At 60.2% G+C, this 57,671-nt stretch carries 40 protein-coding genes, 1 tRNA gene and 1 pseudogene (1 of these 42 only partly in view); 25 read left to right on the plus strand and 17 right to left on the minus strand.

From position 1 onward, the window contains the following. Positions 1-945: 945 nt before the first annotated feature. The 10 genes and pseudogenes from ACIOYV_RS03615 (at position 946) to ACIOYV_RS03660 (ending at position 18,416) form a co-directional block, all read left to right on the plus strand. A complete protein-coding gene (locus tag ACIOYV_RS03615; RefSeq protein ID WP_401320880.1) occupies positions 946-2,400 on the plus strand; it encodes a serralysin family metalloprotease in 1,455 nt (484 codons plus the stop codon). A 96-nt stretch (positions 2,401-2,496) separates the two neighbouring features. Beyond that, positions 2,497-2,919, plus strand: coding sequence for an AprI/Inh family metalloprotease inhibitor (locus ACIOYV_RS03620; protein WP_290026171.1), 423 nt, complete (start codon positions 2,497-2,499; stop codon positions 2,917-2,919). A 213-nt stretch (positions 2,920-3,132) separates the two neighbouring features. Then, on the plus strand, positions 3,133-4,911 hold the full coding sequence (locus ACIOYV_RS03625; RefSeq protein WP_401320881.1) for a type I secretion system permease/ATPase: 1,779 nt from the start codon (positions 3,133-3,135) through the stop codon (positions 4,909-4,911). Further along, positions 4,908-6,257 carry an HlyD family type I secretion periplasmic adaptor subunit gene (locus ACIOYV_RS03630; RefSeq protein WP_054614774.1) on the plus strand — a complete coding sequence of 450 codons (1,350 nt, stop codon included), beginning with the start codon at positions 4,908-4,910 and terminating at the stop codon, positions 6,255-6,257. Before ACIOYV_RS03625 ends, ACIOYV_RS03630 begins: the two co-directional genes overlap by 4 nt. A 2-nt stretch (positions 6,258-6,259) precedes the next feature. Continuing rightward, positions 6,260-7,624 carry a TolC family outer membrane protein gene (locus tag ACIOYV_RS03635; RefSeq protein WP_401320884.1) on the plus strand — a complete coding sequence of 455 codons (1,365 nt, stop codon included), beginning with the start codon at positions 6,260-6,262 and terminating at the stop codon, positions 7,622-7,624. Positions 7,625-7,862: 238 nt separating this feature from the next. Beyond that, positions 7,863-10,820, plus strand: coding sequence for an autotransporter domain-containing protein (locus ACIOYV_RS03640; protein WP_401320885.1), 2,958 nt, complete (start codon positions 7,863-7,865; stop codon positions 10,818-10,820). 225 nt (positions 10,821-11,045) lie between these two features. Further along, positions 11,046-14,117: an autotransporter domain-containing protein gene (locus tag ACIOYV_RS03645; RefSeq protein ID WP_401320888.1), complete on the plus strand. Its 3,072-nt coding sequence runs from the start codon at positions 11,046-11,048 to the stop codon at positions 14,115-14,117. Positions 14,118-14,140: 23 nt separating this feature from the next. Next, positions 14,141-15,835 (plus strand): polyurethanase, encoded by a 1,695-nt coding sequence (locus tag ACIOYV_RS03650; protein WP_401320891.1) that lies wholly within the window; start codon positions 14,141-14,143, stop codon positions 15,833-15,835. Positions 15,836-15,932: 97 nt separating this feature from the next. After that, positions 15,933-17,785 (plus strand): annotated as a pseudogene (locus ACIOYV_RS03655) (polyurethanase). A gap of 265 nt (positions 17,786-18,050) precedes the next feature. Then, positions 18,051-18,416 (plus strand): hypothetical protein, encoded by a 366-nt coding sequence (locus ACIOYV_RS03660; RefSeq protein WP_401320894.1) that lies wholly within the window; start codon positions 18,051-18,053, stop codon positions 18,414-18,416. Positions 18,417-18,519: 103 nt separating this feature from the next. On the opposite strand, the gene ACIOYV_RS03665 is transcribed toward ACIOYV_RS03660, so the two are convergent. Beyond that, a complete protein-coding gene (locus ACIOYV_RS03665) occupies positions 18,520-18,744 on the minus strand; it encodes a YgdI/YgdR family lipoprotein (protein WP_054046026.1) in 225 nt (74 codons plus the stop codon). 459 nt (positions 18,745-19,203) lie between these two features. Here ACIOYV_RS03665 and ACIOYV_RS03670 point away from each other — a divergent pair, with 459 nt between their 5' ends. The 3 genes from ACIOYV_RS03670 (at position 19,204) to ACIOYV_RS03680 (ending at position 24,225) form a co-directional block, all read left to right on the plus strand. Continuing rightward, complete coding sequence (locus tag ACIOYV_RS03670; protein WP_401320897.1) at positions 19,204-20,871, plus strand: VRR-NUC domain-containing protein; 1,668 nt, start codon at positions 19,204-19,206, stop codon at positions 20,869-20,871. Beyond that, positions 20,868-23,144, plus strand: coding sequence for an ATP-dependent DNA helicase (locus tag ACIOYV_RS03675; RefSeq protein WP_401320900.1), 2,277 nt, complete (start codon positions 20,868-20,870; stop codon positions 23,142-23,144). Before ACIOYV_RS03670 ends, ACIOYV_RS03675 begins: the two co-directional genes overlap by 4 nt. 172 nt (positions 23,145-23,316) lie before the next feature. After that, entirely contained in the window at positions 23,317-24,225 is a 909-nt protein-coding gene (locus ACIOYV_RS03680; RefSeq protein WP_401320901.1) for a zeta toxin family protein, read from the plus strand. Here the strand turns inward: ACIOYV_RS03680 and ACIOYV_RS03685 are convergent. Then, positions 24,206-24,958 (minus strand): type 1 glutamine amidotransferase domain-containing protein, encoded by a 753-nt coding sequence (locus tag ACIOYV_RS03685; protein WP_401320903.1) that lies wholly within the window; start codon positions 24,956-24,958, stop codon positions 24,206-24,208. The two genes, ACIOYV_RS03680 and ACIOYV_RS03685, sit on opposite strands and share 20 nt — an antisense overlap. 157 nt (positions 24,959-25,115) lie before the next feature. On the opposite strand from ACIOYV_RS03685, the gene ACIOYV_RS03690 reads away from it, so the two are divergent. Together ACIOYV_RS03690 and ACIOYV_RS03695 are read left to right on the plus strand one after the other, a co-directional pair. Next, on the plus strand, positions 25,116-27,038 hold the full coding sequence (locus tag ACIOYV_RS03690; protein WP_401320905.1) for a PAS domain S-box protein: 1,923 nt from the start codon (positions 25,116-25,118) through the stop codon (positions 27,036-27,038). Positions 27,039-27,111: 73 nt separating this feature from the next. Beyond that, positions 27,112-27,648 carry a hypothetical protein gene (locus ACIOYV_RS03695; protein ID WP_290026335.1) on the plus strand — a complete coding sequence of 179 codons (537 nt, stop codon included), beginning with the start codon at positions 27,112-27,114 and terminating at the stop codon, positions 27,646-27,648. 154 nt (positions 27,649-27,802) lie between these two features. On the opposite strand, the gene ACIOYV_RS03700 is transcribed toward ACIOYV_RS03695, so the two are convergent. The 5 genes from ACIOYV_RS03700 to ACIOYV_RS03720 all read right to left on the minus strand — a co-directional run bounded on the left by ACIOYV_RS03700 (position 27,803) and on the right by ACIOYV_RS03720 (position 32,624). Then, on the minus strand, positions 27,803-28,279 hold the full coding sequence (locus ACIOYV_RS03700) for a hemerythrin domain-containing protein (RefSeq protein ID WP_054614760.1): 477 nt from the start codon (positions 28,277-28,279) through the stop codon (positions 27,803-27,805). Positions 28,280-28,541: 262 nt separating this feature from the next. Next, positions 28,542-28,838 carry a hypothetical protein gene (locus ACIOYV_RS03705; protein ID WP_401320908.1) on the minus strand — a complete coding sequence of 99 codons (297 nt, stop codon included), beginning with the start codon at positions 28,836-28,838 and terminating at the stop codon, positions 28,542-28,544. A 130-nt stretch (positions 28,839-28,968) separates the two neighbouring features. Further along, a complete protein-coding gene (locus ACIOYV_RS03710; protein ID WP_401320910.1) occupies positions 28,969-30,315 on the minus strand; it encodes a cation:proton antiporter in 1,347 nt (448 codons plus the stop codon). A gap of 77 nt (positions 30,316-30,392) precedes the next feature. Beyond that, positions 30,393-31,250, minus strand: coding sequence for an SDR family oxidoreductase (locus ACIOYV_RS03715; protein ID WP_054046013.1), 858 nt, complete (start codon positions 31,248-31,250; stop codon positions 30,393-30,395). Between the two features lie 228 nt (positions 31,251-31,478). Next, a complete protein-coding gene (locus ACIOYV_RS03720; RefSeq protein WP_401320913.1) occupies positions 31,479-32,624 on the minus strand; it encodes a MalY/PatB family protein in 1,146 nt (381 codons plus the stop codon). Between the two features lie 245 nt (positions 32,625-32,869). On the opposite strand from ACIOYV_RS03720, the gene fdnG reads away from it, so the two are divergent. From fdnG to ACIOYV_RS03755, 7 genes are all read left to right on the plus strand, one after another. Then, a complete protein-coding gene (gene fdnG / locus ACIOYV_RS03725; RefSeq protein ID WP_401320915.1) occupies positions 32,870-35,935 on the plus strand; it encodes a formate dehydrogenase-N subunit alpha in 3,066 nt (1,021 codons plus the stop codon). After that, on the plus strand, positions 35,936-36,871 hold the full coding sequence (gene fdxH / locus ACIOYV_RS03730; protein WP_401320918.1) for a formate dehydrogenase subunit beta: 936 nt from the start codon (positions 35,936-35,938) through the stop codon (positions 36,869-36,871). It abuts the gene before it with no gap. Next, positions 36,868-37,518 (plus strand): formate dehydrogenase subunit gamma, encoded by a 651-nt coding sequence (locus tag ACIOYV_RS03735; RefSeq protein WP_401320919.1) that lies wholly within the window; start codon positions 36,868-36,870, stop codon positions 37,516-37,518. Before fdxH ends, ACIOYV_RS03735 begins: the two co-directional genes overlap by 4 nt. A gap of 4 nt (positions 37,519-37,522) precedes the next feature. Then, positions 37,523-38,449: a formate dehydrogenase accessory protein FdhE gene (fdhE, locus tag ACIOYV_RS03740; RefSeq protein WP_401320921.1), complete on the plus strand. Its 927-nt coding sequence runs from the start codon at positions 37,523-37,525 to the stop codon at positions 38,447-38,449. A gap of 51 nt (positions 38,450-38,500) precedes the next feature. Next, complete coding sequence (gene selA, locus ACIOYV_RS03745) at positions 38,501-39,907, plus strand: L-seryl-tRNA(Sec) selenium transferase (protein WP_401320923.1); 1,407 nt, start codon at positions 38,501-38,503, stop codon at positions 39,905-39,907. Beyond that, positions 39,904-41,808 (plus strand): selenocysteine-specific translation elongation factor, encoded by a 1,905-nt coding sequence (gene selB, locus ACIOYV_RS03750; protein ID WP_401320925.1) that lies wholly within the window; start codon positions 39,904-39,906, stop codon positions 41,806-41,808. Before selA ends, selB begins: the two co-directional genes overlap by 4 nt. Then, a tRNA-Sec gene (locus ACIOYV_RS03755) sits at positions 41,809-41,904 on the plus strand. Positions 41,905-41,932: 28 nt separating this feature from the next. Here ACIOYV_RS03755 and ACIOYV_RS03760 read toward each other — a convergent pair. Further along, positions 41,933-42,136, minus strand: coding sequence for a hypothetical protein (locus tag ACIOYV_RS03760; protein WP_054045995.1), 204 nt, complete (start codon positions 42,134-42,136; stop codon positions 41,933-41,935). A 160-nt stretch (positions 42,137-42,296) separates the two neighbouring features. Next, the gene (locus ACIOYV_RS03765; RefSeq protein WP_401320927.1) at positions 42,297-43,190 is read right to left on the minus strand and encodes a LysR substrate-binding domain-containing protein; all 894 of its coding nucleotides are present in this window, start codon (positions 43,188-43,190) and stop codon (positions 42,297-42,299) included. Between the two features lie 144 nt (positions 43,191-43,334). On the opposite strand from ACIOYV_RS03765, the gene ACIOYV_RS03770 reads away from it, so the two are divergent. Continuing rightward, entirely contained in the window at positions 43,335-43,979 is a 645-nt protein-coding gene (locus ACIOYV_RS03770; RefSeq protein ID WP_054045991.1) for a hydrolase, read from the plus strand. Positions 43,980-44,694: 715 nt separating this feature from the next. Here ACIOYV_RS03770 and ACIOYV_RS03775 read toward each other — a convergent pair. From ACIOYV_RS03775 to phbB, 4 genes are all read right to left on the minus strand, one after another. Continuing rightward, entirely contained in the window at positions 44,695-45,348 is a 654-nt protein-coding gene (locus ACIOYV_RS03775; RefSeq protein ID WP_401320930.1) for a hydrolase, read from the minus strand. Positions 45,349-45,480: 132 nt separating this feature from the next. Continuing rightward, on the minus strand, positions 45,481-47,184 hold the full coding sequence (gene phaC / locus ACIOYV_RS03780) for a class I poly(R)-hydroxyalkanoic acid synthase (RefSeq protein ID WP_401320932.1): 1,704 nt from the start codon (positions 47,182-47,184) through the stop codon (positions 45,481-45,483). Between the two features lie 94 nt (positions 47,185-47,278). After that, a complete protein-coding gene (locus ACIOYV_RS03785; RefSeq protein WP_401320934.1) occupies positions 47,279-48,457 on the minus strand; it encodes an acetyl-CoA C-acetyltransferase in 1,179 nt (392 codons plus the stop codon). A 57-nt stretch (positions 48,458-48,514) separates the two neighbouring features. Then, positions 48,515-49,261, minus strand: a complete 747-nt coding sequence (gene phbB, locus ACIOYV_RS03790) for an acetoacetyl-CoA reductase (protein ID WP_401320937.1) — start codon at positions 49,259-49,261, stop codon at positions 48,515-48,517. Between the two features lie 242 nt (positions 49,262-49,503). Here phbB and ACIOYV_RS03795 point away from each other — a divergent pair, with 242 nt between their 5' ends. After that, positions 49,504-50,541: an AraC family transcriptional regulator gene (locus ACIOYV_RS03795; protein ID WP_401320940.1), complete on the plus strand. Its 1,038-nt coding sequence runs from the start codon at positions 49,504-49,506 to the stop codon at positions 50,539-50,541. A 190-nt stretch (positions 50,542-50,731) separates the two neighbouring features. On the opposite strand, the gene ACIOYV_RS03800 is transcribed toward ACIOYV_RS03795, so the two are convergent. Then, the gene (locus tag ACIOYV_RS03800) at positions 50,732-53,068 is read right to left on the minus strand and encodes a DUF3141 domain-containing protein (RefSeq protein ID WP_401320941.1); all 2,337 of its coding nucleotides are present in this window, start codon (positions 53,066-53,068) and stop codon (positions 50,732-50,734) included. A 244-nt stretch (positions 53,069-53,312) separates the two neighbouring features. On the opposite strand from ACIOYV_RS03800, the gene phaP reads away from it, so the two are divergent. Next, on the plus strand, positions 53,313-53,882 hold the full coding sequence (gene phaP / locus ACIOYV_RS03805) for a TIGR01841 family phasin (RefSeq protein ID WP_401320944.1): 570 nt from the start codon (positions 53,313-53,315) through the stop codon (positions 53,880-53,882). A 35-nt stretch (positions 53,883-53,917) separates the two neighbouring features. Here phaP and phaR read toward each other — a convergent pair whose 3' ends face one another. The 3 genes from phaR to ACIOYV_RS03820 form a co-directional block, all read right to left on the minus strand. Beyond that, on the minus strand, positions 53,918-54,439 hold the full coding sequence (phaR, locus tag ACIOYV_RS03810; RefSeq protein ID WP_054045976.1) for a polyhydroxyalkanoate synthesis repressor PhaR: 522 nt from the start codon (positions 54,437-54,439) through the stop codon (positions 53,918-53,920). A gap of 344 nt (positions 54,440-54,783) precedes the next feature. Beyond that, a complete protein-coding gene (locus tag ACIOYV_RS03815; protein ID WP_401320947.1) occupies positions 54,784-56,052 on the minus strand; it encodes an OprD family porin in 1,269 nt (422 codons plus the stop codon). Positions 56,053-56,182: 130 nt separating this feature from the next. Then, positions 56,183-57,671 carry the 3' portion of an acyl-CoA dehydrogenase C-terminal domain-containing protein gene (locus ACIOYV_RS03820; RefSeq protein WP_401320949.1) on the minus strand. Its footprint extends 284 nt past the window's final position, so the window shows 1,489 of its 1,773 coding nt (coding positions 285-1,773); its start codon lies beyond the right edge, outside the window; its stop codon occupies positions 56,183-56,185.

Below are 57,671 nucleotides of genomic sequence, written 5' to 3' on the forward strand. Positions count from 1 at the left end.
GTACGCTTCCTCGCAGGCTCGGCAGTTGCTACAAACATTGCGTATGGCGTCCAGACATGGCGTAGGGCGCGCTTTTTGTAGCAGCTGGCGAAGCCTGCGTTCGGCCGCGCAGCGGTCGTAAAATCAGGCGATGCGGTGTTTCAGTTAAGACGGTGTGCTCAGGTTTGACGACGGCTGCGCCGCCGAACGCAGTCTCGCAGGCTCGACAGCTGCTACAAACATGGCGTAGGGCGTGTGAGAAATGGCGTAGGGCGCGCTTTTTGTAGCAACTGGCGAAGCCTGCGTTCGGCCGCGCAGCGGTCGTGTAATCAGGCGATGCGGTGTTTCAGTAAGACGGTGTGCTCAGGTTTGACGACGGCTGCGCCGCCGAACGCAGCCTCGCAGGCTCGGCAGCTGCTACAAACATGGCGTAGGGCGTGTGAGAAATGGCGTAGGGCGTGCTTTTTGTAGCAGCTGGCGAAGCCTGCGTTCGAGCGCGCAGCGGTCGTGAGATCAGGCGATGCGGTGTTTCAGTAAGACGGTGTGCTCAGGTTTGACGACGGCTGCGCCGCCGAATGCAGCCTTCGGCGGCTGCTACAGGTCGCGCGTAGTATTCACTAGTTATTTACTTTAGTTGATGGCAATGCACTGGCACTCATATTAATAAGTTCAACAAAGTGAGACGCCTTTGACAAAAAGCAACTTACCGCTATTTAATATTTAAATTTGAAATTGTCAGACAATTCGCCCATCCCCGCGCACTAAAAACTATATTACGACCCCATCCCCCTTGTTTTCGGGCACTTGCTGGAACACAACAATTTGACCTTGAAAAAGTAGTAGACGTTTGATTTCAAATTGTGTCAGGTTTCTTACGCCTTCATTGGGCGAGTGATAGGACGATCTCGCCAGAGATTGTCTCTGTCTGACAAAAACTGTTCCATTGCTTAACAAGGAAGTGTGTTTATGTCGAAAGTAAAAGCCAAGGCTATTGATTCCGCCGAACTGGCCTTCCAGCCACTGCAAGCACTGGCCGCGCCGAGTTCTGCGTTCAACCAGATCAATAGCTTCAGCCATCAGTACGACCGGGGTGGCAACCTCACGGTCAATGGCAAACCCTCCTTCTCGGTGGATCAAGCCGCGACTCAACTGCTGCGTGACGGTGCCGCCTGGCACGATCTCAACGGCAGCGGCAAGATCGAACTGACCTACACCTTTCTGACGTCCCAGACCTCGAATTTCAGCGGCCTGGGCGTCACCGGTTTCAGTCAGTTCAGCGCCCTGCAAAAAACCCAGGCCGTGCTCGCCATGCAATCCTGGGCCGATGTGGCCAAAGTCACCTTTGCCGAAGCGGCCAAGGGCGGCGACGGGCACATGAGCTTCGGTAACTACAGCGGTGGCCAGGACGGCGCAGCGGCATTTGCATTCCTGCCGGGCACCGAGCCGGGTTATGACGGCCAGTCCTGGTACCTGACCGGCAGCGGCTACAACGTCAACAAGACCCCGGGCGTGAACAACTACGGGCGTCAGACGCTCACCCATGAAATCGGCCACACCCTGGGCCTGTCTCACCCTGGCGACTACAACGCCGGCGAAGGCAACCCGACTTACAACGACGCGTCCTACGGCCAGGACACCCGTGGCTACAGCCTGATGAGCTACTGGAGTGAAAGCAACACCAGCCAGAACTTCAGCAAGGCCGGCGTTGAAGCCTATGCTTCCGGCCCGCTGATGGACGATATCGCGGCCATCCAGAAACTCTACGGCGCCAACACTGAAACCCGTACCGGTGACACCACCTACGGCTTCAACTCCAACGCCGGCCGCGACTTCCTGAGCGCTTCGTCGTCCGCCGACAAACTCGTGTTCTCGGTCTGGGATGCGGGCGGCAAGGACACCCTGGATTTCTCCGGTTTTACCCAAAACCAGAAGATCAACCTCAATGACGCCTCGTTCTCCGACGTTGGCGGACTGGTAGGTAACGTGTCCATCGCCAAGGGCGCGATCATCGAAAACGCCATCGGCGGTTCGGGCAACGATCTGTTGATCGGTAACAGCGTCGCCAACGAACTGAAGGGCGGTGCCGGCAACGACCTGATCTACGGCGCGGGCGGTGCGGACAAACTGTGGGGTGGTTCGGGTTCGGACACCTTCGTGTTTGCCGCCAGCAGCGATTCCAAGCCAGGTGCGGTCGATCAGATTCTCGATTTTGTCAGCGGCCTGGACAAGATTGACCTGACCGGCATCACCAAGGGCGCAGGCGTGCACTTCGTGAGTTCGTTCACCGGTGCGGCAGGCGATGCGGTGTTGACCTCGTCGGGTGGCAACAGCCAACTGGCGGTGGACTTCTCCGGGCACGGCGTGGCTGATTTCCTCGTCAGCACCGTTGGCCAGGCAGCAACCACGGACATTGTGGCCTGATCCAAGGCAAAAGGAGCGCGGCGCTTAATGCGCCGCGCTCTGTCCTTGCATCCATGCACGCTGTGGGTGAGGCTACACCCCGGAGTAAAAAGTCCTATGACCCATAACGCCTTTACCTACAAAGCAACCGCGTGGCTATTGGCGACGCTGATGATGTTTTTTGGAGATGTAGCCATGGCAAGCAGCCTGAAATTAGCGGACCCCTCGGAACTGGCAGGCCTTTGGCAAGCCACCCTCAATGCCCCGCAAGACACCGCTGAGTCCCAGGCATTGCAGGACAAGCCGTCGAACGTTTGCAGCATCGATTTCCAACCAAAGCAGACCCTGGGTGACGGCGCCGAATGTCTCAGCGCCTGGCTGGAAGAACCCGCGATTGGCTGGTTCACCGAGCCCGACGGGATCTCGATCACCGGTAAAGAAGGCTCAAGAATTGTGTTTTTCAGCCGACAACGCGAAGGGCTCTATACAAGCACTTTGAAGTCAGGACTGATCATTACGCTCAAGCGCTCGGCGCATTAAGCATAATTACAAGATCGACGCACTGAGCGCTGGATATAAAGCCCATCAATGCAGTTATAGGCAGCGAATCAATAACCTTGACTCTCGTTTGATTTGAAAGAGTTGTTATTCATTTGTAAGCACTAACTAGCAAAGAAGGCCTGGGCTCACGTGCAGGCAGTTAATTGATACCTCGTCAAAGATTGACGAGTACTAACATCTCAGGAAAAACCAATGAAGATGGCGAAGGCCCCAGGCACCGCACCCTTATTCAAGGCACTGGGCGACTATAAGAGCATCCTGATCAGCGTCGGTTGTTTTACTGCACTGATTAACGTGCTGATGCTGGTTCCCTCCATCTATATGCTCCAGGTGTATGACCGGGTGCTGTCTTCGCAAAACGAAACTACGCTGGCGATGCTGTCATTGATGGTGGTCGGGTTCTTTGTGTTTATCGGCATGCTCGAAGTCGTGCGCAGTTTTATCGTGATCCGCATCGGTAGCCAATTGGAGCGGCGCTTTAACCTGCGGGTCTACCAGGCCGCGTTCGAGCGCAACCTGTTCAAGGGCGAGGGCAACGCCGGGCAATCCCTCGGGGACCTGACCCACATCCGCCAGTTCGTCACCGGCCCTGCGCTGTTCGCCTTCTTCGATGCGCCGTGGTTCCCGGTGTACCTGTTTGTGATTTTCCTGTTCAACGTCTGGCTAGGCGTGTTGGCCACCGCCGGCGCGGTGCTGCTGATCGGCTTGGCGTGCCTCAACGAGGCAATGACCAAAAAGCCTTTGGGCGAAGCCGCCGGGTTCTCGCAGAAATCCAGCCAACTGGCCACCAGTCACCTGCATAACGCTGAAACCATCCAGGCCATGGGCATGCTTGGCGTCTTGCGCAAGCGCTGGTTCCAGGTGCATTCGCGTTTCCTGGGCTTGCAGAATCAGGCAAGCGACACTGGTGCGGTGATCAGTTCCCTGAGTAAAACCCTGCGCCTGTGCCTGCAATCGCTGGTGCTGGGGCTGGGCGCATTGCTGGTGATCAAGGGTGACATGACCGCCGGGATGATGATTGCCGGTTCGATCTTGATGGGCCGCGTCCTGAGCCCCATCGATCAACTGATTGCCGTGTGGAAGCAATGGAGCGGCGCCAAACTCGCCTACCGCCGTCTCGACGCGCTGCTGCAAGCTTATCCGCCCAGCGACGAAGCCATGGCGCTGCCGGCACCGAAAGGCCAGATCACTTTTGAGCAAGTCAGCGCCGGCCCGCCGGGCCAACGTGCGGCGACCTTGCACATGGTCAACTTCAGCCTCGGCGCCGGTGAAGTGCTGGGCGTGCTTGGTGCTTCGGGCTCCGGCAAATCGACCCTGGCCCGAGTGCTGGTCGGCGTCTGGCCGACCCTCGGCGGCACAGTGCGGCTCGACGGTGCCGACATCCATCGCTGGAACCGCGACGACCTCGGTCCTTACATCGGCTATCTGCCCCAAGACATCGAATTGTTCAGCGGCAGCATCGCCGAGAACATCGCGCGTTTCCGTGATGCCGATCCGCAGAAAGTCGTGGAAGCGGCGCAACACGCCGGCGTCCACGAACTGATCCTGCGCATGCCGCAAGGCTACGACACCGTGCTCGGCGAAGACGGCAGCGGTTTGTCCGGCGGCCAAAAGCAGCGCGTAGCCCTGGCCCGTGCGTTGTACGGCAACCCGAGCCTGGTGGTGCTGGATGAACCCAACTCCAACCTCGACACCGTCGGCGAAGCGGCATTGGCCGGCGCCATCGCGCACATGAAAGCCCGGGGCACCAGCGTGATCCTAGTGACCCATCGCTCCTCGGCACTGGCCCAGGCAGACAAGTTGTTGGTGCTCAGCGAAGGTCGTTTGCAGGCTTACGGCCCAAGCCAGGAAGTGCTCAAGGCACTGTCCGGCAATCAATCGGCAAATCAGGAACAGAAAGCGGCGCAGGCACCGGGCGGGCTCAGCATGAGCCGGCAGTATCAGCCCACGACAAGGAATTCGGGTGTATGAGCAGCGCACGCATGAACACTGAAAACGAAGCAACCATGGAACACGATTACATCGCCGAGCGCCCGGAGCGCGATGCCAGATTCTTCGCGCGCATGGGCTGGATCCTGGCGATCGTCGGCGCCGGCAGTTTCTTCACTTGGGCCAGCCTCGCGCCGCTCGATCAAGGGATTCCGGTGCAGGGCACCGTCGTGGTATCCGGCAAGCGCAAAGCCGTGCAATCGATTGGCAATGGCGTGGTCAGCCGGATTCTGGTGCGCGAAGGCCAAGTGGTTAAGCAAGGCCAGCCGCTATTCCAGCTCGACCAGACCCAGGCCGCCGCCGACGTCGATTCATTGCAGGCGCAATACCGCATGGCGTGGGCCAGCGTGGCGCGTTGGGAGAGTGAGCGCGATAACCTCAAGCAGGTGACGTTCCCCGCCGAGCTGAGCAAGGACGCCGATCCACGTTTGGCATTGGTCCTGGAAGGTCAGCGCCAACTGTTCAGCAGCCGCCGCGAAGCCTATGCCCGTGAACAGGGCGGGTTGCGCGCCAATATCGAAGGCGCCAGCGCGCAACTGGCCGGCATGCGCCGAGCGCGTACCGACCTGACGGCTCAGGCCAACTCGCTGCAACAACAGCTGAGCAACCTGCAACCCTTGGCAGACAACGGCTACATTCCGCGCAACCGCTTGATGGAATATCAGCGCCAACTGTCGCAGGTGCAGCAACAACTGGCCGAGAACACTGGCGAAAGCGGTCGGGTGGAGCAGGGCATCCTCGAAGCAAAACTCAAGCTGCAACAGCACATCGAGGAATACCAGAAAGAAGTCCGCACCCAACTGGCCGACGCGCAGCTCAAGAGCGTGACCCTGAAGGAGCAACTGACCTCCGCCGGGTTCGACCTGCAACACCGCGAGATCATCGCCACCGCTGACGGCATCGCGGTCAACCTCGGCGTGCACACCGAAGGCGCCGTGGTGCGTCAGGGCGAAACCCTGCTGGAAATCGTCCCGCAAGGCACCACGCTGGAAGTGGAAGGGCATTTGCCGGTCAACCTGATCGACAAGGTCGGCACGCACTTGCCGGTAGACATCCTGTTCACCGCGTTCAACCAGAGCCGCACCCCGCGAGTACCGGGTGAAGTCAGCCTGATTTCCGCCGACCAGATGATCGACGAGAAAACCGGCGCGCCGTATTACGTGCTGCGCAGCAGCGTCAGTGACCAGGCCATGGAAAAACTCCACGGGCTGGTGATCAAGCCCGGCATGCCGGCGGAAATGTTCGTGCGCACCGGTGAGCGTTCACTCCTCAACTATTTGTTCAAACCGCTGCTCGACCGGGCAGGCTCCGCGTTGACCGAGGAATAAGGATGTTCGGTTGTATGAATAAGCTTTCCATGCTCGGGGCGGCCCTGGCGTTACTGACTTGCAACAGTGCGATGGCCCTGGGGCCGTTTGAAATCTACGAACAGGCGTTGCGCAATGATCCGGTGTTCCTCGGCGCCATCAAGGAGCGGGATGCCGGCCTGGAAAACCGCATCATTGGCCGCGCCGGGCTGTTGCCCAGGATCGGTTACAACTACAACAAGGGCCGCAACTCGTCCAAGGCCACCGCCCTCAATGAGCGCGGGCAGAACCAGACCGATGACCGCAACTACAGCAGTTACGGCTCGACCCTGAGCCTGCAACAACCGTTGCTCGACTACGAGGCTTACGCGTCGTACCGCAAAGGCGTGGCGCAGTCGCTGTTCGCCGACGAAACCTTTCGCGGCAAGAGCCAGGAATTGCTGGTGCGGGTGCTGGAGAACTACACCAAGGCGTTGTTTGCCCAGGATCAGATCGACATCGCGTTGGCAAAGAAGAAGGCGTTCGAGCAACAGTTCCAGCAGAACGAACAGATGTTCCGCCAGGGCGAGGGCACGCGCACCGATATTCTTGAAGCCGAGTCTCGTTATGAGTTGGCCACGGCCGAAGAAATCGAAGCCCGGGATGAGCAGGACGCGTCGTTGCGCGAATTAGGCGCGCTGATCGGCGTGCCGGCGATGAACATCGGCGACCTGTCACCGCTGGACCAGAACTTCCAGACCTTCGCCCTGACCCCGGCCAATTACGACACCTGGCACGAAATGGCCGTGGCGAATAACCCGAACCTGGCTTCGCAACGCCAGGCCGTGGAAGTGGCGCGCTACGAGGTCGAACGCAACCGTGCCGGGCACCTGCCGAAAGTCAACGCGTACGCCACGGTGCGGCAGAACGAGTCGGAAAGCGGCAACACCTACAACCAGCGTTACGACACCAACACCATTGGTATTGAAGTCAGCGTGCCGTTGTATGCCGGCGGAGGAGTGTCGGCCATGACCCGTCAGGCCAGCCGCACGATGGAGCAGGCCGAGTACGACCTCGACGGCAAGACTCGGGAAACCCTGATCGAACTGCGTCGCCAGTTCAGCGCCTGTTTGTCGGGCGTGAACAAGCTGCGCGCCTATCAAAAGGCCCTGGCTTCCGCTGAAGCGCTGGTGGTCTCGACCAAGCAAAGCATCCTTGGTGGCGAGCGGGTCAACCTCGATGCGCTGAACGCCGAACAACAACTATTTACCACCCGCCGCGATTTGGCTCAGGCACGCTACGACTACCTGATGGCATGGACCAAGCTGCATTACTACGCCGGGACGTTGAACGAGCAGGATCTGGCGAAGGTTGACGAGGCATTTGGGCAGGGCCCGAAATCCCGATAAACACATCAGTGTGGCGAGTGGAATTATGTGGCAATAGTACTTTTGCGGCGAGGGGGCTTGCCCCCGTTGGGCTGCGAAGCGGCCCCAAAGCGGCGGTCGCTGCGCAACCGAGCGGGGGCAAGCCCCCTCGCCACAGAGCTACCTGCAACCTGAAAACATAGCGACACAGCAACACCGCACGACCACCCCCGCGGACAGGGGGCTAAAACTCTAAAAACGCCAAAAAAGCGAGAAAGACATGGACGTACAGATCAAGCCGATTTCGGTCGGCACGCTATTGCTCCTGGTTTCGGCCATCCCCGCAGCCGCCCAGGCCCAATACCTTGAAACCGGCAAACCCGGCGACGCCGCCAGTTGGCGTTCGGCCGAGTTCCAGCGCGATTGGGGCCTGGCGCGCATGCAGGCCGATCAAGCCTACGCCGCCGGCATCACCGGCAAAGGCGTGATCGTCGGTGAACTGGATTCCGGCTTCGATTCCGCCCACCCCGAATTCGCCAAAGACCGTTATCACGCAGTCACGGCCAGCGGCAGCTACGTCGATGGCACACCGTTCAACGTCAACGGCTCGCTCAACGCCAACAACGACTCCCACGGCACCCACGTCGCCGGCACCATCGGCGCGTCCCGCGATGGCACCGGCATGCACGGCGTGGCGTACAACGCGCAACTCTATGTGGCCAACACCAACAAGACCGACAGCTTCCTGTTCGGCCCGAGTCCCGATCCGCGTTATTTCAAAGCGGCGTACGACGCACTGGCGGATGCCGGCGTGCGTGCGATCAACAACAGCTGGGGCAGTCAGCCGCCGGATGTCAGCTATCGAACCCTCGACGACCTGCACGCGGCCTATGCCCAGCACTTCAACAAAGGCACCTGGCTGGATGCCGCCGCCGACGTGTCCCGTCGCGGTGTGATCAACGTGTTCAGCGCCGGCAACAGCGGCTACCCCAACGCCAGCGTGCGCTCGGCGCTGCCGCACTTCCAGCCAGACCTGGAAGGCCATTGGCTGGCGGTGTCGGGGCTGGATCAAGGCAATCTGCAGAAGTACAACCAGTGCGGGATCGCCAAGTATTGGTGCATTACCACCCCCGGCGCGAAGATCGACAGCACCATTCCCGATGGCGGTTACGCGATCAAGTCCGGCACCTCGATGTCCGCGCCGCACGCCACGGGCGCTCTGGCGCTGGTGATGGAACGCTACCCGTACATGAACAACCAGCAAGCGCTGCAAGTGCTGCTGACCACCGCGACCCAGCTCGACGGTTCGATCACTGATGCGCCGAACGCTCAGGTCGGCTGGGGCGTCGCCAATCTGGAGCGGGCGCTGCACGGGCCGGGGCAATTGCTTGGCGCGTTCGACGCCAATCTGGGAGCAGGGCAGAGCGATGTCTGGAGCAACGGCATCAGCGACAAAGCGTTGATCCAGCGCCAGGCCGAAGACGCCGCCGAACACAGCGCCTGGCAACAAACCCTGAAGGACAAAGGCTGGGAAAACGGCGTTACGGCCGGTGCCAGTCAACAGGACCAGACCGACTACGCGGTGGGCACAGCGCGCGATGCAGCAGCGGCATCCCGCGTCTACGAAGGCAGCCTGATCAAATCCGGCGCCGGTCGCTTGATGTTGACGGGCGACAGCACCTATCGCGGGCCGACCACGGTGAATGGTGGATTGCTGGCGGTGAACGGTTCGCTGACATCGGCAGTCACCGTCAATGACAGCGGGATCCTCGGCGGCAATGGCCGTATTGGCGCACTGACCGCGAAAAGCGGCGGTACCGTGGCGCCGGGCAATTCCATCGGCACCTTGCAAGTGGCCGGCGACGTGATCTTCGAGCGCGGTTCGACCTACGCCGTGGAACTGTCACCGACCAGCAGCGACCAGATCGTCGCGGGTGGCCAAGCCGTGATCGATGGCGCCACCGTCAGCCTGTCCCTGGAAAACAGCCCTACCTTGCTCAGCGCCCAACAAGTGCAAAGCCTGCTCGGTCATCAGTACGACATTCTGCAAGCGGGCGGCGGCATTCAGGGCCAGTTCGGCGCAGTGTTGCCCAACTACCTGTTTATCGGCGGCAGCCTCGATTACGCGGGAAACAGCGTTCAGTTGAACGTGGAACGCAATGCCACGAGTTTCGCGAGCGTCGGCCAGACCCCGAACCAGCGCTCCGTGGCCAGCGCCGTGGAAGGCTTGGGTGCGGGCAATCCGGTCTACGAAAGCCTGCTGCTGTCGGCGTCTGCCAGTTCGGCGCAACAGGCATTCCAGCAGTTGTCCGGGGAGATCTATCCGGCGCTGGGTTCGGTGTTGATCAACGACAGCCGTTATCTGCGTGATGCCGTGGGTGAGCGCCTTAACGACGCCAAAGGTGCGCAAAGCAACGGCTGGATCAAGGCCCTCGGTGCGTGGGGCAAGACTGATGATCGCCACGACACGGCGGGCTACACCACTTCGATTGGCGGCTTGCTCGCCGGTGTCGATGGCGCTGTGGATGAGCAAACCCGGATCGGTCTGGTGGCCGGTTACAGCGATAGCTCGGTGAACATGGGTTCGGGGACGCATTCCTCGGCGCAAGTCGACAGCTATCACCTGGGCGCGTATGCCGGCCACGAATTGGGTGCCTGGCGCCTGAGCGCGGGCGGTGCCTACAGCTGGCATCGCGCCGATGTGAAACGTGACCTGCAATACGGCGATGTCAGCGCCAAGCAAAAAGCCAAGGTCGATGCGGCCACCACCCAGGTGTTCGGTGAAGCAGCGTATCGCTTGAACCTGCAACCGCTGGCGCTGGAGCCGTTCGCCAACCTGGCCTACGTGCACCTCGACACCGAAGGCTTCACCGAAAAGGGTGATGCCGCCGCACTCAAGAGCCATGGCGACACTCGCGATGCGGTGCTCAGCACCTTGGGCCTACGGGCGCTCAAAACCGTGAACCTGTCCGGCCAGCAACAACTGGACCTGAGCGGCAGCCTCGGCTGGCAGCACAACCTGAGCAGCGTCGATTCCGAACAACACCTGGCGTTTGCCGGCGGCGGCACGGCGTTCGCGGTGGAAAGCTCGCCGTTGGTGCGCGATGCCGCGCTTGTGGGCGCGCATGCCAGCCTCGCGCTGAGCCGCGACCTGCGCCTGAACCTCGATTACACCGGCCAACTGGCCAGCCGCGAGAAAAGCCATGGCGTGGGGCTGAGCCTTAATTGGCAGTTTTAACGCGGTCGTCGTAGCAGCTGTCGAGCAGCGCGAGGCTGCGTTCGGCGGCGAAGCCGTCGTGAAACCGGAGCATGCGGGCGACCTCAAACACCGTGTCGCTTGATTTCACGACGACTTTGTCGCCGAACGCAGCCTCGCAGGCTCGGCAGCTGCTACAGGACGCTGTGAATATTGGTGCGCCTTTGGCGCAGGGAATTTGGCAACACAACTAAGGAAGGTAACTGGATGACTGTTGTAAACAACCACAAATTTGCTCTGAAAACCCTCAACCTCGCCGTGCTCTGCGCCCTGGCCAGCCTGGGCACCGCACATGCCGCGCCGTACGTGGAAAACGGCAAACTCGGTGATCCCAACAGTTGGCGCAGCGCCGAGTTCAACGCCGATTGGGGCGTGGGCGCGATCAATGCGCAGCAAGCCTACGCCGCCGGCTACACCGGTAAAGGCGTGAAACTGGGGATCTTCGACCAACCGGTCTACGCCCAACACCCGGAATTTTCCGGCACCAACAAGGTGATCAACCTGGTCACCAGCGGCATCCGCGAATACACCGACCCGTACATCCCGGTCAAAGCCGGGGATGCGTTCCGTTATGACGGCGCACCCTCGGTCGGTTCCGACGGCAAGCTCGGCGCGCACGGCACCCACGTCGGCGGGATCGCCGCTGGCAGCCGCGATGGCGGACCGATGCATGGCGTGGCCTTCGGCGCGCAAATCATCAGTGCCGACAACGGCGACCCAGGCCCGGAAGACGGGATCATTCGCGGCAACGACGGCGCGGTCTACAAGGCCGGCTGGGATGCCCTGATCGCCAGCGGCGCGCGGATCATCAACAACAGCTGGGGCATCGGTATCACCGATCGCTTCGACCTCGGCGGGCGCAATCCGGCGTTCCCGCATTTCACCGTGCAAGACGCGCAGTTGCAGTTCAACGAGATTCAGCCCTTGCTCGGCACCAAACCCGGCGGTGCCTATGACGGCGCTATCGCGGCGGCCCGCAGCGGTATCGTCACGATCTTCGCCGCCGGCAACGACTACAACCTCAACAACCCGGATGCCATCGCCGGCCTGGCGTATTTCGTGCCGGACATCGCGCCGAACTGGATCACCGTGGCGGCGCTGCAAAAGAACCCGGACCTGACCAGCACCGATCTCTACAACATCAGCACGTTCTCATCGCGCTGCGGCTACACCGCGAGTTATTGCGTGTCGGCGCCGGGCAGCAGGATTTTTAGCTCGATCATTACCGGCACCAGCGCCGATAACCTCGGCACCAGCTATGCCAACTACAACGGCACCTCGATGGCGGCGCCGCACGTGGCCGGTTCCATGGCGGTGTTGATGGAGCGCTTCCCGTACATGACCGGCGCACAGGTCGCCAGCGTATTGCGCACCACGGCCACTGACCTCGGTGCGCCTGGCGTCGATGCGTTGTACGGTTGGGGCATGATCAACCTGGGCAAAGGCATCGACGGCCCGGCGATGTTCGTCACCGAGCAGGACATTCCTGAAGAGTTCCGCATCCAGGGCGCCTACGGCGACAGCCAGTTTGTCGCGAACCTGCCAGGCATCGGCGGGATCATCGACGCCGGCAAACCCACCGAGCGCGTCTGCAACGATGTGCACTGCGGGCTCGACACCTGGCGCAACGACATTTCCGGCCATGGCGGCCTGACCAAGCAAGGCATCGGCACCTTGGTGCTGACCGGCGCCAACACCTACAGCGGCCCGACGCTGGTCAATCAAGGACGGCTGGCGATCAACGGTTCGCTGGCATCGGCAGTCACTGTGAATGACAGCGGCATCCTCGGCGGTAACGGCCGCATCGGCGCGCTCACCGCGAAAAGCGGCGGCACCGTGGCGCCGGGCAATTCCATCGGCACCCTGCAAGTGGCCGGCGACGTGGTCTTCGAGCGCGGCTCGACCTACGCCGTGGAACTGTCGCCGACCAGCAGTGACCAGATCATCGCCGGCGGCCAAGCCGTGATCGATGGCGCCACTGTCAGCCTGTCCCTGGAAAACAGTCCGACCTTGCTGAGCACTGCCGAAACGCAAAGCCTGCTCGGCCATCAGTACAACATCCTGCAAGCGGCGGGCGGCATCCAGGGCCAATTCGGCGCGGTGTTGCCGAACTACCTGTTTATCGGCGGCGCCCTGGATTACTCGGCGACTGGCGTTCAACTGGCGGTAGAGCGTAACGCGACGGCCTTCAGCGATGTCGGCCAGACCCCGAACCAACGCGCCGTGGCTGCAGCCGCCGAGCAATTGGGCGCGGGCAATGCGCTGTACGAAACCCTGCTGTTGTCGCCGACTGCGGCGGTGGCCCAGCAAGCGTTCCAGCAACTGTCCGGTGAGATTCATCCGGCCATCGGCACCATGCTGATCAACGACAGCCGTTACCTGCGTGATGCGGTCAGCGATCGTCTGCGCGAACGTGATCTGTTCGATGCCGGCGCGCCGACCGATGACAAGAGCAACCTGTGGGTCAAGGTCCTGGGCGCCTGGGGCAAAAGTGATGGCGGTAACGACAACGCCAGTTCCAACAGCTCCATCGGTGGTTTGCTGGTGGGTGGCGATGGCTTGATCGCTAAAGATACCCGACTCGGTTTCGTCACCGGTTATAGCAACAGCTCGTTGAGCATGGGTGATGGCACGCATTCGTCGGCCGATGTCGACAGCTACCACTTGGGTGCGTACCTGGGGCATGAAATCGATGCCCTGCGCCTGAGCGTCGGCGGTGCCTACAGCTGGCATCGCATTGATGCGAAACGTGACCTGCAATTCGCCGATGTCAGCGGCAAGCAGAAAACCAAGCACGATGCGACCACCGCGCAAGTATTCACCGAAGCGGCGTATCGTCTGGACCTGCAACCGCTGGCCCTGGAACCGTTCGCCAAACTGGCCTACGTACACCTGAACAGCGAAAGCTTCACCGAGAAGGGCGATGCTGCCGCGCTCAAGGGTGGTGAAGACAATCGCGACGCGGTGCTCTCGACCCTCGGTCTGCGGGCGAGCAAAGCCATTGCGCTGTCCGACCAGAAAAGCCTCGAACTGTCCGGCAGCCTCGGCTGGCAGCACAACTTGAGCAGCGTTGATACCGATCAACACCTGGCCTTTGCCAACGGCAACACCGGGTTTAATGTGCAGAGCGTGTCGATGGATCGCAACGCCGCCGTGGTCGGCCTGCGTGCCGGGTTGGCCTTGAACAAGGCCACCCGCGTAAACCTGGATTACAACGGGCTGATCGGCTCCAACGAGAAGGACCACGGCGTGGGCCTGACCCTGGACTGGCAGTTCTGATTTGACGCTAAGGAAGCCAACACATGGGACTGTTTGATTACAAAAATGCCGGCGGTGCCGCCGGCAAGGCGTTGTACAGCGATGCCATCGCGCTGACGCTTTACGCCTACACGCCGACAGGCAAGCCATTGCCCGCCACCGCTTGGGCGCCGATTGGCGCGACGGCGCTGGGTTATCAAGGCAAGGTCAGTGCGCAAGGTTCGTTCTTTGGCGAGAAGGACGGCTTCACCAGCGCTGAAGCCGAAGTGCTCGGCAAGTACGACGCGGCCGGCAAGCTGATCGGCATCGGCGTGGCGTTTCGCGGCACCGGTGGCCTGGGTTACAGCGACACCTTCGGCGACATCAAGAACAACCTGCTGGCCGCCATCGGCCCGGTGGATTACGCGAAAAACTACGCGAAAAACGCCTTCGACACCTTGCTCAAGGACGTCGCCGCGTTCGCCATCGCCCATGGTGTGGGTGCCAAGGACGTGTTGATCAGCGGCCATAGTCTCGGCGGCTTGGGCGTCAACAGCGTGGCAGAGCTGAGCGGCGACAACTGGGGCGGTTTCTTCAAGGAGGCCAACTACGTGGCCTTCGCTTCGCCGACCCAAAGCGTCTCCACCAACGTGCTCAACATCGGCTACGAAAACGATCCGGTGTTCCGCGCGCTGGATGGCACCACGTTCAGCAGTGGTTCGGTGGGCAAGCACGATGGTTATCAGGCGTCGGCGACCAACAACATCGTCAACTTCAATGACCATTACGCCTCCACCGCGCAAAACCTGGTGCCGTTTAGCATCCTCAACCCGATGAGCTGGTCGGCGCATGGTTCGCTGGGTTACGCCGATGGCTTGAACCGGGTGATCGACTCGAAGTTCTACGACCTGACCAGCAAGGACTCGACGCTGATCGTCTCCAACCTGGCGGTCGATTCCCGAGGTAAAACCTGGGTCGAGGACTTGGGCCGCAGTGGCGAGCCGCACACCGGAAGCACCTTCATTATCGGCACCGACAGCAACGACTTGCTCAAGGGCGGCGCCGGCAATGACTTCATCGAGGGCCGCGACGGTAACGACCGCTTCCGCGATGACGGTGGCTACAACATCCTGCTGGGCGGCAAGGGCAGCAACACTTTCGAGCTGCAAAAACCGTTGCAGAACTTCAGTTTTGCCAACGACGGCGACGGCACGTTGTATGTGCGTGACGCCTACGGCGGCATCAGCCTGACCCGCGACATCGGCGCGATAGTCAGCAAAGAGCCTGGCTCGTGGCTGGGCACCAAGGACGTCAGTTACAACGTCACGGCCAACGGCTTGCTCAATGGAAGCGAACTGACCCACTACAACCACTCGCTGAATGGCGATGCCTACGGCAACACTTTGGCGGCCACCGTCGATGGTGACTGGTTGTTCGGCAATGCCGGCGATGACCTGCTGCGCAGCGACAAAAGCCACGTCACCTTCGTCGGTGGTGCGGGCAATGACGTGATGCATGCCAATGGCGGCAACAACACCTTCCTGTTCAGCGGCGCCTTCGGTTTCGACGCGATCAATGGCTACCAGGGCAGCGACAAACTGGTGTTCATGGGCGTGCAGGGCGCAGGGCAGGGCTATGACTACAAGCAACACGCGACCCAGTCCGGGCATGACACGCTGCTCAAGGTCGGCGATTTTGCCGTGACCCTGGTCGGTGTCGGGCTGGATAACCTGTCCACTTCAAGTTTTACCTTTGCATAAGGGCGACATGCACTGAAATGCTCCGGAGCGCCTCATTCCCGAGGCGCTTTGGCTGTGAGCTATCTCTGACAATTCCAACAAAAGAGAGGCAATAGCAATGGGTGTTTACGATTACAAAAACTTCAGCACGGCAGAATCAAGGCGTTGTTCAGCGACGCCATGGCCATCACGCTGTACTCCTATCACAACCTCGATAACGGCTTTGCCGCCGGTTATCAGCACAACGGCTTCGGCCTCGGGCTGCCGGCGACGCTGGTCACCGCGCTGATCGGTGGCACCGATTCCCAGGGCGTCATTCCCGGCGTGCCGTGGAACCCCGACTCCGAAAAACTCGCACTGGACGCCGTGAAAAAGGCCGGCTGGACGCCGATCACCGCCTCGCAATTGGGCTATGACGGCAAAACCGACGCACGCGGAACCTTCTACGGCGAGAAGGCTGGCTACACCAGCGCGCAGGTCGAGATCCTAGGCAAGTACGACGCCCAAGGTCATCTCACGGAACTTGGTATTGCCTTTCGGGGCACCAGCGGCCCACGGGAAATCCTCATCGGCGACTCCATCGGCGACGCGATCAGTGATCTGCTGGCCGCACTCGGCCCCAAGGATTATGCGAAGAACTACGCCGGTGAAGCGTTCGGCAAACTGTTCGGCAACGTCGCAGCGTTTGCCAGTGCCCATGGCCTGTCAGGCAAGGACGTACTGGTCAGCGGCCACAGCCTCGGCGGCTTGGCGGTCAACAGCCTGGCGGATCTGAGCACGGACAAGTGGTCGGGTTTCTACAAGGATTCGAACTACATCGCCTACGCCTCGCCAACCCAAAGCAGTACCGACAAAGTGCTGAACGTCGGCTACGAAAACGATCCGGTGTTCCGCGCTCTCGACGGCTCGACCTTCAACCTGGCGTCCGTGGGCGTGCACGACGGCGCCAAGGCTTCGACCACCGACAACATCGTCAGCTTCAACGATCACTACGCCTCGACCGCGTGGAACGTGCTGCCGTTTTCCATCCTGAACATTCCGACCTGGATTTCCCACTTGCCGACCGCGTACGGCGATGGCATGAACCGGGTGATCGAATCGAAGTTCTATGACCTCACCAGCAAAGACTCGACCATCATCGTCGCCAACCTTTCGGACCCGGCGAAGGCCAACACTTGGGTCCAGGATCTGAATCGCAATGCCGAAACCCACAAGGGCAGCACCTTCATCATCGGCAGCGACGGCAATGACCTGATCCAGGGCGGGAAGGGCAACGATTACCTCGAAGGCCGGGATGGCAACGACACCTTCCGCGACGGTGGCGGCTACAACATCGTGCTGGGCGGAAAGGGCAGCAACGTGCTGGATTTGCAGCAGTCGGTGAAGAACTTCGTGTTCGCCAATGACGGCGTTGGCAACCTCTACGTCAAGGATGCCAACGGCGGGATCAGCATCACCCGCGACATCGGCAACATCATCACCAAGGAACCGGCGTTTTTGTGGGGCGTGTTCAAGGACGACGTGACCCACAGCGTCACGGCGGATGGCCTGAAGGTCGGCAACAACCTGACCCAATACGCCTCGACGGTGAAGGGCGGCGCGGGTGCCGATACGCTTACGGCGCATGCCAGCGGCGACTGGCTGTTTGGCCTGGACGGCAACGACCATTTGATCGGCGGCAAAGGTAACGATGTGTTTGTCGGCGGCGCGGGCAATGACCTGATGGAGTCGGGGGGCGGGGTCAATACGTTCCTGTTCACTGGCGGGTTTGGCCAGGACAAGGTGATTGGCTATCAGGCCAGCGACAAGCTGGTGTTCATGGGCGTTCAAGGCGTGGTGCCGAATGATGATTACCGGGCACATGCCTCGGCGGTCGGGCATGACACGGTGCTGACGTTTGGCGGGGATTCGGTGACGTTGGTGGGGGTTGGGTTGGAGAGTTTGTCAGGTAGCGGAATCGTTATTGCCTGATAGGGACCCTTCGCGGGCAAGCCTCGCTCCTACAAGGAATCGCGTCGGTCACACATTTTGTGCACGACGCAAATCCCCTGTAGGAGCGAGGCTTGCCCGCGAAGAACGATAACGCGATAAACCTGCCTGCCACCGTGACTCATCGGCCATTTCCGGACTCAAACACCTGCACCAACAGGAACCGGCACTAAAGCATCCGCCCACTTCTGCGTTATGTCTAAACGCACAGCGGTATGCCGCCATTGAGTACAGGAGATTCAGCAACGTGAGTAACAGCAAGGGGTATGTCTTGGGGTTGGCTTTGGCCGTGTTATCGGCGAACGCCGCTGCAGAACTGCCTCACAGCTCGATTTTGAGCCGTTATGGCCTGACGCCAGATGAGTTGCCGAAACCGGCAGCGATCCAAACCAAAGAACCTGTCGAAGAGAAAAGCCGCTTTCATATCGAGCCGGAACAGCCTTGGGCGACGATCCGGATCGGTGACGGGAACAAGCCACCAGTGACCGGCAACATCAGCATCGATAATTCGGTGCAGCAGGAATATGACCGGTGCCAGAAGCTGCGGGCGGAGATGATCAAGCGTGGTGATCGCTATGTTGTCTGCGATACCAGTGTTCCGGGGATGCCTTGATTCTTGTGCTGATTTGAAGGGCCTCTTCGCGGGCAAGCCTCGCTCCTACAGATCACACAACCTGTAGGAGCGAGGCTTGCCCGCGAAGAACGATAACTCGGTCTCAATCCTCCTTGCGGACCGTCGCCACATCATTGGCATTGACCTTCACTTTCGCCCCGGAAATATCTTCGAATTCGTAGAAACCGTCCTTGGTCTTGGTTTTCGGCATGTCCTTGGTCAAATACTGGGTGCCGTTCTGCAGGGTTACCACGGTTGGCGTGGAGCAACCGGCGAGGGCCAGAAAGGCTGCAACGGCCAGGGGCAGGCCCAGGGTCTTGATATTCATAACACCTCCATGATGCTCAAAAAATCAGTGTGACGGTTTCTGTCATCACTGTCGCTCTATGGCGGTTGGTGCCGTGGATCGGCAGAAAGTTCGATGGTCACCTGAAAAATCCACGATTAGCCGCGCCGCCAGATGCCAGTCAGTTAAACCGCAAGGCACCCTATGGCAGCCATCGAAACCTGCGCACGTCTCGTAGGAGGCTACGTTCGCTCGTAGCAGCTGTCGAGGCACGAGGCTGCGTTCGGCGGCGAAGCCGTCGCCAAACCTGAGCACGCGGTCTGCCTGAAACACCGCGTGGCCTGATTTCACGACGGCTTCGCCGCCGAACGCAGCCTCGTGCCTCGACAGCTGCTACAAAGCCGGCGGCAATTGATGTTTTAACCGCGCCACCCATCTTTTTCCGTTTGCACCGCACCGGCTGTAGCTGGTATCTGTACGCATAACCAGTACTCGCTCGCCATGGCCCTTTTTCCTGTGACTGAAAACCCGCTCGACGATCCGTTCTATTACTTGAACAACTTCATGCAAGTGCTTGATTGGCTTGAGCATCGCTATGCCGATGTGTTGAGCCCACAAGAACAGCATTTCATGGCGGAGTTCAACCGGCTGCCGCGTGAATCCCGGGCATTGCTGGTGCGGATGGTGATGCGCAAGGGCCTGCATTTCCGGGCCGGCAAGTTGCATTACGTCGAGATCGGCGATATCGCCAACGCTGCCGCTCCGCTGCTGGAACTGGGCTGGATCGACCAGCAATCGCCTCTGTTAATAGCGGATGTGTTCGACGTATTGCTCAAGGCCGAGATTCTGCAATGCCTGGGGCATGCCATCGATCAGCCCAAAGGCAAAAAGACCGATTGGCTGCCACTGCTGAGCGAACAGTTTCCCGAATCCCGCAGCTTCCAGCAGTGGTGCCCGACACTGGATGACCGCTTGTTCAGCCTGACCATCATGGGTTTGTGCGACCGGTTGCGCCTGATGTTCTTCGGCAATCTTTACCAGGATTGGTCGGAGTTCGTGTTGGCTGATCTCGGCATCTACACCTATGAAAAAGTCGAGTTCTGCGCCGAATCCCGAGGCTTGCGCAGCCGTGAAGACGTGGACGCCTGTGTGTTTCTGCACGAGTGCCAGCAGCGCTTCGAGGCCGGTGAAGCGGTGGCGGAGGTTGTCGAGCAGATCAACGCATTGGCGCTGAGCAATCCCTGGCTGCAACGGCGTCGGGGCAAGTTGTTGTTCCAGATCGGTCAGTACTGCGAACGTATCGCCGATTTCGCCAATGCCCTGGGCATCTACCGTGAATGCGCCTATCCCGGCGCTCGATTGCGGCTGATCCGGGTGCTGGAGCGTTGTGGTGAATACGCGTTGGCGCTGGATCTGGCGTCTTTCGCCGAGCAATCGCCGGAAAGCGCCACCGAGCAGCAGAAGTTGTTGCGAGTGCTGCCAAGGCTGCGGCGCAAACTGGGCGGGCCACCAATCAAGCGCGCAGCCCCTCGGGCCATGGAACGCCTGGACCTGCAATTGCCCCGAACCGATCTTGCGCTGTCGGTGGAATATTACGTGCAGGCGCACCTGGCTGAAGACGCGGCGCCGGTGCACTACGTCGAGAACAGCCTGATCAATTCGCTGTTCGGCTTGCTCTGCTGGCCGGCGATCTTCGCGCCGTTGCCGGGGGCGTTTTTCCATCCGTTCCAGCGCGGGCCGGTGGATTTACATAATGAAGACTTCCACGAACGCCGCGCCGAGTTGTTCCAGGCTTGTCTCGCCGAACTGAATGACGGGCGCTATCGCCAGACCATCCACGAGCGTTACCTGGCCAAGTGGGGCGTGCAGTCGCCGTTCGTGTTCTGGGGCGCGTTGAGCGAGGAACTGCTCGATCAGGCGCTGGACTGCCTGCCGGCCGAACACCTCAAACACTGGTTCAATCGCCTGTTGCTCGACATCAAGGCCAATCGCGCCGGCATGCCGGACCTGATCCAGTTCTGGCCGCAGGACAAGACCTACCGCATGATCGAAGTCAAAGGCCCCGGCGATCGCCTGCAAGATAATCAACTGCGCTGGCTGGAGTTCTGCCACGAACACCAGATGCCGATTGCCGTCTGCTATGTGCAATGGGCGGAGCAGAGCGCTTGAGCTACAGCATTGCGGTGCGGGCGCTGTGTGAATTCACCGCCAAGGTCGGTGACCTGGACCTGCGCTTCACCCCGTCACCCACTGCACTGGAAGGCATCGTCGGCCATCGCACCGTCGCCTCGCGCCGCAACGACAGCTACCAGAGCGAAGTGGCACTGGAAGGGCTGTATCAAACGCTGAAGGTCAGGGGCAGAGCGGACGGCTATGACCCGACGCAAAATTGCTTGGAAGAAGTCAAAACCTATCGCGGCGACCTGAGTAAACAGCCGGCCAACCATCGCCAGTTGCACTGGGCCCAGGCCAAGGTTTACGGCTGGCTGATGTGCCAGAAGCTGCAACTGGCCGAAATCAACGTGGCGCTGGTGTATTTCGACATCGTCAGCGAAAAGGAAACCTGTCTGGTCGAGGCTTTCAGCGCCGCTGAACTGGAGGCGTTCTTCGAGCATCATTACCAGTTGTTCCTGCATTGGGCCGAGCAGGAAATGGCTCACCGCGACGCCCGCAATCAGGCGGCTCAAGTATTGAAGTTTCCGCATGCCGGGTTTCGTCCGGGGCAACGACACCTGGCCGAATCCGTGTTCAAAGCGGTCAGCACCGGTCGTTGCCTGATGGCGCAAGCGCCGACGGGGATCGGCAAGACCGTCGGCACGTTGTTCCCGATGCTCAAGGCGCTGGCGCCGCAGCAACTGGACAAGGTGTTCTTCCTCACGGCAAAAACCCCGGGACGCAAACTGGCGCTGGACGCGGCGCAGGTGATCCTCGACAGCGCCGATGCGCCGCCATTGCGGGTTCTGGAAATGATCGCCCGGGACAAGGCGTGTGAGCACCCGGACAAAGCCTGCCACGGCGAATCCTGCCCGTTGGCCCAAGGCTTCTACGACCGTTTGCCCGCCGCGCGCCAGACCGCCAGCCAATTGAACCTGTTGAACCAGAGCGCTTTGCGTGACGTCGCGCTGGAACACAACGTTTGCCCGTACTACCTGAGCCAGGAAATGGCGCGCTGGGCGGACGTGGTGGTCGCCGACTACAACTATTACTTCGACTTCAGCGCCTTGTTGTTTGGTTTGGCCCAGGCCAACAACTGGCGGGTCGCGGTGTTGGTGGACGAAGCCCACAACCTGGTGGAGCGCGGCCGGCAGATGTACAGCGCCAGCCTCGATCAGGCGACCCTCAACGCTGTGCGCAAAACCGCACCGGAGCCGCTGAAGAAATCCTTGCAGCGGGTCAATCGTGAATGGAACGCCCTGCATGACCAGCAACTCGGTCCCTACCAAGCCTACGACAAGGCCCCGGAAAAACTACTCCAGGCCTTGTCGTCGTGCAGTGCGAGCATAGGTGACTACCTCAACGATCACCCGCAAGGGCTGGACAGCGCCTTACAGAACTTCTACTTCGAGATGTTGCAGTTTGGCCGGGTAGCGGAGCTGTTCGATGAGCAATTCCTGTTCGACATCAGCAAGCGCGACCTCGAGCGCAAACGCAACCTGTCGCAGTTGTGCCTGCGCAACGTGGTACCCGCCGGGTTTATCCGTCCACGCCTGACGGCGGCGCGCAGTACCGTGCTGTTTTCCGCGACACTGAGCCCCCGGCATTACTACGCCGACCTGCTCGGCACCTCGGCGAATACGGTGTGGATCGACGTCGAATCGCCGTTTCACGCGGATCAGTTGCAGGTCAGCATTGTCAGCCAGATCTCGACCCGGTTCGTGCACCGCCAGGCGTCCCTTGAGCCGATTGTCGAGCTGATCGCCCGGCAGTTCACCGAGCGTCCGGGTAACTACCTGGCGTTTTTCAGCAGCTTCGATTATTTGCAGCAAGTGGCGCAGTTGCTGGCCGAGCGGCATCCGCACATCACCTTGTGGTCGCAATCGCGGGGCATGGCCGAGCGTCAGCGCCAGGACTTCCTCGACCAATTCACCGCACACAGCCAAGGCGTTGGCTTCGCCGTGCTGGGCGGGGCATTCGGCGAAGGCATCGACTTGCCCGGCGCGCGGCTGATCGGCGCCTTCATTGCGACCCTGGGGCTGGCACAACTGAACCCGGTCAACGAACAAATGAAACACCGCATGGCGGCTATATTCGGCGCCGGTTATGACTACACCTACCTGTATCCCGGCGTGCAGAAAGTGGTGCAGGCCGCCGGGCGGGTGATCCGCACTCAGCAGGATCAAGGTGTGGTGATGCTGATCGATGACCGGTTTGGTGACAGCAAGGTCAAGCAGTTGCTGCCGCGCTGGTGGTCGGTGGATGTAGGTCAGGGTGTATCGGAGTAGGCGAAAGAGTTCGCCTGAATTGTGGTTTTTTCTGAATGCCGCGTAGGAATAGTTCCCTTTTAAAACAAAGACATATCCAGACAAACAAGCCTTTTTGAACAATCGGAGATACCTGCTTTATTGAAGATGCGGCCATCACTTCCAGCCGATTCTTTGATAAGGAAATCAAGGCATGTCACAAGCACCGACCTACACGTACACCGCAGAGCAACTCACCACGGCCTACACCGAAATCATCGCGACGTTGTTCACCAACATCACCGCCGGGACCATTCCCAAGATGTTGATCGTCGCCGGGCTGCAAGGCTCGGGTAAAACCTGGCTGCTGGAAAAGAAATTGCTGCCATCCAACAGCTACACAAATTATGTGCGCCTGTACCTGCCCGACTACCGGAAGAAACACCCGCAATACGCGGACATGATCAAGCTCGGTGTCTTGCACGCCTATGAAAACACCGAAGCGTTTGTCCGGGAGCTGAGCACCAGGATCTTCGTCGAGGCGTTTACGCGTAAATACAACATCATCATGGAGTGCGCGTTCGACAGCATCGACTTCGCGACCTTCCCGCCGTCGGCCACCGCGCTCGGCTATCAGTTCGAAACCCATATCGTGGGCTGCAATCAAGAGTTCGCGCACCTGTCGAGCATCAAAAGGGCACTCAGGAGCCTGGAAAAGCAGGAGCTGGAACGCTTCGTCAACCTCGACGCTCTGCAAACCAGCATGAGCAACGCCCAGGCGATCATCCTGGCCTTCGAAACGGCGGCGAAAGCGGTTAACGGCGCGCAAATCTATTTGTATGAACGCGGGCTCGGCGCACTCAAAGAGCGAACATTGCGTGCCCACAGCACTTACACCATAGCCGCCGATGGCTCACTGGCGGTCACTGCCGTCACCGCACCTTATGCGTACAGTGCGTATAGCAAAATCATCAACAACCACGTGTTTTCCATGGCGGATCGCGACGAGATGGTCAAGGAATGCCATCTGGCGCTGCTCAAGACCGGGACTTATGCCGAGCATGTCCCGGACTTCGTCTACAACGACCTGTATGCCTACATCGTCAAGTACGTGTACCGATAAGCTGCAGCCATTCGGCGGCAAAGCGATGACAGTCACCCGGCCAGCGGGCCGTCAGCAACTGCCTGTCGCGGACCACGAAACCGTGTTGTGGCTTGTCCGCCGAATCGCGTTTGGACACCCACGGACCGCGCTGGAAATCCGCAGGTTTGCCCAGGGCGGCCCGCACCTCCGCTTCGACAGTCTGCCGGTAAGTCCGGTAGTAACGTCCCAGCCACAGTGCGGTAAGGAACCAGGCCGGCTGTTCCATCGTGCTGGCCACCAGCGCCGTGACTTTGTATCCATCGATGACCGGGCGCCCGGTGTCAGGGTCAAGGGTACGGGCCAGCAGCAGTACGCCATGGCAAATCGCGGCGACAGGTTTGGCGGTCTTGAAAAAGTGCCGGGCAATACGCCGGGCCTGCCCGGACTCCAACAGGCTACGCATGCCTTGGGCGTGACCGCCGGGAATCAGCAGCCCGCTGAATTGCGCCGGGTCGACATCGGCGTAGGCCAATGGCTGGAGGAACGCCTCGTCTTCGATCATTCGGGCGTAGCTGACGAGGTCGGATTTACGCGTCATCAGGAGCGGGTTCAACAGACCGAACCCCGTGTCCACCAGTCGTCGGTCCGCGTAAGCGGGCAAGCCTTCGGGCGTCGCGAAACGCACTTCGATCCCGGCCTGGCGCATGGCCTGCCAGGGCACACTGCTTTCAGTCGGATCGTAATCGCGGGTCGGCAACAGAATCAGAATCATCGAGGGCAGTTTCCTTGGCCGGACGGGGCAGGTGACATCGAGAATAGGTGTTCTGTCACCGACGCTCCACTCCAACATTGCGAGGCCTGGGTATTACGGCTGTCCTATCCTTTGGTTTGTCGCATACTCCACAGAACAATAACGTCGGGAGGGATCAATGAGCGGTGATCGGACAAAAACCAAGGCTATCGAGGACAGCCGATTTCGTCAGCTGATCGATTCCGTGGTGGATTATGCGATCTACATGATCGATCCCGATGGCATCATTACCAGCTGGAATGCCGGTGCCCGGCGTTTCAAGGGCTATGAAGAGGCGGAGATTCTCGGCCAGCATTTCTCGCGCTTCTATACCGAGGCCGATCGGCTGGCCGGTCTACCCCAGCGCGCGCTGGATACAGCCAGGACGGAAGGGCGTTTCGAGGGCGAAGGCTGGCGGGTACGCAAGGACGGCACGCTGTTCTGGTCGCATGTGGTGATCGATCCGATTATCGACCCGTCGGGCACGCTAGTGGGTTTCGCCAAGATCACCCGAGACCTGACCGACCGCAAAATGGCCGAAGAAACCCTCAAGCAAAGCGAGCAACAATTTCGTTTGCTGGTTCAGAGCGTCACCGATTACGCGATCTACATGCTCTCCCCGGACGGATACCTGACCAACTGGAACCTTGGCGCCCAGCGCATCAAGGGTTACCGGCCGGAAGAGGTCATCGGCAAGCATTTTTCGATGTTCTACACCCCCGCGGACCGCGAAGCCGGCGAGCCGCAACGGGCGCTGGCGACTGCTACGCGGGAAGGTCGCTTCGAAAACAAGGCCTGGCGCCTGCGCAAGGACGGGACACAGTTCCTGGCTCACGTCGTGGTGGACCCGATATGGGGCGAGACGGGGACGCTGCTCGGTTTCGCCAAGATCACTCGCGATATCACCGAAGTGACGCAAGCCCAGCAAGCCCTTGAGCAAACCCGTGAAGCGCTGTTCCAGGCGCAAAAGATGCAGGCCATTGGCCAACTCAGTGGCGGGATTGCCCACGACTTCAACAACCTGCTGACGGTAATCCTCGGCAATCTGGAAATCGTGCGTAAACGCGTGTCAGACGATCCGAAAATCTTGCGTTTGCTGGACAATGCCACGCAGGGTGCCCTGCGTGGCGTGTCCCTGACCCAGCGTATGCTGGCCTTCGCCCGGCGCCAGGAACTCAAGACCGAATCGGTTGAAATCCCGGCGCTGATTCAAGGGATCACCGGCCTGTTGCGCAGCTCCCTGGGGCCGGCAGTGAATCTCGAAACCTGCTTCGCGCCCGACCTTGAACCTGCTGCGGCCGACCTTAATCAACTTGAACTGGCGGTGCTGAATCTGGCGACCAACGCCCGTGATGCCATGCCCGACGGCGGCAAGATTGTCATCAGTGCCCGCAACGAACAGGTCAGCGATCCGGCCCGGTCATCCTTGCCGGTCGGTCGCTATGTGTGCCTGAGTGTCGCCGATACCGGGGAGGGCATGGACCAGACTACGCTGGCGTCGGCGACCGATCCTTTTTTCACCACCAAAGGCGTGGGCAAAGGCACCGGGCTGGGATTGTCGATGGTTCACGGCTTTATCGCGCAGTTGGGCGGACGCTTCATTCTCAAGAGCCAGAAGGACGCTGGAACCACCGCAGAACTCTGGTTGCCCGTCGCAACCCCCGGCGAAGTACGAGCACCTGTTATCGAGACGCCGGCCATGTCGACGATACCGGGGCTCAGTGTGCTGGTCGTGGATGACGACAGCCTGGTACTGACCAGCACCAGTTTACTGCTTGAGGATCTGGGCCATCGGGTGATCAGTGCGGCATCCGGTGCGCAGGCGCTGCAAGCGTTCGACAGCGGTCAAAACATTGATCTGGTCATCACTGACATGGCCATGCCGCAAATGAATGGCGCGCAACTGGCACAGGCTATCCGGGCGCAGAAACCCGACCTGCCGATCATCCTGGCCACCGGTTACGCCGATCGCCTGGAAGGCTTCGTGACTGAACTACCGCGCTTGTCCAAACCGTTTACCCAACTGCATTTGGTCGAGATCATTGCGCAGGCGATGAAATGACAGAGGGGAAATCGGGCTGAACTTTGCCAGTGCAGGCTTCTTCTAAATGCTTTCCACTCTGTGTGTGAGCACCGTGCCAAGAATTCTGACTGACACTCTGGCTGAAGAAGCCCTGAACGAACACAACGCCAAGATGTTCGGTTCACCCAAGGAACGCCTGGACTTCTATCGCCGGGAAATCCAATACGAAACCAGCATTCTGGCCAACCGCACCGACGCTTATCTGGCAGCGCAATCGTTTCTGGTGATTGCCTTCGCGTCCTGCATGTCCAACCTCAATCCGGAGTGGGGCAAGTTGTTCACGCTGGTGGTGCCACCGTTTCTGGCGTTACTGGGCGTGCTCAGTTCGTTGAACGCCTGGCCGGGCATTCGGGCCGCCTACGACATCATCGATCACTGGCACTTCAAGCAAAGCCAATTGCTGGACAGCGAACCGCTGATGGGCTTGGCCTACGATGAGTCGCCGTTGTTCGCAGAAACGGAGTCGAGCCACAAGGGCTATCGCAAGTCGCTGTTGTTCTCGGTGCGCACGCCGTGGATTTTTGCAACGTTCTGGATGTTGCTGGGCAGTTACTCGTTCTACATCCAGGTCACTAATCCTGGGGGTTGAATAATTTTCTTGGTGAAACGCGGTTGTGGCGAGGGGGCTTGCCCCCGTCGGGCTGCGAAGCGGCCCCAAGAAGAAGGGGACTGCTGCGCAGTCCAACGGGAGCAAGCCCCCTCGCCACAGCAAGCCCCCTCAGCACAGGTTGAGCGTGCCAGCATCAAGCCGCCAGATTAGCCGCCGTCATTTCTTTCTTGTATTGAACCTTGAGCATTTCCATTTGCTGCCCCAGTTCTTCCAATGTGGCTTTGCCCAGCAGCTTTTTGGCTTGCGGGAACATCTCGGTTTCTTCTTCCTCGATGTGGTGTTCCAGCAGTTCCTTGACCACTTTCACCCGGCCCGAGAACTCGGGTGTCGAAGGATCGGTGGTTTTCAGGTCTGGCAGCACCAGGGAATCCACGGTCCGGTGTTCTTCCTTGGCTTCGTAGTACATGACTTCCTGTTCTTTGCCACCGGCCTTCTTGTAGGCGGGGTAGAGCACTTCCTCTTCCAGACGCGTGTGGATGGTGATCTCCATTTCCAGCTTGGCGATCAACTCCGTACGTTTTTTGACTGCGCGCTCCGTGGACTCACTCAACTGGCCGAGGATACCTTTTACGCGTTCGTGGTCGGCTTTCAACAGGTCAATGGCGTTCATGGTCGAACCTCTTGGTTTAATCACTGGGCAGCGCAGACGATCGGGTTGCCGTCAGTCGCTTACAGTTCAAGAGCATTTCCTGTGCCTGATTTTAGTTGAGATAAAAGCCGTTTTAAAACAATGGCTTGGAAGGACGGTTTAATATATTTGCCGTGCAAGGTGCATGAATTGACGAGGCTGCTCAGTGCAAATCGCGGCCCTGAAATAAAAAGATCGCCGCTTTCGGTAGCTCCTACCGAAGGCGGCGATCTTTTTTACTGGCTCAAGCCCGCGAATCAAAACCCTCGCCAGACGATTTCGAGCGCAGCAAAGCCAACCTTTCTGCCGACGGAAACTCTTCCTCGATCAAACGCAGATGATCGATCGCTTCTTCGAATTTCATATCAGCCTTGTACCGCAGGGCCTGGTAATGGGTGAACAATTCGGCATCCAGCTCGGCTTTCTCCAGCAGTTCAAAGGCCTCCTGGCTCAACAGATGCGCGTCCTCGAACAACTGGCGATTACATTCGAGTGCAAAGTCGCGGCATGCATCTGGGTTCACCGGGGCCGAATACTGCATAACGTTAACCTCTTTTTTGGAAGTAGCCACAACGGCTGGATACAGTTGTGACTGCATGCCCCCCTAAGTAATTTCATTATTTTCGGGTTGGAAAATGGATGGATACATAGCTAGCTATCGTAAAAATCAATCAGTTTTTTGGATGAGTTTTACGCTCATACCAAGCCAGCATCGGCTGAGTGCTGATGCCATGAATCAGGATGCTCAACGCCACCACTGACAGCGTCAGGTCAGTACACAGGGTCGCAACGGACGGTGGGAGATCATGGTTCAGCGCGTAGAACAGGTAATAAAAGCTACCGATGCCGCGAATCCCGAACCAGCCGATCAATGAACGTTGCCGCCGGTCGAGCAGGCCTCCCCAGGGAATAAGCCACACGCTCAAGGGCCGAATCGCGCAGAACAGCACCGCCGCAATCACCAGCGCGCGCCAGTCCCAATGCGCCACCAGCACCACCCCGAGCAGCGTCACCAAAAACACTTCCATGGCCCGTTCCACCAGGCTGCCGAAGGCGAGCATGTCGCCCATCATGATGCCGGCCGCGACCTGGGTGTCTTCCAGGTTGGCGACATCACCATGCACCGCTGCCTCGGGCTCGACGTTCTGATGGCCGACCACCGGTTGCACCAAGTGCTCGGCCGGGGTCTGGGTGTCGCCGGTGGATTTGACCTCCGCTTGGCGCAGGCCCAAACCTGCGGCGAACACCGACAGGAAGCCGTAGCCGTGAATCGATTCGGCCGCCACATAGGCCAGGGCGATCAGCGCCAGGGTCAGGTAATCATTGGGGGAGAAGGTGCTGTCGGCATTGCGGATGCGCATCGACAACGTCACGCGACCGATGCCGTGGCCCATCCAATAACCGGTCAGCAACCCGGCGGGCACCGCCCACAACAGGCTTTTCAAAGCCCAGTCATCGAGCCAGGCGCTTGAACTGCCGCTCTGCTGTAGAAACAGCAAACCGAGGATCACGAAAGGAAACGCAACGCCGTCGTTCAGACCTGCCTCACCCGAGAGCCCGAAGCGCACCGGGTCGTAGTCCTTGGCGTCATTGACCTGCACCAGCGCTGCCAGCACCGGATCGGTCGGTGCGAGGATTGCGCCGATCAACATCGACGGCCCCCACGGCAGATCCAGGCCGTAGTGCAGCAACAGGCTCACGCCAGCAATACTCAGCAGCATCACTGGCCCGGCGAGCCCGAACGCGACTCGCCACCTGCGATCCCTGAGCGGCAGACGCAGCTTCAAGCCGCAGACAAACAGCGAAAAGAGCACTGCGACTTCCGTCAGGTGCTCCATCCAGTTTGACGCGTCCTTGATGTCCAGCTTGAGCAAATTCATGCCCGCCGGACCGATGCCCACTCCCAACGCCAAGCAGACGGCTGAAGTGGTCACCGGCATCCAGCGCAGAAACGACGACGTCAGCGCCAGCGTCAACAGCACCGCACCCAATACAGCCACCCATAAAGTGAAGCTCATTCCGTATTCTCGCTGGGTGGGCCCGCCGTGGGCAGGCCTGTAATGAGTTGAGTTCTGCAGGGGTCGGCTGGTTCCATTTAAAGGATCGGTTTGCCACCCGTCACGCCGTAGCGCTGACCGGTGATGTAGCTGGCTTCGTCCGAGGCCAGCAGCACATAAATCGGCGCGACTTCCACCGGTTGTCCCGGCCGGCCGAGCGGTGTTTCGCCGCCAAAGTTCTGCACTTCTTCATCGGTCATGGTTGAGACGATCAGCGGCGTCCAGATCGGACCGGGCGCCACGCTGTTCACCCGGATGCCTTTCGGCCCGAGCATCTGCGCCAGTCCGCCAGTGAAATTGGCGATGGCACCCTTGGTGGTGGCGTAGGGCAGGAGGGTCGGTTTGGGCATGTCGGAGTTGACCGAACTGGTGTTGATGATCGAGCCACCGGACTTCATGTGCTTCAGCGCTGCCTGGCAGATCCTGAAGATAGCGGTGATGTTGACGTCGAAGGTCATCACCCATTCTTCGTCGGGAATGTCTTCGAAATTCTGGTGGGTCATCTGGAACGCGGCGTTGTTGACCAGCACGTCGATGTGGCCAAAGCGCTCGACGGTCTTGCTGACAATGTCGTAGCACTGGGCTTTTTGCGCCAGATCGCCGGGCAGCAGCAGGCACTGACGCCCGGCCTGTTCGACCCAGCGCGCGGTTTCCTCGGCGTCTTCGTGTTCATTCAGGTAGGCGATGGCCACGTCGGCGCCTTCCCGGGCAAAGGCAATCGCCACGGCGCGCCCGATACCGCTGTCGCCGCCGGTGATCAGGGCGATCTTGCCTTCCAGTCGGCCGGAGCCCTTATAGCTCTGCTCGCCGCAGTCGGGATACGGGTCCATTTTCTTTTGCGAGCCGGGTACGGGTTGGGCCTGTTTCGCGAAGGGCGGTTTTGGGTAGTCAGTCATCATCGATCTCCAGTCTCAAGGCAAAAAAGGCGAGGGCGGATGCCGCTCCTGGAGGGTTGACCCTGGCCTTTTGCGTGGAGTTCGGTTGGATTTCAGATGAGATTAAGCATGCACGCCGATGCCCTTGTAGGAGCGAGGCTTGCCCGCGAAGGCGGTCTATCAGTCAACATCAATATTGACTGGACTGCCGTCTTCGCGGGCAAGCCTCGCTCCTACAGGGGGGTGGTGTCAGGCCTTCAGGCTGCGCTGCATCCGCGCAATCCCTTCTTCCAGCAATGCCCGTGGGCAGCCGAAGTTCAGGCGCACGAACTGTTTGCTGTGATCACCGAAATCCAGACCGGCGCTCAAGCCGACCTTGGCCTGTTCAAGGAAGAACCGCTGCGGATCGTCCAGCCCCAGCGCGGAGCAATCTAGCCATGCCAGGTAAGTGCCTTGTGGCACGTTGATGGTCACGCCCGGCAGTCGCGTACGAACCGCGTTCACCAGATAGTCACGGTTGCCGTGCAGATAGGTCATCAGTTCAGCAAGCCACGGACCGCCTTCGGTGTAGGCCACACGCGTAGCTTCCAGGCCCAGCGGGTTGACGCTGTCCACCAGACCGCAACGGGCATGGTTGACCCGCGACAGCAGCGCCGGATCCTGAATGATCATGAACGAGGTCTTCAAACCGGCGATGTTGTACGCCTTGCTCGCCGACATCAGGGTGATGGTACGTTTGGCGACTTCCGCGCTCAGCGAGGCGGTAGGAATGTGTACGCGCCCGTCGTAACACAGCTCGGCGTGGATCTCGTCGGAGATGATCCAGGCGTCCTGTTGCAGGCAAATATCCGCCACGGCTTGCAGTTCTTCGCGCGGGAACACCTTGCCCAGCGGGTTGTGCGGATTGCTCAGCAACAGCGCGCCGCCACCGCTCAGGGATTCGCGCAATGCTTCCAGCGGCGTTGCGTAGGAACCGTCGGCCTGGGCGTCAAATTCCAGCTCAACCTTGTTCAAGCCCCAATGTCCCGGCGCGTGGCGCAGCGGAGGGTAGTTTGGGGTCTGCACCACGACGTTCTGTTGCGGCTGCACCAGCGCATTCAGCGCCATGTTGAAACCCGATTCCACACCCGGCAGAAACACGATTTCCTGCGGCTGGACGCGCCAGGCGTATTTGTTCCAGAGATCGGCGACGATCGCATCGCGCAGGTTGTCCGGGGCCACGCTGTAGCCGAGCAACGGGTGTTCCAGGCGTTTTTGCAGGGCCTGGATAATCACCGGCGGCGCGGCGAAATCCATGTCCGCGACCCACATCGGCAACACGTCGGCCGGGTAACGGCTCCATTTGGTACTGCCGGTTGCGTGGCGGTCGAACACCTGATCGAAATCGAAGGTCATGCTCAGTCTCATAATGGGTGGGGGTTAATCATGGCGGCATGATAAGCCGCCGACCCATGTGGGAGCGAGCTTGCTCGCGATAGCCATCTCATATTCAACATCATTGTTGACTGACCTGGCGCCATCGCGAGCAAGCTCGCTCCCACAGGGGGATTGGTTGTGTGCCGACGGTCGGTTTTCATCTGGGCCGCCGTTTCACTGGCCTAGAGTTTGAAATGTATTTGTCCAGAAAAAAGGAGTGCACGATGGATCTCAACCGTCGTCAGTTCTTCAAGGTCGCCGGTATCGGCCTTGCGGGCTCGAGCCTTGGCGCGCTGGGCATGCTCCCGGCGCCGGCCTTTGCCGAGCAAGTGCGTCATTTCAAACTCGCCCACACCCATGAAACCCGCAACACCTGCCCGTACTGCTCGGTGGGTTGCGGCTTGATCATGTATAGCCAGGGCGACCAGGCCAAGAACGTCGCCCAGAGCATCATCCACATCGAAGGCGACGCCGATCACCCGGTCAACCGCGGCACCTTGTGTCCGAAAGGCGCGGGCCTGCTGGACTTCATTCACAGCCCCAGCCGCTTGCAATACCCGCAAGTGCGCAAGCCGGGCAGCACAGAATGGACGCGGATCTCCTGGGACGAAGCGCTGGACCGCGTGGCCGACCTGATGAAGGCCGACCGCGACGCCAATTTCATCGAGAAGAACGCCCAGGGCCAAACGGTGAATCGCTGGCTGACCACCGGGTTCCTCGCAGCGTCGGCGGCGTCCAACGAAGCGGGCTACATCACCCACAAGGTGATCCGCAGTCTCGGCATGCTGGGGTTCGATAACCAGGCGCGTGTCTGACACGGTCCGACGGTGGCAAGTCTTGCCCCGACGTACGGCCGTGGTGCCATGACCAATACCTGGACCGATATCGCCAACGCGAACCTGATCCTGGTGATGGGCGGCAACGCAGCAGAAGCGCACCCGTGCGGTTTCAAATGGGTGACCGAAGCCAAGGCGCACAACAAGGCGCGACTGGTCGTGGTCGATCCGCGATTCACCCGCACCGCGTCCGTGGCCGACTATTACGCACCGATCCGCACCGGCACCGACATTGCCTTCATGGGCGGGCTGATTAACTACCTGCTGACCGAAGACAAGATCCAGCACGAGTACGTGCGCAACTACACCGATGTATCGTTCATCGTCAAAGCCGGGTACGGCTTCGAGGACGGGATTTTCAGCGGCTACGACGTGGCCAAGCGTCTGTACACCGACAAGTCCGGCTGGGGCTATGAAATCGGCGAGGACGGTTTTGCCAAGGTCGACCCGACCCTGCAAGACCCGCAATGCGTCTATCAACTGATGAAAACCCACTACAGCCGCTACAACATCGACCTGGCCAGCCAGATCTGCGGCATGCCGGTGGATGCAATCAAGAAAATCTGGGAAGAGATCGCCACTTGCTCGCAACCGGGCAAGACCATGACGATTCTTTATGCTTTGGGCTGGACCCAGCACTCCATCGGTTCGCAAATCATCCGCAGCGCGGCGATGGTGCAACTGCTGCTGGGCAACGTCGGCATGCCCGGCGGCGGGGTCAACGCGTTGCGTGGGCACTCGAACATTCAGGGCCTGACTGACCTCGGCTTGCTCTCCAACTCGCTGCCCGGTTACCTGACCCTGGGCCTGGACGCCGAGCAGGACTACGACGCCTACATCACCAAACGCACGCAAAAACCCTTGCGGCCGGGGCAGCTGTCGTACTGGCAGAACTACAGCAAGTTCCACGTCAGCCTGATGAAATCCTGGTACGGCAACAACGCCACCGCCGAGAACCACTGGGCCTACGACTACCTGCCGAAACTCGACATCCCCAACTACGACATCCTGAAAATGTTCGACCTGATGGGCCAGGGCAAGGTCAACGGCTACATGTGCCAGGGCTTCAACCCGATTGCCGCGTTGCCGGACAAAAACCGCGTGATGGCGGCACTGGCCAAGCTCAAATGGCTGGTGGTGATGGACCCGCTGTCCACCGAGACTTCGGAGTTCTGGAAAAACGTCGGGCCGTACAACGACGTGACCAGCGCCGATATCCAGACCGAAGTCATTCGCCTGCCCACCACCTGTTTCGCCGAAGAGGACGGCTCGCTGGTCAACAGCAGTCGCTGGCTGCAATGGCACTGGAAAGGCGCCGACGGACCGGGTGAAGCGCTGACCGATATCAAGATCATGGGCGAGTTGTTCCTGCGCCTGCGCAAACGCTATCAGGCGGAGGGCGGGGCCTATCCCGAGCCGATCCTGAAACTGTCCTGGCCGTACAAGATCCCCGACGAACCATCGCCGGAAGAACTGGCCAGGGAAATCAACGGCGTTGCCACCACCGATTTCACCGATGCCACCGGCGCGGCGATCAAGGGCAATTCACAGCTGGCCGGTTTCGCCCAGCTCAAGGACGACGGCAGCACCGCGTCCGGCTGCTGGATTTTCTGTGGCAGCTGGACCGAAAGCGGTAACCAGATGGCCCGCCGCGACAACAGCGATCCGTATGGCATGAAACAGCACCTCGGCTGGGCCTGGGCCTGGCCAGCGAATCGACGGATTCTCTACAACCGCGCTTCAGCTGATCCGCAGGGCAAGCCATGGGACGAGAAAAAACGCCTGGTGTGGTGGAACGGCAAGGCCTGGGGCGGCACCGATGTGCCGGACTTCAAGGTCGATTCGGCACCGGACGCCGGGATGAACCCGTTCATCATGAACCCCGAAGGCGTGGCGCGGTTCTTCGCCGTGGACAAGATGAACGAAGGGCCATTCCCCGAGCACTACGAGCCGTTCGAAACCCCGATCGGCATCAACCCGCTGCACCCGAACAACAAAAAAGCCACCAGCAACCCGGCGGCGCGGATCTTCGACTCGGTGTGGGACACCCTCGGCGTGGCCAAGGATTATCCGTACGCCGCGACGAGTTATCGGCTGACCGAGCATTTCCACTTCTGGAGCAAGCACTGCAAGCTCAACGCGATCGCGCAGCCGGAGCAGTTCGTCGAGATCGGCGAAGTGCTGGCGAAAGAGAAGGGCATCGTCGCCGGCGACAAGGTGCGGGTCAGCAGCAAGCGTGGCTTTATCGAGGCGGTGGCGGTGGTGACCAAGCGCATTCGTCCGCTACAGGTCAACGGCCAGGTGGTGCACCAGATCGGGATCCCGTTGCATTGGGGATTCACCGGGTTGACGCGTCACGGTTACCTGACCAACACCCTGGTGCCGTTCCTCGGCGATGGCAACACTCAGACCCCGGAATCCAAGTCATTCCTGGTCAACGTGGAGAAAGTCTAAATGGCCAGCCAAGACATCATCGCCCGTTCGGCCACCACCACCGTGCCACCCTCGGCGCGTAATCAGGAGGAAGTGGCGAAGCTGATCGACACCACCAAGTGCATCGGCTGCAAGGCGTGCCAGGTCGCCTGCTCGGAATGGAACGAGTTGCGCGACGACGTCGGCCACAATCTCGGCACCTACGACAATCCCCAGGACCTGACGGCGGAAACCTGGACACTGATGCGCTTTACCGAGCACGAAACCGACGCCGGCAACCTTGAATGGCTGATCCGCAAGGACGGCTGCATGCACTGCGCCGAGCCCGGTTGCCTGGCGGCGTGCCCGAGTCCGGGGGCGATCATCAAACACGCCAATGGCATCGTCGATTTCGACCAGGACCATTGCATCGGCTGCGGTTATTGCATCACCGGTTGCCCGTTCAACATCCCGCGTATCTCGCAAAAAGATCACAAGGCCTATAAGTGCACGCTGTGTTCGGACCGGGTCGCTGTAGGCCTGGAACCGGCCTGCGTGAAAACCTGCCCGACCGGCGCGATCGTTTTTGGCACCAAGGACGATATGAAGGAACACGCCGCCGAGCGTATCGTCGATCTCAAGAGCCGTGGCTTTGAGAACGCCGGCCTGTACGACCCGGCCGGGGTTGGCGGCACCCACGTGATGTACGTGCTGCACCATGCCGACACGCCGCAACTGTACGCCGGGCTGGCGAAGGACCCGGAAATCAGCCCGTTGGTGGGCTTGTGGAAAGGCGTGAGCAAACCCTTGGGCTTACTGGCGATGGGGTTGGCGGTGCTGGCCGGGTTCTTCCATTACGTGCGTATCGGGCCGCAGATTGTGGAAGAGGATGAGTTGCCACCGTTCAAGGATCCGGCGGTGCACGAGGTCGATCCATCGGTGCACACCTTTGATCCGCGCGGGGAGAACAGACCATGATCCGCAAGCAGATCCTGCGCTACACCGCCAACCAGCGAACCAATCACTGGCTGGTAGCGATCCTGTTTTTCATGGCCGCACTGTCCGGGCTGGCGTTGTTTCATCCGGCGCTGTTCTGGCTGAGCAACCTGTTTGGCGGCGGGCCGTGGACGCGGATTTTGCATCCGTTCATGGGCGTGCTGATGTTTGTGCTGTTCCTCGGCTTGGTGATTCGTTTCTGGCGGGCCAACTTCTTCATTCGCAACGATGGGCTGTGGCTCAAGCGCATCGACCGGGTGATCAAGAATGAAGAGGAAGGCGTGCCACCGATTGGCAAGTACAACCCCGGGCAGAAGCTGCTGTTCTGGACGCTGCTGTTATGCATGTTAGGGTTGTTGTTCACGGGGTTGGTGATTTGGCGCGCGTACTTCAGCGTGTATTTCGGCATCACCACGATTCGCTGGGCCATGCTGTTGCATGCGCTGGCGGGGTTTGTGCTGGTGTTGAGCATCATCGTTCACATCTACGCCGGGATCTGGATCAAGGGCTCGATCAGCGCCATGGTCCACGGTTGGGTCAGCCGCGCCTGGGCGAAGAAGCACCATGAGCTCTGGTATCGCGAAGTGACCCGCGACGAAGACCCCGACCGACCGATCAGAAAAGGATAAGCCCATGGCGACGATTCTTGAGCCAGGACAGATTGAAGCGGCGGCCAGTTCGCCGCCGTTTCTGCACTTGCCACCGCGCAACCTGTTCACTTTGCGCGCGCAGGGGCTGGAGCGGTTGGCCGAGGGGCATCCGCTCGCTGATTACCTGCGACTGATGGCCGGGTTGTGTCATCTGCAACAGGAAATGCTGGATGACCTGCCGGTTGATGAGCTGCCAGACGCCGAACGGTTGAGCGTCTGCCAGCAGCACGGTTTGCCGCCGTTCGCCGCTGACAGTCTGGTGCGTGAGGAGGATTGGTTGCCGTTTCTATACGCGCTGTTGTTGCGCTATAAGCCACCGCCAGACACAGCGGTCAAAAGTGCGATCAACACGTTGCTCGGTGCCAATCCCGGTCAGCTCAAGGCCTGGGCGGTTGCGTTGGTCAGCGGTCAATTCAGCTTGCTGCCGGCGGCGGTGGTGCCGTTTCTCGGCGCGGCGTTGCAAGTGGCGTGGAGTCATTGGTTGCTGGACACGCCGAACCTGGATCTCAAGCCCGGCGACAGTCTCAGCCAATGCCCGGCCTGTGGGTCACCGGCGATGGCCGGGGTGATTCGCCATCGTGGCAAGTTCAACGGTTTGCGCTATCTGGTGTGTTCGCTGTGTGCCTGTGAATGGCATGTGGTGCGGGTCAAGTGCGTGTATTGCGAGCAAAGCAAAGGTCTGGAATACGTCAGTCTCGACGATGATCGCTACGCAGCAGATCAGGCACCGCTGCGTGCGGAAGTCTGCCCTGGCTGCAACAGCTATCTGAAACTGCTGTATCTGGAAAACGATGCCGAGGCCGAGCCGTTGTCGACCGACCTGACCAGCCTGCTGCTGGATATGCGGCTGGAGCAGGAAGGCTATCAGCGCCTGGCGCCGAATCTGTTGTTGGCTCCCGGAGGCGAATGAACCCAACGTCTACACTCAGGCGCGACGGTTCATTGCTTTACGGAGTTACCGATGTCCAACCTGCGCCTGCCTTCCATCGACAGTTTATTGCGCCATCCGGCGTGCCGGCCGCTGGCTGAGCGCTACGGCCGGGATGCATTGCTGGCGAGTCTGCGGCAGTTGCTCGATGACCTGCGCGAACCGGTTTTGTCGGGACAACTGGCGGCGGTCGAGATCGCGCCTGAAGTGCTCGCGGGCCGCGCAGGTGAACGCCTGATAGCGCAACATCGCAGCCATGTGCGCCGGGTGTTCAACCTCACCGGCACGGTTTTGCACACCAATCTTGGGCGCGCGCTGTTGCCGGACGAAGCCATCGAAGCCGTGCAAATGGCGGCGCGCTACCCAATCAATCTGGAATTCGACCTGCACAGCGGCAAGCGCGGCGACCGTGACGACCTGATTGAAGGCCTGATCCGCGAGTTGACCGGTGCCGAAGCGGTGACGGTGGTCAACAATAACGCCGCTGCCGTGTTGCTGACCCTCAACAGCCTGGGTGCGCGCAAGGAAGGCATCATCTCTCGGGGTGAGCTGATTGAGATCGGTGGTGCGTTTCGCATCCCCGACATCATGGCCCGAGCCGGGGTGAAACTGGTTGAAGTCGGCACCACCAATCGCACCCACGCCAGGGACTATGAAGCGGTTATCGGCCTGCGCAGTGGCTTGATCATGCGCGTGCACGCGAGCAACTACGCCATCTCCGGATTCACCACCCGCGTGCCGACGGCGGAACTGGCCGAGTTGGCGCACAAGCATGCGTTGCCGCTACTGGAAGACCTGGGCAGCGGCAGTTTGCTGGATTTGACCCGTTGGGGCCTGCCGGCTGAGCCGACGGTGCGCCAGGCGCTGCTGGATGGCGCGGACATCGTCACGTTTAGTGGCGACAAGTTGCTCGGCGGTCCGCAGGCCGGGCTGATTGTCGGGCGCAAGGACTTGATCGCGAAGATCAAGAAAAACCCGCTCAAGCGTGCGCTACGGGTCGACAAACTGACCTTGGCGGCGATGGAAGCGGTGCTGGGTTTGTACCGCGACCCTGATCGACTTGCCGAACGCTTGCCGAGCCTGCGCCTGTTGACCCGACCTCAAGCCGACATCCTCGCTCAAGCCGAACGCCTGCAACCCTCATTGGCGCGGGTGTTGGGCGAAGGCTGGAATGTCAGCGCGGTGCCGGCACTGGGCATGATCGGCAGCGGCAGCCAACCGGTGGCGCGCTTGCCGAGTGCGGCGTTGTGCCTGCGGCCGGTGGCTTCCAAACGCTTGCGCGGTCGAACCTTGAATGGGCTGGAAGCAGCACTCCGCAGCTTGCCGATTCCGGTGCTCGGTCGCATCGATGACGACGCGTTGTGGCTGGACTTGCGGCAACTGGACGACGAAGCGGCGTGGCTCGCGCAGCTTGATCAACTGAAAGGAAGGGAAGGGTGATTGTCGGTACGGCCGGGCACATTGACCACGGCAAGACGTTGTTGCTGGAGGCGCTGACCGGCCAGGCGGGGGATCGGCGTCGCGAAGAGCGTGAGCGTGGCATGACTATCGACCTCGGTTATCTCTACGCGGCGCTGGAGCCGGGGGCGGAGTTGACCGGATTTATCGACGTGCCGGGGCATGAGCGCTTCACCCACAACATGCTCGCCGGGGCGCAAGGGATCGATCTGGTGCTGTTGGTGGTGGCGGCGGATGACGGCGTGATGCCCCAGACCCGCGAGCATCTGGCGATTGTCGAGTTGCTGGGGATTCCTCGGGCGTTGGTGGCGATTACCAAGTGTGATCGGGTTGAGCCTGCGCGCGTCGAGGAAGTTCGCGTACAGAGCCATGCGTTGCTTGCGCCCGGCCCCTATGCAGACGCTCCGCAGTTCGCATTGTCGAGTGTCACCGGCGAGGGCGTTGGGGCATTGCGTGAAGCGCTGCTCGCTGAGCAAAAACACGTCCTGCAACGCAGCAAAAGCGGCGGGTTTCGGCTGGCGATTGATCGAGCGTTCAGCGTTGCCGGCGCCGGTATTGTGGTGACGGGTACGGCGTTGTCGGGTTCGGTGGCCGTGGGCGATACGTTGCTGCTCGGGCCGATGGGTAAACCGGTTCGAGTGCGCGGGCTGCATGCGCAGAATCAAGCTGCCGACCATGCCTTCGCCGGGCAACGGGTGGCGTTGAACCTGAGCGCCGAACGCCTGAATCTGGAGCAGATTCACCGTGGCCAATGGCTGCTCGCCGAGTGGTTGCACGCGCCAACCCAGCGGCTGGATATCGAGATGCGCCTGTTGCCCAGCGAAGTCATTGCGTTTGCGCACTTTCACCCGGTGCACGTGCACCTCGGCACGCAAGACGTGACCGGGCGCGTGGCATTGCTGGAAGGCCCGAGCCTGGCACCCGGCGAGCGGATGTTCGCGCAGTTGCTGTTGAACGCGCCGGTGCATGCGGTGAAGGGCGATCCGCTGATCCTGCGCGACCAAAGCGCCCAGCGCACCCTCGGTGGTGGTCGGGTGCTCGATCCGTTTGCACCGAGCCGCCATCGCCGCAGTCCCGAGCGATTGGCGCAGCTACAGGCGCTCGCCAGCAGCGACAGTCTTGAATCGGTCATGCCTGCGCTGCTGGCCCACAGCGACACTGGACTTGATCCGCAACGCCTCGAACGTCAGTTCAACCGTCCGCGCAATAGCTGGGTTTTGCCCGACGACGTGCGCCTTATCAGCACTCGCCAAGGCCCGCTGTTATTCAGCGCCGAACGCTGGGAATCTTTCAAACCGCCGCTGCTGCAACACCTCGCACGCTTCCATCAACTGGAACCGGATCAAATGGGCCCGGACCGCGATCGCCTGCGCCGGTTCTCGGGCTCCGTGCTCGACCGTCCGACGTTCATCAGTTTGCTCGACGAGTTACTGGCCAGCGGCGTGGTGCTCAGCAGTAGACCGTGGCTGCATCTGCCCGATCATCAAGTGCGCCTGAGTGCCGACGACGAAGCCTTGTGGCAACAATTGCAGCCAACCTTTGAACAGGCCGGTTTCAATCCGCCGTGGGTGCGAGACCTGGGACATGACGAAGTGGCGGTGCGCCTGCTGCTGCGTAAAATGGCGCGTCTCGGGCTGTTGCATCAAGTGGTGCGCGACCTGTTCTACACCGACGCGGCGCTGCGCCGATTGGCGGCTATGCTGTTGCAACTGGCCGGTGAAAACCCGGTGGTCGAGGTCGCCGCGTTTCGCGATGCGGTGGGTTTGGGGCGCAAGCGCAGCGTGCAGCTTCTTGAGTACTTCGACCGGATCGGCCTGACCCGACGCCTTGGTGATCGACGCCAGATCCGCCTCGACAGTGCACTGGCTCAGGCCAACGAATAAGGAAGGCAATCGCGCCCGGTGGCGCGGCCGGGCTTCAAACCCGGTTGGGGACGGCATCCGTTCCCGGGCAGGTTCGACTCCGGCTGCCTTCCGCCAGTTTCAACGGGGCCAAGACACACTCATATCAACTTGCGTTCCGATTACGATCAGGATCATTGCCCGGATCTTGTTCGTACAGATAGGAAACGGTTGCCGCACCCGCTTCTGGATGCATCTCCACCTTTGAGATCTCCACCCGAAAACCTCGTTTGGCGAGCACCTGCGAAGCCTTGTTTCGTGCGTCTTGATCGGTTTGGGCAGTACCGTGCAAATCAACAATATGCTCCATGATTCCTTTCCCCGTGAGCCTCCACCCGATCCAGATGACTGGGCTGCAGGGATTTTCCCACTCGGTCAAGAATCAGTGAACTGTCAGATCTGACAGTTTTTAAGCTTGATTTGGAATAGCAGACGGCATTCACGCGACAAATCGGTGCTGGGCGCTTGCTTCAGTCTGATCGTGGTGCCAATTCCTTGATCAGGAAATCAATAAACGTGCGGGTCTTCTGCGGCACGCGTCGCGCTGACGGGTAGACCGCGTTGATGGTGATCGGCGGCGCCTGCCATTCGCACAGCACCGACACCAGTCGACCCGCCGCCAGGGCCTCTTCGAGAATGAAATCCGGGAGCAGGGCGATGCCCATGCCGGCTTCGGCGGCCTGGGCGAGCAAGTCGCCGTTGTTGGCGTGCAACGGCCCGGTGACGTTGACCCGTTGCGTGTCCTTGCCGTTGCTCAATTGCAGGCTGACGCCGCTTTGCAGATAGCCGTAGTTCAAGCATTGATGGTGGGTCAGGTCCTTGGGCACGTGTGGCGTGCCGGCACGTTTCAGGTAGGCCGGCGAGGCCACCATGATGCGCGGCGCCGGGGCCAGCAGGCGGGCGACCATGGATGAGTCGGGCATGCTCGCAATCCGCAGCGTTACGTCGAAACCGCCGCGCACCGGGTCCACTTGCTGATCACTCAGCACCAGTTGCAACTCTATGTTCGGGTGCAGCTCATGGAACACCGGGATCAGCGGCCCGAGACGCCGCAACCCGAAGGACATCGGCGCGTTGATCCGCAGCACGCCACGCAATTCACCGACGCCATCACGGGCCCGTTGTTCGGCTTCATCCAACGAGGCGATCAGCTCCCGCGCTGCATCGTAATACTCGGCGCCGGCCTCGGTCAGGTGCAGGCTGCGGGTGGTGCGTTGCAGCAATTGCACGCCGATCGCCTCTTCCAGTGCCTGAATCTGTTTGCTGACTTTAGAGCGCGGTACATCCATCGCCCGGGCTGCGGCAGCGAAGCCGTTTTCACCGACGGTCACGATAAACGCGCGCATGCATTCGATACGATCCAAGGATTGTCCCCAATTTGGAATCAATGATTCCCGATTTTAGGGAATTGTTCCTTTTATGACTAGCGCCTAAATTAGCAACCAAGCCGCCAACAAACAGCGACTAACCCATTAAACAGAACTCATCGACATCAAAAGGAACTCGCCATGTCCATCCGTGAATTGCTCAACCCAACCAACTCCGCCCTGATCCTGATCGACCACCAGCCGCAGATGTCCTTCGGCGTGCAATCGATTGATCGCCAGACCCTGAAGAACAACACCGTGGCCCTGGCCAAGACGGCGAAGATCTTTAACGTGCCGACCATCCTGACCTCGGTGGAAACCGAAAGCTTCAGCGGTTTCATCTGGCCGGAATTGCTTGGTGTGTTCCCGGAACAACAGCCAATCGAGCGCACCTCGATGAACTCCTGGGAAGACAAGGCGCTGGTCGCCGCGGTCAAAGCCACCGGGCGAAAAAAGCTGATCATGGCGGCACTGTGGACTGAGGTCTGCCTGAACTTCCCGGCGCTGGAAGCCCTGGCTGAAGGCTACGAGGTGTACATCGTCACCGACGCGTCCGGCGGAACCACCAAGGAAGCCCACGACATGTCCGTGCAACGGATGATCCAGGCCGGCGCGGTGCCGGTGACCTGGCAACAAGTACTGCTCGAATACCAACGCGACTGGGCTCACAAGGAAACCTATGACGCCGTGATGGAACTGGTACGCGAACACAGCGGCGCCTACGGCATGGGCGTGGACTACGCCTACACCATGGTGCACAAGGCCCCGCAGCGCCAGGTCAAATAAGCGAACGATCACCGGCCCTGGATTCAATACAGGGCCAAACCGGTGGGAGCGGGCTTGCTCGCGAAGGGGGAGTGTCAGTCGACAGCCATGTTGCCTGACCTACCGCCATCGCGAGCAAGCTCGCTCCCACATTTGGTCCTGCGAAAAACCCAATCTTGTGGCCGCAGCCATTCCCACATTTGGTCCTGCGTAAAACCCAATCCCGCGACCGCAGCCGAACCCCTTGTAGGAGCGAGGCTTGCCCGCGAAAGCGGTTTGTCTGACACGACGATGTTGAATGTGCCACCGTCTTCGCGGGCAAGCCTCGCTCCTACATTTTGATCTGTGTGAAACCCAATCCTGCGACCGCCGCAGTTCCCCTGTGGGAGCGAGCTTGCTCGCGATGGCGGAGTATCAGTCGACAGAGATATTGCCTGGAGAGCCGCTTTCGCGAGCAAGCCCGCTCCCACATTTTGGTCGGTGTGAAACCGCAGCCGAACCCCTTGTAGGAGCGAGGCTTGCCCGCGAAAGCGGTCTGTGTGACACGGCGATGTTGAATGTGCCACCGTCTTCGCGGGCAAGCCTCGCTCCTACATTTTGATCCGTGTGAAACCCGATCCCATGACCGGCGAACAGTATCGACACCACAGGCTGTGATTTAGCGAAGAAGGCATCATCGTTCGATCACCACGAGGGGCAGCGACTGCGCGAACAATCACGCAGTCGCTGTTAATGCTTAATGACCTTCGGACGCGCCGAACATGGTTTTCGCGTAGATCAGCCCCAGACCATACGAGCCGCCGTTGGCTATAGAGGTTTTCACGGTTTCTTCGTAGGTCTCGGTGCGAGCCCAGTCACGTTGCAGTTCCAGCAGGTATTGCAACGAAGTCATCGGCCGCGCGCCGAGCTGGATCATGCGTTGAATCGCCATGTCATGGGCTTCGATGGACACGTCGCCACAAGCATCGGCGATGAAGTACACCTCGTAACCCTGATCGATAGCCGACAGTGCCGGGCCGACGATGCACACGGACGTCCACAGACCGGCGAGGACGATTTTCTGTTTGCCGAACTTGTTGACTTCAACCGCGATGCGCTCGTCTTCCCAGGTGTTCATGCTGGTGCGGTCGATCACGTTGTGTTCCGGGAACACCGACTTGATTTCGTCGAAGATCGGCCCGGAAAAACTCTTCTCGGCGACGGTGGTGAGAATGGTCGAAACCTTGAAGCCGCGAGCAGCCTTGGCCACCAGTGCGGCGTTATTGCGCAGGGTCACGGCATCGATGGACTTGGTCGCAAAGGACATCTGCGACTGGTGATCGATCATGATCAAGGTGTGATCGGTAGGGGTGAGCAGGGTTTTGCCGGGAACTGCTTTTGCAATGGCCATCACGAGGTCCTTACGGGAGTGAGTGAAGGCTTATGGTTGCGCAGATTCGGGCGGGGATATTGAGTGGGTGTGCTGTGTTTTGTGCTGTCTGCGAGCCCTGCGCGATGGTCATCTATCGCGCAGGGTGGCGGATCATTGCATCACATAGCGCCCCGGTGCCGATTCCAGCGCCGGGTATTGCACATTACCGGTGTGCAGCGCCGAAGGCTGGCGTTCGCCGGCGTGTTCGGCCAGCCAGACGAACCAGTCGTTCCACCAGCTACCGGGATGTTGCTGGGCATTCATGAACCAGGTGTCCGGTTTTTTGGTCACGCGGTTGTTGGTCCAGTAGTGACGTTTCTGATTGGCCGGCGGGTTGATCACCCCGGCGATATGCCCCGAGGCCCCGAGCACGAAACGTTTGGTGCCACCGAGCAATTCGGTGCTGGCGTAGGCGCTTCTCCACGGCACGATATGGTCGTCGTGGGTGGCGAGGATGTACGCCGGCGCCTCGATGGCCCGCAGGTCGAGTTTGACGCCGCAGCAATCCAGCTCACCGGATTTCAGGTCGTTCTGCAGGTAGGTGTGGCGCAAATACCAGCAGTACATCGGGCCGGGCAGGTTGGTGCTGTCGTTGTTCCAGAACAACAGGTCCAGGGCAGTCGGCTTCAGGCCCTTGAGGTATTTGTCGACGTTGTAGTTCCACCACAAATCATTGGGCCGCAGCAGCGAGAAGGTATTGCCCATGTCCTCGCCCTTGAACAGGCCGATCGGGCCGTCCTTCCCGCCGATGGTGCGCTCGCGGTAAGCCACCAGTTGTTCGTCGACGAAGATGTCGATGGGGCCGGTGTCGAGGTAATCGAGGAAAGTGGTCAGCAGGCTGACGCTGGCGATGTCTTTATCACCGCGCGCGGCCAGTACCGCCAGCGCCGTGCTTAACAACGTGCCGCCGATGCAGAAGCCGACGCAATTGGGTCGTTGCTCGCCGCTGATGTCGCGGGTGACTTGCAGGCCTTTGATGATGCCGGTTTCGATCAGATCGTCCCACGTGGTGCTGGCATGTGCCTGGTCGAAGTTGCGCCAGGACATCAGGAATACCGGATGCCCTTGCTGCAACAGGTGACCGATCATTGAGTTGTCGGGGCGCAAATCGAGGATGTAATACTTGTTGATCGACGGCGGCACCACGAACACCGGGCGCCGGTACTGGGTTTCGGTTTGCGGGTAGTACTGGATCAGCTGGAACAGTTCGTTCTCGAACACCACTTCGCCGGGGGTGGTGGCCAAATCCACGCCGACCTTGAATGCATTGCTGTCGCACTGGCGCATCTTGCCTTCTTGCAGGTCGTTGGCCAGGTGCAGCATCCCCGTGATCAGGCTGGCGCCATGGGTGTCGGCCACCCGTTGCAAGGCATCCGGGTTACTGACGAGGAAGTTGCTCGGCGCCCCGGCAGCGATGGCTTGCTCGACCAGGTACAGCAGGCGCTGACGCGGTTTTTTGTCCTTGATCGGCAGCTTGTCCAGCAGCTTCAGCATGAAACCGGCGTTGAGCAGGTAAAACGCCGCCAGCGAACCAAACAGCGGTTGGCTCCAGGCACCGCTGGCGAAACGCCGATCCTCAAACGTGAACGGCTGGCCGGTCATCAGGCGCTGGCCGAGGTCGCCCCATTGCAGTTGATAGTCGGACTGCAGGTTGTCGAGGGTGCCACGGGGCAGGTCGAACCAGTCGTTGTATTCCTGCCCTGTAAACCACGGATTGGTGCTGACCCACAGGCGTAATTGTTGCACTGCAAAGGAAGCAACGAACGGAACCTGGCCAGACCAGAAAGTGTTGAACGTGTGCGCATTGTTATCCATGGAACTCCTTGCCCACAAAGATCAACCGGGCAGAAAAAAGCGCGACACCGTGTACGGTGCCGCGTCAGTAGCTAAGGCAAGCAGTTCGGTGTGACTAGCGCTCGATGACCAGGCTCACGCCTTGACCGCCACCGATGCACAACGTGGCCAAGCCTTTGTGGCCATCGCGACGGATCAGCTCAAACAGCAGCGACACCAGAATCCGCGCACCCGATGCGCCGATCGGGTGGCCGAGGGCAATTGCACCGCCGTTGACGTTGACTTTGCTGGTGTCCCAGCCCAGTTCCTTGCCGACCGCCAGTGACTGCGCGGCGAAGGCTTCATTGGCTTCGATCAGGTCCAGATCATCAAGGCTCCAATCGGCCTTTTCCAGCACGCGGCGGGTGGCCGGCACCGGGCCGATGCCCATGATCGACGGGTCGACGCCGGCACTCGCGTAAGCCTTGATCCGCGCCAGCACGGGTAATCCCAGCGCCTGGGCTTTGGCGGCACTGGCCAGCAACAGCACGGCGGCGCCATCGTTGAGGGTCGATGAGTTGCCAGCGGTGACGCTGCCGTCTTTCTGGAACGCCGGTTTGAGTTTGCCCAGGGACGCGAGGCTGCTGTCCGGGCGCGGTTGCTCATCGGTGTCGAAGGCCAGCGGCTCACCGTTGCGCTGGGGAATCAGGATCGGGGTGATTTCGCGCTGGAAGTAACCGGCTTCAATGGCCGCCGCAGCCTTCTGTTGCGAGGCGGCGGCGAAGGCATCTTGCTGTTCACGGGTGAGGCTGTATTTCTGCGCCAGATTCTCTGCCGTGATGCCCATGTGGTAGTCGTTGAAGGCATCCCACAAACCGTCCTGAATCACGCTGTCCTGCAATTGCGCGTGGCCCAAACGCAAACCGGTGCGGGCCTTGGGCAGGACGTAAGGCGCCAGGCTCATGTTTTCCTGGCCGCCGGCGATCACCAGCTCGGCGTCGCCACAGCGAATCGCCTGGACGGCCAGTTGCACAGCCTTGAGCCCGGAGCCACAGACCTTGTTCAAGGTCATGGCGGGTGTGGTGAAGGGCAGGCCGGCCTTGATCGCGGTCTGGCGGGCCGGGTTTTGCCCCGCACCGGCGCTGAGCACCTGGCCGAGGATCACTTCATCGATCTGTTCGCCGTTAATCCCGGTCTGTTCGAGCAAGCGGCGAATCAGCGCCGCGCCCAGTTCGGTGGCCGGAATCGCGGACAAGGCACCCTGGAAGCTGCCAATGGCGGTACGAGTAGCGGCAACGATTACGACTTCGTTCATGCGTGACCTCATCAGGAATGTATCGAACGGCAGCAGGGCCTCCATGCCCCGCGCGGGTTACTGCATGTTCATGCCGCCGTTGACCGAGAAGTCGGCACCGGTGCTGTAGGCCGACTCATCGGACGCCAGCCAGGCGACGATCGAGGCGATTTCCTCGGGTTGGCCGAGGCGACCGACCGGCGTGGCCGCGATCATGCTGTCGAGGATGTCCGGGCGAATGGCGGCGGTCATGCTGGTCTGGATGTAGCCCGGCGACACGGTGTTGACGGTCACGCCCTTGGCGGACACTTCCCGCGCCAGCGCCATGGTGAAGCCGTGGATGCCGGCCTTGGCCGCGCTGTAGTTGGTCTGGCCGAACTGACCGCGCTGGCCGTTGATGGAAGAGATGTTGATCACGCGTCCCCAGCCTTTGCTCAACATGCCTTCAATCACCTGTTTGGTGGTGTTGAACAGGCCGGTCAGGTTGGTGCCGATTACCGCATTCCAGTCTTCGTGGGTGAGTTTGCGAAACGAGGCATCCCGGGTTATCCCGGCATTGTTGACCAGCACATCGACCGGGCCGACCGTTTCCCTGACCATTTCGAACGCCTTGCGGGTTGATTCCCAGTCGGTGATGTCGCCGTAGACAAACTCGAACTCGAACCCGGCTGCCAACTGAGTCGCGGCCCACTCATTCTTGCGCGCGGAATCAGCGCTGCACCCCACCACAACCTTGAAGCCTTCCTTGTAAAGACGCTGACTGATCGCCGTACCAATCCCACCCATACCACCGGTTACCAACGCAATACGACCAAGCGACTTCATAGACTTCTTCCCTTTTTTCTTTTGCGCTGCAAGATGGGGAGATTGTTGGGTATTGCCGGGGCCTGCGGGAAGTGTTGTGAGGTGACGGTGTGGTGTCCAACGGTGCCAAATGTGGTTAAAAACGAGGAATACCTATACTGGGATCAACACTCGCCATTGAGCGGCCCGATATTCTTTGATTCAACGCAGATCAGTAATGGCTCCGGACAGGATGTCCGGTTCCACAGGTCAATGAGGACGCCATGTATAGAATGAGTTCAGGCTATGCCAGCGTGCTGGTGAATACGCTCTCGGCTCAAGGACTGGATGTCGCCAGTCTGTGTCGGGAGGCTGGACTGGACATCAGGCTCGCGAACCTGCCAGGAGCGTTTTGCGAGCGCAGGGCGATCTATAAATTGTGGACACTGGCGGCCCAGGCCAGCGGTGATCCGGACATCGGCCTCAAAGCCTATGGCAACTTCCATCCCGGCAGCTTTCAGATTGTCGGCTACACCATGATGTCCAGCCTCAACCTGAAACGTGCCCTCGAACGGCTGGTGCGTTTCAGCCCGTTGATCGGCACCGGGTTCAGTTTGTTTTTCATGGCCGAGCAGCAGAACTATCGACTGGCCGCCCTCGATCATCATCAGGGCGGCTCGGCCAAACCCAGGCAATACGTCGACGCGGCACTCGCATCGTTGATGGGCATTTGCCGCTGGCTGGCGGGCGGTAACTCGCCGCAACCGCTGAACGTGGAGTTCAGTTATCCGGAACCGGCGGACACGTCCGAACATCGGCGCCTGTTTGGCTGCAACCTGCAGTTTGATGCGGCCTACGACAGCATTCTGTTCGACGGCCAGGAAGTGCTGCGCCCATTGAGCATGGCCAACGAGACACTGGCGGTGCTGCATGACAGTTTTGCCGAAGCGCAACTGGACCTGCTGTTTGGCTTCTCGATTGTCGGCAGGATTCGCGCCTTGATCAGCGAGCGTTTGAGCCAGGGCAAGGGGCAATACGATATGGAATCCATCGCCGCCGCGCTGAACATCAGCAAGCGTACGCTGCAACGCTCGCTCGAAAAGGACGGTACGCAGTTCAAGGATGTGCAGAACGCGGTGCGCCGGCAACTGGCGGACTTCTACCTGCGCCATTCTCACTTCAACATGAAACATGTGGCCTATCTCCTTGGTTTTCATGACCACAGCAGTTTCAACAAGGCGTGCAACCGCTGGTTTGGCATGACGCCGGGGCAGTACCGGGCGGATGAATCCTTTGAGGTTGAAGAAGCCGAACCGGTCTGACGTAACCGAAGCCGAACCCATCTGACGTAGCAGCTGCCGAGCACCGCGAGGCTGCGTTCGGCGGCGCAGCCGTCGTAAAAACCTGACTGCGAGATATTCCTGATACACCGCGTCGTCTGAATTCACGACGGCTTCGCCGCCGAACGCAGCCTCGCGAGCTCGGCAGCTGCTACGGGGATTGCGTTTCAGGTCATTTGGCCGGAGGCTTTTTCGGACCTTTCTTGACCTTGGTCGCTTTGTGCACGGGCTGCGCAGTCACTTCTTCTTCACTGGGCGGCTGAGTCAGGTCGAACCCCGGCAACGGCACTTCAAGCAGCGTGTGCAACTCACACCAGAAGGCATGGCCGGTTGCGGTTTCGTTCAGCAAATCCGGCAGCAAATTAGCAACGGCCGCCAATACCTGCTGGCGTTCCTCGGTTTCCGGCAGCAACAGCGGCAGGCTGCGCAGGCTTTCTTGCGGGTGAGTGAGCACCAGCATTTTCTGGGTTTGCAGGGTTTCGCGAAGGTCCAGCGGTGCGGCGCTGTGGTCTTGCAGCAGCACCTGCAATTGCTCGAGCAGTTTTTCCAGGTTGGCCTTGCCCGCCGCATCGCTGTCACGGCCCAGCAGGAACAGGATGCGAACCAAGGCTTCCATCAGGCCGCCAAGGGGCAGGGCGGTTTGCAGGCGTTCGAGCAATACTTTGTCGTACTGATCGGCGTGCGCCTGAAGATCGCGCTCCGGCGGGTTGCCGGCGAAGCTGTTGAGCGCGCCATACACGCCGTAGAAACACAGTTCCTGGGTGGCATCGCGCAGATCGCGATAGCCATTCAAGGCGTCCTGGATCTGATTGGAAAACAACGCCTGCCAGGCCAGCAATGGATTGGCGGCAGCAGCGGGGCGACGATCATTGCGCACCTGCGCCGCGCTGCCGGCCAGCCACCACAACGCCGGGTTCGAACTGCTCCAGAGCGCTTGCTGCTGATGGAACGGATGGGCTTTGCGGATCAATTCTGCGGTGGATTCGCTGATCAACGGGCGCAGCCACGGACGGACAAAACCGTCGTACAGCGTGTTATTCAGGTCCGAGGTGCGCTCGACCAGCGCAAACTCGCGATCATCATCACGAGACGGTTGCCCATCGCCATGAATATCGGCGATGCGCCGGGCTTCAAAACGCACGGCATATTGCGAATCGGGCAGATCGTCGATCAGCATTTCATAGAGCCCGGCGGGCAGGGCGTTGATGCTGTCGACCGCGCCCAGCAGTTCGCGATGTTCACGCCGGGCCACTTCGCCTGAGACGAAAATCCCCAGGTGACCGATGCTGGCGTGACGCAGATAGACAATGGTGCGCCCGGCGTTTTGCAGGGCCAGATCGCTGGGGTACACATCTGCGATCCAGTCCAGCGCCTGTTGCGGAGAGGTGATGTTGTCGCCATAGGAACAGAACACCACCACCGGCACTTCGATACGCTTGAGGTCGAGCCCGCTGCTCTTGCGCCCTAAACCGCCGGACAGCTGATTGCCGATAAACAGGTCATCGACAATCATCTCGATTTCTTCGCTGTTGAGCAGCGTCGGGCTGCCCCACCAGCGCTCGAAATCGAGGAAGCGCGCGGCTTCCGTGTCGACCTCGCTGAACAGGTGGTAGTACTTGCCCCAGTAAGTGTTGGCCGGGTCGAGGTTTTCGAAATTGCTCACCAGCCAAGTGCCGTCGAAACGCTCGTTGCCCAGGTCGCTGCCCAAACGTGCCATCCAGCCGCCACCGAGCAAACCACCGGTGTAGCGCATCGGGTTGCGTCCATTGACCCCGGCCCAGTACGACAACGGCGCGCCATTGACGATGATCAGTCCTGGCAATTCGGGTCTGGTCGCGGCCAGTCCCATCAGTGCCCAACCGGCCTGGCAGTTGCCGATCACCACCGGTTTGGCGCTGGCGGGATGCCGCGCGCTGACCGCTTCGATGAAATGCGCCTGCGCCTCGACAATGTCCGCCAGGGTCTGCCCGGGGCTTGGCGAATGGCTGAAGGCGATGAAGTAGGTGGGATGCCCGGCGCGCAGGCTTTCACCGATCAGCGAATCCTGCTTGAAACCGCCAATGCCCGAACCATGACCGCCGCGTGGGTCGATGATGATCACCGGCGGTTGCCCGTCGATGGAGGGCTCATGGCTGAGGATGCGCAACAGCGAGTAGTTGACCGGGCGCGGCAGGTCGGCGCCGTTGACCAGGGTTTCATGCTCGAACTTGAGCAACAGCGGAAAGCCTGCACGTTCGTGGGCCAGGGTGTTGTCGCCGCGCTGGCGCAAGGTGTCCCAGAACAACAGGCTGCGTTGGCCGAGGTCGGTGAAATATTCCTGCCAGTCAGCCGCCGTGGGCTGTTTGAGTTGGCCTTGGCTGAGCGGCGCGAAGGTTTTGGCCTGGCGCTGCTGCACGGCGTCGAACACATTGCGAGCATTAAGACGCTGCAGGTGATTCAGGTGCTCGAACAAACCGGTCGCTGAGGAAAGCGCCTCTTCTTGCGCTGCAATATTTTCGTCCTGACCCATCGTGATCTCCTGACATAGTGCGAGGGAGTCTTCAGCCAGACTAGCTATGGCTAGGCCGATCATCGGATTTTCCCAAGTCTATAGGGATTAACCACAAGAGGAGTACCGTTTATTTTGCACTGCACAAAATATCCGTTGCCAAACAGTTTTGTGCACTGCAATATCAAGGCTAACGCGACGACTGCCCGGATCGCTGTCGCGTCCTCAGGCCTGAATGGGCCTTCCAGTACCAGGAGATTTCAGCATGTCTTTTTTCAACTCGGAAAAACTGCAAGCCACTCAGAAAGCCAACCTCGACCTTTTGCAGCAAATCAGCGGCAAAGTCTTCGCCAGCGTTGAGCAACTGAGCCAGTTGCAGTTCAAGGCACTGCGCGACTCCACCGAAGAGCACTTCGAAGGTGTTCGCAAGCTGTTGGCGGTACGTGATCCACAAGGCTTCGCCGATTTGCAGGCGTCGTTCACCCAGCCGAGCGCGCAGACCGAACGCCTGGCCGAATTCAATCGTCAGGTACAAGCGCTGATCGTTGGCACGCAATCGGACATCGCCAAACTGACCGAGCGTCAGGTTGAGGCGGGCACCCAGCAGGTGAATGAGTTTGTTGAGTCGATCAGCAAGAATGCCCCGGCGGGTTCCGAGCCAGTGGTTGCAGCCTTCAAGTCGGGTTTGGCGAATGCCGGCAGCGTGTTCGAAAACGCTCAGAAAGCCGTGAAACAGGCGTCGGATGTGGCTCAGAGCAGCTTCGACGCAGCGACGGCCGCCGCCGGCAAAGCCGCTCCAGAAGCAAGCGCCAAGGCGACCAGCGCTAACAAGTAAGTCAGATCAGGCCAGCGGCACCGATGGCGATGGGATTATTCCCCATCGCCATTTTTTTTCGGCTCGTTATCGGCGGCAGGCTTGGCGCCGAACAGGCCGAACATGTTCTGGGTGTTGAGGTACAGGGCTTTGGACTGGTCGACGTATTGACGCATCAAGTCCTGCATCACCGGTGCCTGCTGGTGCATGAACGTGCTCCAGGCCTCGGTCGACTGGGCGCCGGTCTGGGACTGGATGTCGATCACGGTCTGGATGCTTTTATCCAGGTAACTGCCAAGCACGCCTTGGTACGGACCGTAGAACTGGATGATGCCCATCAGCATTTCACTGCTGAAGATCGGCTCGCCGCCACTTTCGGCTTCCAGGATGACTTGCAGCAGAATGCTGCGGGTCAAGTCCTCGCCACTTTTGGCATCGACCACCTGGAACGGGACTTTATCGACCACCAATTGACGAATGTCGGCCAGGGTCAAGTGGCTGCTGGTGTGGGTGTCGTACAGGCGGCGATTGGGGTATTTCTTGATCAGGCGGGGTGTGTTGCGATTGTTATCGGTCATGCGGGGCGTCTCGTGGCGAGCCTGATTTGCAGGCATCTTAACCTACTATCGCCAGAGTCGCAGACCGCCGACATCGCCACACAATCCCAGCCCCTGTAGGAGCGAGGCTTGCCCGCGAAGACCGAGTGTCAGTCGACATCAATATTGAATGTGCCGACGCCTTCGCGGGCAAGCCTCGCTCCTACAGGGTGATGTGTTTAACGAGTGGGAACGGATGCTCCGCGTCCTTGTAGGAGCGAAGCTTGCTCGCGAAGACGGAGTGTCAGTCGACATCAATATTGAATGTGCCGACGCTTTCGCGGGCAAGCCTCGCTCCTACAGGGTGATGTGTTGGGCGGAATGGGTTACCAAATCGCCAAGCTATAGCTGACGATCAACCGGTTTTCATCCAGATCACTGCCAAAGTTAGTCGAACGCACGGTCGCATTGCGCCATTTCACCCCAACGTTCTTCAACGGGCCACTCTGCACGACATAACCGATATCGGTATCGCGCTCCCACTCCTTTCCCTCTGGGCGATTGCCGCCCAAGTCGATGTTGTCGCCCGTCAGGTAACGGGTCATGAAGGTCAGCCCCGGTACACCCATGGCTGCGAAGTTGTAGTCGTAGCGCGCCTGCCAGGATTTTTCATCCTTGCTGGCGAAGTCGCCGATCTGCACGAAGTTCACCAGGAACGCATCGGTGCCGTTGATGTAAGCAAAACCCGTGTCGCCGCTCATGCCCTGATAACCGAGTCCCAGCGCATGCCCGCCGAGGGAGTAGGTGAACATCGCCCCGATTGCCTTGTTATCGACGTTGCTGCCGCCATCGTGGATGGAGCGGGCGAAGCGCAAGTCACTCTTGAACGACTGGCCGGCGGTCACCGGCAGCACGTAGGTCAGGTTGACCAGGTGCTGGCTGTACAAATTATCGAGATGACCATAGCTGTAGCCCGTGGCGAGGTTGCCGGTCCATTTGTAGTTGAGGCTGGCGAAGTCGAACTTATCGCTGGTGGCCTGCGGCGTGATGATGCCTTTGGCGCCGGTCTTGGTGATGCTCATGTCTTCGTAGTCGGAGGAATCGCGCTGGTTGACCTGCTTCAGACGTCCACCGTCCACGGTCAGGCCTTCGACTTCCAGCGAGGTCAACTGACCGCCCTCGAAGGTCTGCGGCAACAGCCGCGAATCGTTGGCCAGCACCGTCGGCAATTTCGGCAGCAAGGTGCCCAGTTTCAGCGTGGTTTTGGAGGCGCGGACCTTGGCGGTTACACCCAGCTCTCCATATTCATCCTGAGCACCTTTGCTGGTGGTGCGATGGCGTTGCAGCAAGCCGGAACCGGCGCGATCCGGGCTGGAATCGAGTTTGACGCCGAGCAGGCCAATGGCATCGACACCGAAGCCAATCAAGCCGTCGGTGAAGCCTGATTCGTAGCGCAGCAGGAAACCCTGGGCCCATTCCTCTTGCTTGGACTGGGCCGCGTTGTCCTGGCGAAAATCGCGGTTGAAGTAGAAGTTGCGCAGCTCGAGGCTGGCCTTGCTGTCCTTGATAAAGTCCGCCGAAGCGGGGGCCGAGAGGCTGATGACGCCACCGGCCAATAACAGTCGGGTAGCGAGCGTGCAGGTGTGACGGTCCATGGTGAAGCCCCTTTGTTTTTATTTTTTTGGAACAGCGATTCACACACCCTCGCCAGACAGGCGAGGGCTTGTTCTGTAAAAAACGCGAACACCCAAAGAGAGGAGCGGGGCGCCGCGTGCGGTTCAATCGTTAGAACTGTTCGGCGCTCAGGCCATACAACGAGCCGCTGCCGGCGCGAATGGACTGCTCCAGGCTGAGAATCCGTGGCAGCAGGCGTTCAATGTAGAAGTCAGCGGTGGCGATCTTCGCGCCATAAAACGCCTGATCGTCAGCGCGTTTTTTCTTCGCCACCTGGGCCATCCGCGCCCAAAGCCAGGCGTAGGCGACATACCCAAACAAATGCAGGTATTCCACCGACGCGGCGCCGACTTCATTGCGGTTGGTCGCGGCCTGGTCTTGCAGCCAGTCGCTGAGGTTTTCCAGGCGCTGCACGGCGTCGAACAGTTGAACGGAGTAGGGCGCGTCGGGCTGATGGGCGAAGTGGCGGATCTCGCCGGTGAACTGGCGCAGCGCAACACCACTGTCGGCCAGCACTTTGCGCCCGAGCAGGTCCAGCGCCTGAATGCCGTTGGTGCCTTCGTAGATCTGCGCGATGCGCACGTCACGGACCAATTGTTCCTGGCCCCATTCGCGGATGTAGCCGTGACCGCCGAACACTTGCTGGCCGTGGATGCAGCTCTCCAGCCCGGTGTCGGTGAAAAACGCCTTGGCCACCGGGGTCAGCAGCGCGACCAGGGTTTGCGCGTTGTCCCGTTCCCGGGCGTCATCGGAAAACTTCGCCAGATCCAGCTGCTGGCCGACATAACTGGCGAACGCGCGGCCGCCTTCGGTCATGGCTTTCATGCTGAGCAGCATGCGACGCACGTCGGGGTGGACGATGATCGGGTCGGCGATTTGCTCCGGGGCCATCGCGCCGGTCGGCGAGCGGCTCTGCACCCGCTCCCGCGCATAGTTCACCGCGCTCTGATAGGACGCCTCTGCGCAGCCAATGCCCTGAATGCCGATGGACAGGCGTTCGTAATTCATCATGGTGAACATCGCCGCCAGGCCTTTGTTTGCTTCACCCACCAGCCAACCGCTGGCACCGTCGAAATTCATCACACAAGTGGCCGAAGCCTTGATGCCCATCTTGTGTTCGATCGAACCGCAACTCACCGCGTTGGCATGACCGAGGGAACCGTCGGCATTGACCAGTACTTTGGGCACCACAAACAGCGAGATGCCTCGCGGCCCGGCCGGTGCATCCGGCAGTTTGGCCAGCACCAAGTGAATGATGTTTTCGGTCAGGTCCTGGTCGCCGCCGGTGATGAAGATCTTGCTGCCGCTGATGCGGTAACTGCCATCGGCCTGGGGCTCGGCGCGGGTGCGGATCAGCCCCAGGTCGGTGCCGGCGTGGGCTTCGGTCAGGCACATGGAACCGGCCCAGCGGCCTTCGTACATCGGCGGCAGGTAGATGCGTTTCAGCTCTTCGCTGGCGTGGGCATCCAGCGCCAGGCACGCGCCGGAGCTCAACGCCGAATACAGCGCGAAACTGGAGTTGGCGCCGTAGAGCATTTCTTCGAACTGCACCGCGAGCATTTTCGGCATGCCCATGCCGCCGAACTCGGCGTTGCCGGAC

Source organism: Pseudomonas sp. NPDC087342, assembly GCF_044744265.1.
Classification (GTDB): Bacteria; Pseudomonadota; Gammaproteobacteria; order Pseudomonadales; family Pseudomonadaceae; genus Aquipseudomonas; species Aquipseudomonas nunensis.

Excerpts from the sequence above, each read along its gene's own strand:
- selA (WP_401320923.1), top strand. The coding sequence starts at position 38,501 with ATGTCCAACCTGCGCCTGCCTTCCATCGACAGTTTATTGCGCCATCCG.
- ACIOYV_RS03680 (WP_401320901.1), top strand. The coding sequence starts at position 23,317 with ATGTCACAAGCACCGACCTACACGTACACCGCAGAGCAACTCACCACG.
- phaC (WP_401320932.1), bottom strand. The coding sequence starts at position 47,184 with ATGGATAACAATGCGCACACGTTCAACACTTTCTGGTCTGGCCAGGTT.
- ACIOYV_RS03770 (WP_054045991.1), top strand. The coding sequence starts at position 43,335 with ATGTCCATCCGTGAATTGCTCAACCCAACCAACTCCGCCCTGATCCTG.
- ACIOYV_RS03705 (WP_401320908.1), bottom strand. The coding sequence starts at position 28,838 with ATGCAGTATTCGGCCCCGGTGAACCCAGATGCATGCCGCGACTTTGCA.
- fdxH (WP_401320918.1), top strand. The coding sequence starts at position 35,936 with ATGGCCAGCCAAGACATCATCGCCCGTTCGGCCACCACCACCGTGCCA.
- ACIOYV_RS03720 (WP_401320913.1), bottom strand. The coding sequence starts at position 32,624 with ATGACCTTCGATTTCGATCAGGTGTTCGACCGCCACGCAACCGGCAGT.
- ACIOYV_RS03710 (WP_401320910.1), bottom strand. The coding sequence starts at position 30,315 with ATGAGCTTCACTTTATGGGTGGCTGTATTGGGTGCGGTGCTGTTGACG.
- ACIOYV_RS03690 (WP_401320905.1), top strand. The coding sequence starts at position 25,116 with ATGAGCGGTGATCGGACAAAAACCAAGGCTATCGAGGACAGCCGATTT.
- ACIOYV_RS03665 (WP_054046026.1), bottom strand. The coding sequence starts at position 18,744 with ATGAATATCAAGACCCTGGGCCTGCCCCTGGCCGTTGCAGCCTTTCTG.
- ACIOYV_RS03630 (WP_054614774.1), top strand. The coding sequence starts at position 4,908 with ATGAGCAGCGCACGCATGAACACTGAAAACGAAGCAACCATGGAACAC.
- ACIOYV_RS03795 (WP_401320940.1), top strand. The coding sequence starts at position 49,504 with ATGTATAGAATGAGTTCAGGCTATGCCAGCGTGCTGGTGAATACGCTC.
- ACIOYV_RS03615 (WP_401320880.1), top strand. The coding sequence starts at position 946 with ATGTCGAAAGTAAAAGCCAAGGCTATTGATTCCGCCGAACTGGCCTTC.
- ACIOYV_RS03640 (WP_401320885.1), top strand. The coding sequence starts at position 7,863 with ATGGACGTACAGATCAAGCCGATTTCGGTCGGCACGCTATTGCTCCTG.
- ACIOYV_RS03645 (WP_401320888.1), top strand. The coding sequence starts at position 11,046 with ATGACTGTTGTAAACAACCACAAATTTGCTCTGAAAACCCTCAACCTC.
- ACIOYV_RS03625 (WP_401320881.1), top strand. The coding sequence starts at position 3,133 with ATGAAGATGGCGAAGGCCCCAGGCACCGCACCCTTATTCAAGGCACTG.
- ACIOYV_RS03715 (WP_054046013.1), bottom strand. The coding sequence starts at position 31,250 with ATGACTGACTACCCAAAACCGCCCTTCGCGAAACAGGCCCAACCCGTA.
- phaR (WP_054045976.1), bottom strand. The coding sequence starts at position 54,439 with ATGACCGATAACAATCGCAACACACCCCGCCTGATCAAGAAATACCCC.
- ACIOYV_RS03620 (WP_290026171.1), top strand. The coding sequence starts at position 2,497 with ATGACCCATAACGCCTTTACCTACAAAGCAACCGCGTGGCTATTGGCG.
- ACIOYV_RS03785 (WP_401320934.1), bottom strand. The coding sequence starts at position 48,457 with ATGAACGAAGTCGTAATCGTTGCCGCTACTCGTACCGCCATTGGCAGC.
- ACIOYV_RS03775 (WP_401320930.1), bottom strand. The coding sequence starts at position 45,348 with ATGGCCATTGCAAAAGCAGTTCCCGGCAAAACCCTGCTCACCCCTACC.
- phbB (WP_401320937.1), bottom strand. The coding sequence starts at position 49,261 with ATGAAGTCGCTTGGTCGTATTGCGTTGGTAACCGGTGGTATGGGTGGG.
- ACIOYV_RS03735 (WP_401320919.1), top strand. The coding sequence starts at position 36,868 with ATGATCCGCAAGCAGATCCTGCGCTACACCGCCAACCAGCGAACCAAT.
- ACIOYV_RS03700 (WP_054614760.1), bottom strand. The coding sequence starts at position 28,279 with ATGAACGCCATTGACCTGTTGAAAGCCGACCACGAACGCGTAAAAGGT.
- ACIOYV_RS03670 (WP_401320897.1), top strand. The coding sequence starts at position 19,204 with ATGGCCCTTTTTCCTGTGACTGAAAACCCGCTCGACGATCCGTTCTAT.
- ACIOYV_RS03815 (WP_401320947.1), bottom strand. The coding sequence starts at position 56,052 with ATGGACCGTCACACCTGCACGCTCGCTACCCGACTGTTATTGGCCGGT.
- fdhE (WP_401320921.1), top strand. The coding sequence starts at position 37,523 with ATGGCGACGATTCTTGAGCCAGGACAGATTGAAGCGGCGGCCAGTTCG.
- ACIOYV_RS03650 (WP_401320891.1), top strand. The coding sequence starts at position 14,141 with ATGGGACTGTTTGATTACAAAAATGCCGGCGGTGCCGCCGGCAAGGCG.
- ACIOYV_RS03800 (WP_401320941.1), bottom strand. The coding sequence starts at position 53,068 with ATGGGTCAGGACGAAAATATTGCAGCGCAAGAAGAGGCGCTTTCCTCA.
- ACIOYV_RS03760 (WP_054045995.1), bottom strand. The coding sequence starts at position 42,136 with ATGGAGCATATTGTTGATTTGCACGGTACTGCCCAAACCGATCAAGAC.
- ACIOYV_RS03635 (WP_401320884.1), top strand. The coding sequence starts at position 6,260 with ATGTTCGGTTGTATGAATAAGCTTTCCATGCTCGGGGCGGCCCTGGCG.
- phaP (WP_401320944.1), top strand. The coding sequence starts at position 53,313 with ATGTCTTTTTTCAACTCGGAAAAACTGCAAGCCACTCAGAAAGCCAAC.
- ACIOYV_RS03685 (WP_401320903.1), bottom strand. The coding sequence starts at position 24,958 with ATGATTCTGATTCTGTTGCCGACCCGCGATTACGATCCGACTGAAAGC.